Annotated in this window: 49 protein-coding genes and 2 tRNA genes; 12 read left to right on the top strand and 39 right to left on the bottom strand. The window is 60.8% G+C overall.

Annotated elements, in window-relative coordinates; genetic code table 11:
* Positions 1-269 precede the first annotated feature (269 nt).
* From AO064_RS16080 to amaB, 7 genes are all read right to left on the bottom strand, one after another.
* Positions 270-986 carry an ABC transporter ATP-binding protein gene (locus AO064_RS16080; protein ID WP_012721942.1) on the bottom strand — a complete coding sequence of 239 codons (717 nt, stop codon included), beginning with the start codon at positions 984-986 and terminating at the stop codon, positions 270-272.
* Positions 983-1,858, bottom strand: coding sequence for an ABC transporter ATP-binding protein (locus AO064_RS16085; protein ID WP_012721941.1), 876 nt, complete (start codon positions 1,856-1,858; stop codon positions 983-985). The genes AO064_RS16080 and AO064_RS16085 overlap by 4 nt, the downstream gene beginning before the upstream one ends.
* Complete coding sequence (gene livM, locus AO064_RS16090) at positions 1,855-3,132, bottom strand: high-affinity branched-chain amino acid ABC transporter permease LivM (RefSeq protein WP_025857341.1); 1,278 nt, start codon at positions 3,130-3,132, stop codon at positions 1,855-1,857. Before livM ends, AO064_RS16085 begins: the two co-directional genes overlap by 4 nt.
* A 2-nt stretch (positions 3,133-3,134) precedes the next feature.
* A complete protein-coding gene (locus AO064_RS16095) occupies positions 3,135-4,049 on the bottom strand; it encodes an ABC transporter permease subunit (RefSeq protein ID WP_012721939.1) in 915 nt (304 codons plus the stop codon).
* A gap of 201 nt (positions 4,050-4,250) precedes the next feature.
* Positions 4,251-5,384, bottom strand: a complete 1,134-nt coding sequence (locus AO064_RS16100) for a branched-chain amino acid ABC transporter substrate-binding protein (RefSeq protein ID WP_012721938.1) — start codon at positions 5,382-5,384, stop codon at positions 4,251-4,253.
* Positions 5,385-5,758: 374 nt separating this feature from the next.
* Positions 5,759-7,042: an L-pipecolate oxidase gene (gene amaA / locus AO064_RS16105; protein WP_064053968.1), complete on the bottom strand. Its 1,284-nt coding sequence runs from the start codon at positions 7,040-7,042 to the stop codon at positions 5,759-5,761.
* 173 nt (positions 7,043-7,215) lie between these two features.
* Positions 7,216-8,706 carry an L-piperidine-6-carboxylate dehydrogenase gene (gene amaB / locus AO064_RS16110; protein ID WP_046033931.1) on the bottom strand — a complete coding sequence of 497 codons (1,491 nt, stop codon included), beginning with the start codon at positions 8,704-8,706 and terminating at the stop codon, positions 7,216-7,218.
* Positions 8,707-8,859: 153 nt separating this feature from the next.
* On the opposite strand from amaB, the gene AO064_RS16115 reads away from it, so the two are divergent.
* From AO064_RS16115 to nadE, 3 genes are all read left to right on the top strand, one after another.
* Entirely contained in the window at positions 8,860-9,750 is an 891-nt protein-coding gene (locus AO064_RS16115) for a LysR family transcriptional regulator (RefSeq protein ID WP_012721935.1), read from the top strand.
* A 206-nt stretch (positions 9,751-9,956) separates the two neighbouring features.
* Positions 9,957-11,171 carry a nicotinate phosphoribosyltransferase gene (pncB, locus tag AO064_RS16120; RefSeq protein WP_012721934.1) on the top strand — a complete coding sequence of 405 codons (1,215 nt, stop codon included), beginning with the start codon at positions 9,957-9,959 and terminating at the stop codon, positions 11,169-11,171.
* A gap of 3 nt (positions 11,172-11,174) precedes the next feature.
* Positions 11,175-12,002 carry an ammonia-dependent NAD(+) synthetase gene (gene nadE / locus AO064_RS16125; RefSeq protein ID WP_064053969.1) on the top strand — a complete coding sequence of 276 codons (828 nt, stop codon included), beginning with the start codon at positions 11,175-11,177 and terminating at the stop codon, positions 12,000-12,002.
* Between the two features lie 195 nt (positions 12,003-12,197).
* On the opposite strand, the gene azu is transcribed toward nadE, so the two are convergent.
* A complete protein-coding gene (gene azu / locus AO064_RS16130) occupies positions 12,198-12,644 on the bottom strand; it encodes an azurin (protein ID WP_046033930.1) in 447 nt (148 codons plus the stop codon).
* A 332-nt stretch (positions 12,645-12,976) separates the two neighbouring features.
* Between azu and AO064_RS16135 the strand changes: the two genes are divergently transcribed.
* Positions 12,977-13,165, top strand: a complete 189-nt coding sequence (locus AO064_RS16135; RefSeq protein WP_064053970.1) for a hypothetical protein — start codon at positions 12,977-12,979, stop codon at positions 13,163-13,165.
* 46 nt (positions 13,166-13,211) lie between these two features.
* On the opposite strand, the gene AO064_RS16140 is transcribed toward AO064_RS16135, so the two are convergent.
* From AO064_RS16140 to AO064_RS16160, 5 genes are all read right to left on the bottom strand, one after another.
* Positions 13,212-14,102: a transglutaminase family protein gene (locus tag AO064_RS16140; protein ID WP_064053971.1), complete on the bottom strand. Its 891-nt coding sequence runs from the start codon at positions 14,100-14,102 to the stop codon at positions 13,212-13,214.
* A complete protein-coding gene (locus AO064_RS16145) occupies positions 14,102-16,588 on the bottom strand; it encodes a circularly permuted type 2 ATP-grasp protein (RefSeq protein ID WP_012721931.1) in 2,487 nt (828 codons plus the stop codon). Before AO064_RS16145 ends, AO064_RS16140 begins: the two co-directional genes overlap by 1 nt.
* Positions 16,589-16,746: 158 nt before the next feature.
* Positions 16,747-20,037 carry a transglutaminase family protein gene (locus AO064_RS16150; protein ID WP_064053972.1) on the bottom strand — a complete coding sequence of 1,097 codons (3,291 nt, stop codon included), beginning with the start codon at positions 20,035-20,037 and terminating at the stop codon, positions 16,747-16,749.
* Positions 20,038-20,240: 203 nt separating this feature from the next.
* The gene (locus tag AO064_RS16155) at positions 20,241-20,720 is read right to left on the bottom strand and encodes a hypothetical protein (RefSeq protein ID WP_064053973.1); all 480 of its coding nucleotides are present in this window, start codon (positions 20,718-20,720) and stop codon (positions 20,241-20,243) included.
* The gene (locus AO064_RS16160) at positions 20,717-21,631 is read right to left on the bottom strand and encodes an Ssp4 family T6SS effector (protein WP_064053974.1); all 915 of its coding nucleotides are present in this window, start codon (positions 21,629-21,631) and stop codon (positions 20,717-20,719) included. Before AO064_RS16160 ends, AO064_RS16155 begins: the two co-directional genes overlap by 4 nt.
* A gap of 186 nt (positions 21,632-21,817) precedes the next feature.
* Here AO064_RS16160 and AO064_RS16165 point away from each other — a divergent pair, with 186 nt between their 5' ends.
* On the top strand, positions 21,818-22,306 hold the full coding sequence (locus tag AO064_RS16165) for an Hcp family type VI secretion system effector (RefSeq protein WP_064053975.1): 489 nt from the start codon (positions 21,818-21,820) through the stop codon (positions 22,304-22,306).
* Positions 22,307-22,390: 84 nt separating this feature from the next.
* On the opposite strand, the gene AO064_RS16170 is transcribed toward AO064_RS16165, so the two are convergent.
* From AO064_RS16170 to rnr, 10 genes are all read right to left on the bottom strand, one after another.
* The gene (locus tag AO064_RS16170) at positions 22,391-22,840 is read right to left on the bottom strand and encodes a hypothetical protein (protein ID WP_064053976.1); all 450 of its coding nucleotides are present in this window, start codon (positions 22,838-22,840) and stop codon (positions 22,391-22,393) included.
* On the bottom strand, positions 22,833-23,756 hold the full coding sequence (locus AO064_RS16175) for an Ssp4 family T6SS effector (protein ID WP_064053977.1): 924 nt from the start codon (positions 23,754-23,756) through the stop codon (positions 22,833-22,835). The genes AO064_RS16170 and AO064_RS16175 overlap by 8 nt, the downstream gene beginning before the upstream one ends.
* Positions 23,757-23,976: 220 nt before the next feature.
* A complete protein-coding gene (locus AO064_RS16180) occupies positions 23,977-26,280 on the bottom strand; it encodes a YgiQ family radical SAM protein (protein ID WP_012721927.1) in 2,304 nt (767 codons plus the stop codon).
* A 96-nt stretch (positions 26,281-26,376) separates the two neighbouring features.
* A complete protein-coding gene (dnaB, locus tag AO064_RS16185) occupies positions 26,377-27,774 on the bottom strand; it encodes a replicative DNA helicase (RefSeq protein ID WP_012721926.1) in 1,398 nt (465 codons plus the stop codon).
* A 110-nt stretch (positions 27,775-27,884) separates the two neighbouring features.
* Entirely contained in the window at positions 27,885-28,331 is a 447-nt protein-coding gene (gene rplI, locus AO064_RS16190) for a 50S ribosomal protein L9 (RefSeq protein ID WP_003171376.1), read from the bottom strand.
* An 18-nt stretch (positions 28,332-28,349) separates the two neighbouring features.
* The gene (locus AO064_RS16195) at positions 28,350-29,243 is read right to left on the bottom strand and encodes a YybS family protein (RefSeq protein WP_012721925.1); all 894 of its coding nucleotides are present in this window, start codon (positions 29,241-29,243) and stop codon (positions 28,350-28,352) included.
* A 36-nt stretch (positions 29,244-29,279) separates the two neighbouring features.
* Entirely contained in the window at positions 29,280-29,510 is a 231-nt protein-coding gene (gene rpsR / locus AO064_RS16200) for a 30S ribosomal protein S18 (RefSeq protein ID WP_002551829.1), read from the bottom strand.
* 28 nt (positions 29,511-29,538) lie between these two features.
* The gene (rpsF, locus tag AO064_RS16205) at positions 29,539-29,961 is read right to left on the bottom strand and encodes a 30S ribosomal protein S6 (RefSeq protein ID WP_003236224.1); all 423 of its coding nucleotides are present in this window, start codon (positions 29,959-29,961) and stop codon (positions 29,539-29,541) included.
* A 309-nt stretch (positions 29,962-30,270) separates the two neighbouring features.
* A complete protein-coding gene (gene rlmB, locus AO064_RS16210) occupies positions 30,271-31,026 on the bottom strand; it encodes a 23S rRNA (guanosine(2251)-2'-O)-methyltransferase RlmB (RefSeq protein ID WP_012721924.1) in 756 nt (251 codons plus the stop codon).
* Positions 31,023-33,659, bottom strand: coding sequence for a ribonuclease R (gene rnr, locus AO064_RS16215; RefSeq protein WP_064053978.1), 2,637 nt, complete (start codon positions 33,657-33,659; stop codon positions 31,023-31,025). The genes rlmB and rnr overlap by 4 nt, the downstream gene beginning before the upstream one ends.
* Positions 33,660-33,873: 214 nt before the next feature.
* On the opposite strand from rnr, the gene AO064_RS16220 reads away from it, so the two are divergent.
* From AO064_RS16220 to AO064_RS16235, 4 genes are all read left to right on the top strand, one after another.
* Positions 33,874-33,960: transfer RNA gene (locus AO064_RS16220), tRNA-Leu, on the top strand.
* A 149-nt stretch (positions 33,961-34,109) separates the two neighbouring features.
* Positions 34,110-34,196, top strand: a tRNA-Leu gene (locus AO064_RS16225).
* Positions 34,197-34,354: 158 nt separating this feature from the next.
* A complete protein-coding gene (locus AO064_RS16230) occupies positions 34,355-35,380 on the top strand; it encodes an iron ABC transporter substrate-binding protein (protein ID WP_012721922.1) in 1,026 nt (341 codons plus the stop codon).
* Entirely contained in the window at positions 35,380-36,945 is a 1,566-nt protein-coding gene (locus AO064_RS16235; protein ID WP_064053979.1) for an ABC transporter permease, read from the top strand. Before AO064_RS16230 ends, AO064_RS16235 begins: the two co-directional genes overlap by 1 nt.
* Positions 36,946-37,053: 108 nt before the next feature.
* Here AO064_RS16235 and AO064_RS16240 read toward each other — a convergent pair whose 3' ends face one another.
* The 12 genes from AO064_RS16240 to AO064_RS16295 all read right to left on the bottom strand — a co-directional run bounded on the left by AO064_RS16240 (position 37,054) and on the right by AO064_RS16295 (position 51,404).
* Entirely contained in the window at positions 37,054-38,988 is a 1,935-nt protein-coding gene (locus AO064_RS16240; protein ID WP_012721920.1) for a methyl-accepting chemotaxis protein, read from the bottom strand.
* A gap of 139 nt (positions 38,989-39,127) precedes the next feature.
* Positions 39,128-40,417 (bottom strand): adenylosuccinate synthase, encoded by a 1,290-nt coding sequence (locus AO064_RS16245; protein ID WP_064053980.1) that lies wholly within the window; start codon positions 40,415-40,417, stop codon positions 39,128-39,130.
* A 55-nt stretch (positions 40,418-40,472) separates the two neighbouring features.
* On the bottom strand, positions 40,473-41,660 hold the full coding sequence (locus AO064_RS16250) for an ATP phosphoribosyltransferase regulatory subunit (protein ID WP_012721918.1): 1,188 nt from the start codon (positions 41,658-41,660) through the stop codon (positions 40,473-40,475).
* 294 nt (positions 41,661-41,954) lie between these two features.
* Positions 41,955-42,821: a protease modulator HflC gene (gene hflC / locus AO064_RS16255; protein WP_043204695.1), complete on the bottom strand. Its 867-nt coding sequence runs from the start codon at positions 42,819-42,821 to the stop codon at positions 41,955-41,957.
* Positions 42,821-43,996, bottom strand: coding sequence for an FtsH protease activity modulator HflK (gene hflK / locus AO064_RS16260; RefSeq protein ID WP_012721916.1), 1,176 nt, complete (start codon positions 43,994-43,996; stop codon positions 42,821-42,823). Before hflK ends, hflC begins: the two co-directional genes overlap by 1 nt.
* Positions 43,997-44,092: 96 nt before the next feature.
* On the bottom strand, positions 44,093-45,394 hold the full coding sequence (hflX, locus tag AO064_RS16265; RefSeq protein ID WP_012721915.1) for a ribosome rescue GTPase HflX: 1,302 nt from the start codon (positions 45,392-45,394) through the stop codon (positions 44,093-44,095).
* A gap of 12 nt (positions 45,395-45,406) precedes the next feature.
* On the bottom strand, positions 45,407-45,667 hold the full coding sequence (gene hfq, locus AO064_RS16270) for an RNA chaperone Hfq (protein WP_003171355.1): 261 nt from the start codon (positions 45,665-45,667) through the stop codon (positions 45,407-45,409).
* 94 nt (positions 45,668-45,761) lie between these two features.
* Positions 45,762-46,733, bottom strand: coding sequence for a tRNA (adenosine(37)-N6)-dimethylallyltransferase MiaA (gene miaA, locus AO064_RS16275; RefSeq protein WP_064053981.1), 972 nt, complete (start codon positions 46,731-46,733; stop codon positions 45,762-45,764).
* The gene (gene mutL, locus AO064_RS16280; protein WP_064053982.1) at positions 46,733-48,649 is read right to left on the bottom strand and encodes a DNA mismatch repair endonuclease MutL; all 1,917 of its coding nucleotides are present in this window, start codon (positions 48,647-48,649) and stop codon (positions 46,733-46,735) included. The genes miaA and mutL overlap by 1 nt, the downstream gene beginning before the upstream one ends.
* Positions 48,649-50,070, bottom strand: a complete 1,422-nt coding sequence (locus tag AO064_RS16285) for an N-acetylmuramoyl-L-alanine amidase (RefSeq protein ID WP_012721912.1) — start codon at positions 50,068-50,070, stop codon at positions 48,649-48,651. The genes mutL and AO064_RS16285 overlap by 1 nt, the downstream gene beginning before the upstream one ends.
* Positions 50,071-50,085: 15 nt before the next feature.
* A complete protein-coding gene (gene tsaE / locus AO064_RS16290; RefSeq protein WP_046033925.1) occupies positions 50,086-50,556 on the bottom strand; it encodes a tRNA (adenosine(37)-N6)-threonylcarbamoyltransferase complex ATPase subunit type 1 TsaE in 471 nt (156 codons plus the stop codon).
* Positions 50,544-51,404 (bottom strand): NAD(P)H-hydrate dehydratase, encoded by an 861-nt coding sequence (locus tag AO064_RS16295; protein ID WP_064053983.1) that lies wholly within the window; start codon positions 51,402-51,404, stop codon positions 50,544-50,546. The genes tsaE and AO064_RS16295 overlap by 13 nt, the downstream gene beginning before the upstream one ends.
* A 63-nt stretch (positions 51,405-51,467) precedes the next feature.
* Here AO064_RS16295 and queG point away from each other — a divergent pair, with 63 nt between their 5' ends.
* Complete coding sequence (gene queG / locus AO064_RS16300; protein ID WP_064053984.1) at positions 51,468-52,532, top strand: tRNA epoxyqueuosine(34) reductase QueG; 1,065 nt, start codon at positions 51,468-51,470, stop codon at positions 52,530-52,532.
* Here the strand turns inward: queG and AO064_RS16305 are convergent.
* Complete coding sequence (locus AO064_RS16305) at positions 52,529-53,143, bottom strand: trimeric intracellular cation channel family protein (protein WP_012721908.1); 615 nt, start codon at positions 53,141-53,143, stop codon at positions 52,529-52,531. The genes queG and AO064_RS16305 overlap by 4 nt on opposite strands.
* A 183-nt stretch (positions 53,144-53,326) precedes the next feature.
* On the bottom strand, positions 53,327-53,869 hold the full coding sequence (gene orn, locus AO064_RS16310) for an oligoribonuclease (protein WP_003171343.1): 543 nt from the start codon (positions 53,867-53,869) through the stop codon (positions 53,327-53,329).
* 108 nt (positions 53,870-53,977) lie between these two features.
* Here orn and rsgA point away from each other — a divergent pair, with 108 nt between their 5' ends.
* Positions 53,978-55,009: a small ribosomal subunit biogenesis GTPase RsgA gene (gene rsgA, locus AO064_RS16315; RefSeq protein ID WP_003171340.1), complete on the top strand. Its 1,032-nt coding sequence runs from the start codon at positions 53,978-53,980 to the stop codon at positions 55,007-55,009.
* Between the two features lie 286 nt (positions 55,010-55,295).
* Entirely contained in the window at positions 55,296-55,691 is a 396-nt protein-coding gene (locus tag AO064_RS16320; protein WP_064053985.1) for a type II toxin-antitoxin system PemK/MazF family toxin, read from the top strand.
* A 63-nt stretch (positions 55,692-55,754) separates the two neighbouring features.
* Here the strand turns inward: AO064_RS16320 and motB are convergent, their stop codons facing one another.
* Both motB and motA read right to left on the bottom strand, forming a co-directional pair.
* Positions 55,755-56,774 (bottom strand): flagellar motor protein MotB, encoded by a 1,020-nt coding sequence (gene motB, locus AO064_RS16325; protein WP_064053986.1) that lies wholly within the window; start codon positions 56,772-56,774, stop codon positions 55,755-55,757.
* Positions 56,775-56,777: 3 nt separating this feature from the next.
* Entirely contained in the window at positions 56,778-57,629 is an 852-nt protein-coding gene (gene motA / locus AO064_RS16330) for a flagellar motor stator protein MotA (RefSeq protein WP_064053987.1), read from the bottom strand.
* Positions 57,630-57,671: the final 42 nt, after the last annotated feature.

The following is a 57,671-nucleotide window of genomic DNA, read 5'->3' on the forward strand; positions in this document are numbered from 1 at the left end:
ACAACCACAAGCCTGAAAGCCACGTTTTTAAAGGCGTTCAGCCAGCTACTCCCACGTTACCCACAGCCGGTTCCACAGTGGATGGGGACAAGTCAAAACTGTGACAAAACAGGGATTTGCGGCGGCTATATGTCGCGCTTTGGAGGCGGGCTGGATTTGTTTTCCACAATTTGGTGGAGCGCGTGTGGACACCCTAAAAACAAATCTGGATCTGCTCAATGTGGGAGGAGCACCGCCCCTCCCACAGGGGTCCTGCATTATGAGTCAGATCAGTGACCGCCGAGGTAGGCGTTGCGCACTTCCTCGTTCACCAGCAATTCCTTACCGGTACCGGTCAGGCGAATCTCGCCATTGACCATCACATAAGCCCGGTCCGACAGGCGCAGCGCATGGTTGGCGTTCTGCTCCACCAGGAAGATGGTCATCCCGGTGGACGCCAGCTCACGCAATGTGGAAAAGATCTGCTTCACCACAATCGGCGCCAGCCCCAGGCTAGGCTCGTCGAGCAGCAACAGCTTCGGCCGGCTCATCAGCGCACGGGCGATGGCGAGCATTTGCTGTTCGCCGCCGGACATGGTCATGGCACGCTGGTTACGCCGCTCCTTGAGCCGTGGAAACAGCTCGAACATGCGCTGCATGTCTTCCTGGGCAAACTTGTCGCCAATGGGGATGGTGCCCATCAGCAGGTTTTCCTCGACGGTCATGTCGGGGAACACCCGCCGCCCTTCCGGCGACTGCGCAATGCCGTTGGAGGCGATGTAGTGGGACGACTTGTGGGTAATGTCCACGCCGTTGTAGAGGATCTGCCCCGACTCTGCCCGTGGCTGGCCGAAGATCGACATCAGCAGCGTGGATTTGCCCGCGCCGTTCGAGCCGATCAGGCTGACGGTTTCGCCTTCGTTGATGTGCAGCGAGACTTTCTTCAGGGCCTGGATCGGGCCGTAGAACACGTCCAGGTCCTTCATTTCGAGGATAGGTCCGCTCATACCAACTCCTCTTCGTCGGCGCCCAGGTAGGCAGCAATCACTTTCGGGTCGTTGCGGATCGCGTCCGGCCCCCCTTCGGCGATCACGTTGCCGTGGTCGAGCACCACGATGTGGTCGGAAATACTCATCACCATGCCCATGTCGTGTTCGATCAGCACCACCGTGAGGTCGTGTTCGTCGCGCAGCAGGCGAATCATCGCGCTGAGGGCTTCGGTTTCCTGGGGGTTGAGGCCCGCAGCGGGTTCGTCCAGGCAGATGATCTGCGGCCGGGTGCACATGGCGCGGGCGATTTCCAGGCGACGCTGCTGGCCGTAGGAGAGCTCACCGGCCAGGCGGTTGGCGCAGTCCACCAGGTCGACGACTTCCAGCCAGTAGAAGGCGTGGTCGAGGGCGTCGCTTTCAGCCTTGCGGTAGCCCTTGGTGTTGAGGATACCCGCGAGCATATTGCGGTTGACCCACATGTGCTGGGCCACCAGCAGGTTTTCCAGCACCGACATTTCCTTGAACAGGCGAATGTTCTGGAAAGTCCGCGCCAGACCGGCACGATTGACCAGGTGGGTGCCGCCGAACATCTTGTAGTACACGCGGCTGAAAAAGCTTTTGGGCGACACGAAGTCGATGGCCTTGAAGCGCTCGCCCAACAGCTGGATCACGTTGGTCTGCTGGCCACGGATGTTGAGTTCGATCTTGCCGCCACTGGCTTTGTAGAAGCCGGTGAGGCAGTTGAACACCGTGGTCTTGCCGGCACCGTTAGGGCCGATCAGGGCGAAGATCGAGTTGCGTTCGACCTTGAGGCTCACATCGCTCAAGGCCTTGATGCCACCGAAGTGCATCATCAGGTGTTCCACGGAGAGCACGACTTCCTTGCTCATGGCGCCACTCCTTTACGTGGGGTCACACCGGTACGGCTGATGCGGATCAAGCCGCGCGGTCGCCAAATCATCATCACCACCATCAACACGCCAAACAGCAGCACGCGGTATTCGGAGAAGCTGCGCAGCAGTTCAGGCGCAACGGTCAGCACGAACGCCGCAATCACCACGCCCACCGTCGAACCCATGCCGCCCAGCACCACGATGGCCAGGATCAGCGCCGATTCGAAGAAGGTGAACGACGACGGATTGACGAAGCCCTGGTAGCTGGCGAAGAACACACCGGCCAAACCGGCAGTCGATGCACCGATAGTGAATGCCGAGAGCTTGACCAGCACGTGGTTCAGGCCCATGGAACGGCAGGCGATCTCATCTTCGCGCAGGGCTTCCCAGGCGCGGCCGACCGGCATGCGGGTCAGGCGGTGCTTGATGTACAGCACGGCCAGCACCACCAGGAACAGCACGATGTAGATGAAGAGGAATTTGATGTTGGGGTTGTAGTCGATGCCGAAGAACTCATGGAAAGGAATCCCGCCATCCTTCGCGCGCTTGCCGAACTCCAGACCGAGGAAGGTCGGTGACGGCACCGGCATGCCGTTTGGCCCACCGGTAAACGACAGCCAGTTGTTGAGCACCAGGCGGATGATTTCACCGAAGCCCAGCGTCACGATGGCCAAATAGTCACCGTGCATTCGCAACACCGGGAACCCGAGTATGCACCCCGCCAACGCCGCAGCGATGGCCGCCAGTGGCAGCACCGTCCAGAAGCCCAGGCCCAGGTATTGATAACCTAATGCCAGCCCGTAGGCGCCGATGGCGTAAAACGCCACGTAACCCAGGTCGAGCAAGCCGGCCAGGCCCACCACGATGTTCAGGCCCAGGCCGAGCAATACGTAGATCAGCCCGAGGATCACCACCGTCAGCAGGTACTTGTTGGCGAAGATCGGGAACACGATGGCGATCACGATCAGTGCCGGGATGATCCAGCGCAGTCGCGACTTGTAGTCCGGGGCGAGCACGTGCACGCCAGAGCCACTGCTCTCGAAGCCCTGCAGGATCTTCAGGCCCTTGGGGGTTTGCAGGAACAGGCTCATGGCAAAGCGGCCGACCATGACGATGGCCACCAACAGGCCCACGCGGGCCGGTTCCAGGTTGAAGCTGTAGCCGTCGAGTACAACGCCGACGATCGGACCGAACACGATCAACGAAATCAGCCCGGCGAGGACCGTATCAACCACACTTTTCTTGATATCGATGGGTTTGGCAGCAGACATGTTTACACCTTCGCCACGAGTGGGCGACCAAGCAGGCCCTGAGGACGGAAAATCAGAATCACCACCAGCAGGGAGAAACTGAACACGTCTTTGTAGTCAGAGTTGATCAACCCCGAGAACAACGACTCGGAGATACCGAGGATGATCCCGCCCAGCATTGCCCCAGGCAGGGAGCCGATGCCGCCGAGTACCGCCGCAGTAAACGCCTTGATGCCGATGATGAAGCCGGCATAGAAGTCGAAGGTGCCGTAGTTGAGGGTGATGAGCACGCCGGCCAATGCCGCCATGGCGGCACCGATGACGAACACGTAGGAGATCACCCGGTCGGTGTTGATGCCGAGGATCGAGGCCATTTTGCGGTCTTGCTGGGTTGCGCGGCACATACGGCCGAGCTTGGTGTACTTGATGATGTAAGTGAGCAACGCCATGCCGGCAAACGCCGCCACGAGGATGAACACCTTGGTGTACGTGAGCTGCACGAACCCGCTGCCGATGTCGACACGCCAGGCCCCGGCCAGCAGGGTAGGAATGCCTTGTTGTTTCGCGCCCTGAGCGATCTGCGCGTAGTTCTGCAGGATCAGGGAGATGCCGATGGCGCTGATCAGCGGGGCCAGGCGGGTGGAATTACGCAGTGGTTTGTAGGCGACACGCTCGATGACCCAACCGTAGACGCCAGTGACGACGACAGTGAAGACCAAAGTGCCAAGAATGAGCAGCGGGAAGGATTCGATGCCGAAGTAAGCCAGCAGTGCCAGACTGATCGCCGCGAGGTAAGCGGAAATCATATAAACCTCGCCGTGGGCGAAGTTGATCATGCCAATGATGCCATAGACCATTGTGTAGCCGATGGCGATCAGGCCATAGACCGACCCGAGGGTCAGGCCGTTGACCAGTTGCTGCAGGAAAATACCATCCATAACGCAATCTCACGCGGTGAGCACCTGCACACCGGTGGGTGTGCGGCGCTTCTGGAGGAAAAGACAGATTTCAATAACAACACCACTCCCCTGTGGGAGGGGGCTTGCTCCCGATTGCGGTGCGTCAGTCATGCATGTGTTGGCTGACACTGCGCTATCGGGGGCAAGCCCCCTCCCACATTGGAACGGTGGCGCTCAGTCTTACTTCTGCTTTTCCAGCTGGTGGTATTTGCCGTCTTTATCCCACTGGTAAACCACGTAGTCGGAGACTTTCAGGTCGCCCTTGGCATCCCACGTCTTCTCGCCCATGACGGTTTTCACCGGGTGAGCCTTGAGCCACTTGGCGGCGTCTTCGCCTTTGTTGGATTTGGCACCGTTGAAGCCGGCGGCCAGGGCCTGGACTGAGGCGTAGGCGTAAAGGGTGTAGCCTTCCGGCTCGTAGCCAGCCTTACGGAAGTCGTCGACGACCGCCTTGCTGTCTGGCAACAGGCGTGGGTCGGCACCGAAGGTCATGTAGACGCCATCGACGTACTGGTTGCCACCGGCGGTTTTCGCCAGTTCGTCGGTCACTACGCCGTCGTCGGACATGAATGCGGCCTTGAGACCGGCTTCACGGATCTGGCGGACCAGTGGGCCGGCTTCAGGGTGCAGGCCGCCGAAGTAGACGACGTCGGCACCAATGGAGCGGATCTTGGTGACCAGGGCGCTGAAGTCTTTCTCGCCACGGGTCAGGCCTTCTTCCAGCACCGGCTTGACGCCGCGCTTGGTCAACTGGGCAGCAGTGGCGTCGGCCAGGCCTTTGCCGTAGGTGTCCTTGTCGTTGATCACCGCGACTTTCTTGCCCTTCAGCACGTCGACGATGTAATCGCCGGCGACGATGCCTTGCTGGTCGTCGCGGCCGCACATGCGGAACATGGCGCCCAGGCCGCGCTCGGTCACTTGTGGGTTGGTGGAACCTGGGGTGATCGCGATGATGCCCGCTTCGTCATACACCTCGGACGCCGGAATGGTGTTGGAGGAGCAGAAGTGCCCGACCACGCCGATCACTTTGTCCTGGTCCGCCAGGCGGTTGGCCACGGCCACGGCCTGCTTGGGTTCACAGGCATCATCGCCGGCAACCAGCACGATTTTCTCGCCGTTGATACCGCCGGCCTTGTTGATCACATCGGCTGCCGCCTGGGCACCCTTCATGTACTGCTCACCGAAAGCGGCGTTGGCACCGGTCATCGGCCCCGCAACGCCAATCTTCACATCAGCTTGAACAAACGTAGAAACACCCAGCGCCGCAGCAACGGCGAGGGCCAGAAAACCTTTCTTGTAAAACGTCTGGGACATGAGTGGTGCTCCGATATTTTTGATTTTTGGCACGACAACTTGCGTTCAAACTTTTCACTGAAAGCCCAGAGCAAAGCGCGTGCCATTAGGTTTTTATTCTTCAAAAAGACACGGTGTCATTGTTATTGCAGGCGTTTCGGCGCCTTTTGCCAGGACGTGCAACCGCCTGGCACGCGGAGGTGCAACCAATGACTGCAAAAAGTACAACCCTGGAAGGTGGCACCTGCAACCAGAGGGATAAACGACAGCTCCTGCAGCTGTAACAGCATGCGTAACGGAACTGCACATTTACAGTGCGTGATTGCTACGACTTGCACCAATACAGATTAGTAGGCTGCTAAGAAAATGCAGGCTTTTGAGCGGTATTTCGTTGATCAGATCACGATCCTCAGGCATTGCCCGGCGTGATACAGCGAGAATCCAGCTTCATATAGACAGCTACGCAGGCCTACGCCGGCCAACGGTTGCATCGGCGCGAATGGAATCGGCAGAGCCTGGGGATTCTGGTGACACACATAGTCGGCAAACGCCTTGCCGACCACGCTGCCAGTGGTCACGCCGCGCCCGTTATAACCGGTGACCGCCAACAGTCCCGGAGCGGGTTCGAACAGGCGCATCAAGTGATCCGGGGTGAAGGCGATACAACCGGTCCAGGTGAACTCCCACTGCACCGATTTGAGGTACGGGAAGTAATGCCGCTGCACCCGATCAGCCCACGCCTTGAGGAACCAAGCGGGTTTCTGGTTGCCGTTGCCCAAACTGCCGAGCAACAAGCGGCCATCGGCATCGCGGCGGATGCTGCTCAAGACCTGGCGTGTGTCCCAAGAGCCTTGGCCGCCCGGGAGGATTTGCCTGGCGGCGTCGTCGGTCAGCGGGGCCGACGCGACCTGATAGTAATAGCCGGGGAAGAAATTACGCCGCAGCTCGGTCCATTCGCCTTCGGTGTAGGCGTTGGATGCAATCACCACCTGTGCAGCCTGCACTGAACCTTGCGCGGTTTGCACCGACCAGTGCGCACCCTGGCGCTCCAGTTGGGTGACGGGAGAATGGTCGAACAGCTGCCCGCCCAGATCGACTGCCGCGTTGGCCAAACCACTGGTGTAAGCCATCGGATTCAAGGTGCCGGCACGTCTATCCAGCAAGGCGGCGGCGATTTTGCGCGTGCCCGTAGCGTCCTCGCAGGCCTGGCCGGTGAGTAATTCCACCGGTGCGCCACGACGCTTCCATTGTTGTTCACGGCTGCGCAAATCTGCCTCGCCACGGGCGTTGTGCGCCATGTGCAAGGTGCCCTCGCGGCGCAATTGGCAATCAATGTTGTACTTGTCGATCAGGCTGAACACCAGCGACGGCGCCGCGCCCAACATCCGGTTGAGCTGACTGCCCACCGCCTCGCCGAAACCGGCTTCGATCTCGTCCGGCGGGATCCACATCCCCGCATTCACCAGCCCCACATTGCGGCCCGAACCGCCATGGCCAGTACGATGGGCCTCCAGCACGGCAACGCTTTTACCCTGTTCCAGCAAGTGAATGGCCGCCGACAGGCCAGTGATGCCGGCACCAATCACGCACACATCGACCTTGACCTCGCCGCTGAGCGCAGCGCGATCCGGCCGGCCTGGGGTGAGGTGTTCCCACAAACATGTTTCGCGTAAAGGCATTGCCAGACTCCGGGATGGGACCTAACAAACAACAATCTTGATGTGTAAATGAGATCAAATGTGGGAGGGGGCTTGCCCCCGATGGCGGTGTGTCAGTCGACATATGTACATCTGATCCACCGCTATCGGGGGCAAGCCCCCTCCCACATTTTCAACCGCGTTTCGACAGCGCCTTAGTCGAAGGTGATGCCTTGAGCCAAAGGTAACTCCAGCGAGTAGTTCACGGTATTGGTCTGGCGACGCATGTACCCGCGCCACGCATCCGAACCCGACTCACGTCCGCCACCGGTCTCTTTCTCACCGCCAAACGCGCCACCGATTTCCGCGCCACTCGGGCCGATGTTGACGTTGGCGATGCCGCAATCGCTGCCGACCGCCGACATGAATTGCTCGGCTTCACGCACGTCAGTGGTGAAGATGCACGACGATAAGCCTTGCGGCACGGCATTGTTCAGGCGCAGGGCTTCGGCGAAGTCGCTGTAGCCCACCACATAGAGAATCGGGGCGAAGGTTTCGGTGCACACCACATCGCTTTGCTCGGGCATTTCCACAATGGCCGGCGACACGTAGTAGGCGTTGGGGAACTTGTCTTCCAGTTGACGCTTGCCACCGAACACCTTGCCGCCTTCGCTCAGGGCTTGTTCCAGGGCGTCCTGCATAGTGTCGAAACCATGCTTGTCGATCAGCGGGCCGATCAGGTTGCCTTCCAGCGGGTGGCCGATGCGTACTTTGGAATAGGCTGCCTTGAGACGCGTGACGATTTCTTCTTTGACCGACGCGTGGGCGATCAGGCGACGCAAGGTGGTGCAACGCTGGCCGGCGGTGCCGACGGCGCTGAACAGGATCGCCCGTACGGCCATGTCCAGGTCGGCGCTTGGGCCGAGGATCATCGCGTTGTTGCCGCCCAGCTCAAGAATGCTGCGGGCAAAACGTGCGGCGACCTTCGGCGCCACTTCACGACCCATGCGCGTGCTGCCGGTGGCGCTGATCAGGGCGACGCGCGGGTCATCCACCAGCGCGGCACCCGCGTCGCGGCCACCGATGATCACTTGGCTCAGGTACTCGGGAGCGCCGTCGAATTGCTTCAACACGCGCTCGAACAGCGCCTGGCAGGCCAGGGCGGTGAGCGGGGTCTTTTCCGACGGTTTCCAGATCACCGCGTTGCCGCACACCAGGGCCAGGGTGGTGTTCCACGCCCACACGGCCACCGGGAAGTTGAAGGCGCTGATCACGCCGACCACACCCAGCGGGTGCCAGGTTTCACGCATGTGGTGGCCCGGACGCTCGGAGGCGATGGTCAAACCGTACAACTGGCGCGACAGGCCGACGGCGAAGTCGCAGATGTCGATCATTTCCTGCACTTCACCCAGGCCTTCCTGGGTGATCTTGCCGGCTTCCCAGGACACCAGCTCGCCCAGGTCGGCCTTGTATTCACGCAGTACATCGCCAAATTGACGTACCAATTCGCCACGGCGCGGTGCCGGCACTTTGCGCCAGGCTTCGAATGCATGCTCAGCACGACTGACCTGTTGCTCCACCTCGGCCGCGCCCTCCCAGTCCACGGCGCCGATGCGACTGCCATCAATCGGCGAATGCACAGGCTGTTTGCCCGACTGGTACAGCGCCGGGTTTACCCCGAGACGATCAAGCAATGCGGCAACCATGGGTCACTCCTTCAATCTGCAAACAAAAAATTGCGCCGCGGCCCGCACGGCGATCCAGGCCTTATTTGTAGCTGGCCCAAGACTTGCCAACAAACGACGATTAGGCGAGATATCATTCCGTTTATTCATGCAAAGAATAAAAAGAGGCGTGCCGTGCTGAACAAAAGACATTTGCCCTCGATCACTGCCCTGCAGTGTTTCGAAGCCGCGACCCGCCACCTCAGCTTTACCCGCGCTGCCGAGGAGCTGAACCTCACGCAAAGCGCGGTGAGCAAGCAGGTGGCGCAGTTGGAAGAATTGTTACAACACCTGCTGTTTCGCCGGGTGCGCCGCCGTTTGCAGATGACGCCGGCGGGCGACCTGTACTTGGTGGAGGTGCGCAAGATCCTTACGCAGGTGGAGATGTCCACCCACTATTTGCGCTCCTATGGCGGCGAGACCGAAGTGTTGCGCGTCTCCACGCCCTACACCTTCGGCGCGCGCTGGCTGGTGCCGCGCCTCAAGGGCTGGCGGCTGCGTCATCCGCAGATCCACCTGGACCTGTGCAACGAGCAGGACGCGGACGACCTGCTGCAAGGCAAGGCCGATATGGCCTTCTACTTCGGCCAGGGCTCACGCCCCGGCACCGAGAGCCTGAAACTCTTCAGCGAGGAGCTGGTGCCGGTGTGCGCGCCGGAGAGCTTGCCGGCGCAGCCGTTCACCGATCCCACGCAACTGAGCGACCTGGTGTTGCTGCAAAACGCCTCGCGGCCACAGGGCTGGCATGACTGGTTCGCCAGCCAGGGCTTCCACACCGAACACAGCTACCACGGGCCGCGTTTCGACACCTTCTATATGTGCATTCGGGCCGCGCAGGTAGGGTGTGGTGTCGCGCTGCTGCCGCGGTTTCTGGTGGAGGAGGAATTGGCCGACGGTAAGTTGGTGATTCCTTGGCAGCATGCGATGCCGAGCCAGGACGCGTATTACCTGGCCTACCCGGAGCATTCGGCGGAGGTGCCCAAGGTGCGGGATTTTGTGAAATGGATGATGGAGCAAGTTATTTAGTGCCTGGAATACCGCTATCGGGAGCAAGCTCCCTCCCACATTTGGAATGCATTTCAACTGTGGGAGGGGGCTTGCTCCCGATGGCGCCGGTGGCCTTGCCAAAAAAATCACTGGCAAACCGACCCACGTCTATGCGCCACTAGCCCCCTTCCTTAATTGTGCGTAAAGGTCGGCGCCCATCGCCGACCCGTCTGGAGATTCCCGTTATGAGCGAGAGTGTGTTTGCCGATCGCATCGTGCAGAACTTGCTCGACACCGACTTCTACAAGCTGACCATGATGCAGGCGGTGCTGCACAACTACCCCAACGTGGAAGTTGAATGGGAGTTTCGTTGCCGCAACAGCGAAGACCTGCGGCCGTACCTGGCGGAGATCCGTTACCAGATCGAACGCCTCGCCGAGCTGAGCCTGAGCCCGGATCAGTTGGGTTTCCTGGAGCGCATCAGCTTCATGAAGCCGGACTTCCTGCGGTTCCTCGGGCTGTTCCGCTTCAACTTGCGTTATGTGCAGACCGGCATCGAGAACGGCGAGCTGTTCATCCGCCTGCGCGGGCCGTGGCTGCATGTCATCCTGTTTGAAGTGCCGATGCTGGCCATCGTCAGCGAAGTGCGCAACCGCTACCGCTACCAGACCGTGATCCTCGAACAGGCCCGCGAACAGCTGTACCGCAAGTTCGACTGGCTGACCGCCAACGCCAGCAGCGACGAGCTGTCCGAGCTGCAGGTGGCCGACTTCGGCACGCGCCGACGCTTCTCGTACCGGGTGCAGGAAGAGGTGGTCAGCGTGCTCAAGCATGACTTCCCTGGGCGCTTTGTCGGCACCAGCAACGTGCACCTGGCCCGCGAGTTCGATATGAAGCCGCTGGGTACCATGGCCCACGAATGGATCATGGCCCACCAGCAACTCGGCCCGCGCCTGATCGACAGCCAGATCGCCGCGCTGGACTGCTGGGTCCGCGAATACCGTGGCCTGCTGGGTATCGCCCTGACCGACTGCATCACCACCGACGCGTTCCTCGGCGACTTCGACCTGTACTTCGCCAAGCTTTTCGACGGCCTGCGCCATGACTCCGGCGACCCGGTGCAGTGGGCGGAAAAAGCCATCGCCCACTACCACAAGCTCGGCATCGAACCGATGAGCAAGACCCTGGTGTTCTCCGACAGCCTGTCGCTGCCCAAGGCCCTGGAAATATTCCGTGCGCTGCGCGGTCGGATCAATGTGAGCTTTGGCATCGGCACCAACCTGACCTGCGACATTCCAGGTGTCGAGCCGATGAGCATCGTGCTTAAAATGACCGCCTGCAATGGCCAGCCCGTCGCGAAGATCTCCGATGAAGCGGGCAAGACCCACTGCACCGACCCGAACTTCGTCGCCTATTTGCGTCATGTTTTCAAAGTACCTGCCATCTCTAGCAAGGAGTGAATCATGCAAGCCGTACAGCGTGAGATTGCTGAACAGCTCAAGGTCCAAGCGCCGTTTAACGACCAGGCCGCCCTTGAGGCCGAGGTTGCCCGCCGCGTGACCTTTATCCAGGATTGCCTGCGCAATTCCGGGCTCAAAACGTTGGTGCTGGGCATCAGTGGTGGCGTCGACTCCCTGACTGCCGGCCTGCTCGCCCAACGCGCGATGCAGGAACTGCGCGCCAGCACCGGTGATGAGGCCTACCGTTTTATCGCCGTGCGCCTGCCCTACGAAACCCAGTTCGATGAGCTCGACGCCCAGGCCTCGGTGGACTTTATCGAGCCCGACGAGCGTCACACCGTGAACATCGGCCCAGCGGTGAAAGCCCTGGCCAATGAAGTGGCGGCGTTCGAAGGCAAGGCGGCGGTGTCCCGCGATTTCGTGCTGGGCAACACCAAGGCGCGCATGCGCATGGTGGCGCAGTACACCATCGCGGGCGCGGCGGGTGGGCTGGTGATCGGTACCGACCATGCGGCGGAAGCGGTGATGGGCTTTTTCACCAAGTTCGGTGATGGGGCCTGCGATTTGGCACCGTTGAGCGGGCTGGTGAAGAACCAGGTGCGTGCGATTGCACGGCACTTCGGGGCGCCGGAGTCGCTGGTGGAGAAGGTTCCGACGGCCGACCTGGAAGACTTGTCGCCGGGCAAGCCGGATGAAGCGTCCCATGGCGTGACCTACGCCGAGATCGATGCCTTTCTGCACGGTGAGCCGGTGCGTGAGGAAGCGTTCCAGATTATCTGCGAGACGTACCGCAAGACTGAGCACAAGCGGGTCATGCCGTTTGCGCCGTGAAGTGAACCAGATAGGCTGGTGTTGACTGTTAGACCGCTATAGCAGGCAAGCCAGCTCCCACAGTTGACCGGCTTCCAGCATGAGAATGCGGTGGAATGTGGGAGCTGGCTTGCCTGCGATGAACGATGACTCGGTTCAACTGACCGCCCACAAAAAAGCGCCCTTCAGGGCGCTTTTTTTTCGACCGGCGTCGGCTTACTTAACGGTCACAGTGCCTTTCATCATCGAGATGTGGCCTGGGAACGAGCAGAAGAACGCATAGTCAGTCCCGGCGGCCAGCTTCGACACGTCGAAGGTCACCGAGTCTTTCTCGCCGGCACCGATGATCTTGGTGTGGGCGATGATGCGGGTATCGCCTTCTTTCAGGTAATTCTTGTCGATACCGGCAGCCATACCGTCGCTGGCAACACCTGGCATGTCGGCGGCGGAACTCAGCACCCAGTTATGGCCCATGACGTTTTTCGGCAGGTTGCCGGAGTGAGTCAGCTCGACGGTGAATGTCTTGCAGCTCTTGTCGATTTCAATGGCTTTGGTGTTGAAGGACATCTGGTCAGTGGAGTCGACGGTGACCTTGCACTCTGCAGCAAGCAACTGGCCGCTCGCCAGAGTCAGCAGGGAAACAGCAACGAGTTTGGCAAACATGTGAATCTCCAAGGCAGGGTTTAAACAATACGTCATGCGACAAGGGTGCCTGATACAGGCATAAATTCTTATGATCTGAATCAACAGATTGTATACAACTTTAGGCTATCAGACTGATCAACACAATCAACCAGCCAAAGTACTGCCACCTGCCTATGATCGGCCCATCACCCACTGGAGTCCGAGCCATGCACCTCAATCAACTGTTCAACGGCCTGTTGGCTGCCTACGCCTGCGGTAAGTGAAGGCCAAGCGCACCTTGAAGCTGCTACCATGTCGTCCCAAGGCAGCTGCGTGCCGCCACCCTCACCTTCGACCCTAGAGGATCGCCCATGGCCAAACCTAATTACTCCTTCGCCAAACGTCAGAGAGACTTGGCCAAGGAACAGAAGAAAGAGGAAAAACTGCAACGCAAGAAAGCCGCTGCAGATGAAGAAGCCGGCGCACTGAACCCGGATGCTGAGGGTGATGTTGAAGTAACGAACGACGCGACCGAAACACCAAAAGATCCGGCTGAATAATTTCCTTTGTGCTGAGCCGGCGCCTCCGGCTCGGCACAATCAACCGTTATTCCAGCGGCATCACCGTCACCCGCACTTCCGGGTCATGGTTCCCCCCTCCCAGAATCACCCCTCGCAACGGCGACACATCAGAGAAATCTCGGCCCCAGGCCAGGGTGATGTGCTCCAGTGCCGGTTGCACATTGTTCGTCGGATCAAAATCCACCCAGCCCGACGCCGGGCAATACACCGACACCCATGCATGGGACGCATCGGCGCCGATCAGCCGTGGTTGGCCGGGCGGTGGCTGGGTGAGCAGGTAGCCGCTGATGTAGCGCGCCGCCAGCCCGCGCGAGCGCAGGCAGGCGAGCATCAGGTGCGCGAAGTCCTGGCACACACCGCGTCGGCGCTCCAGCACTTCCACCAGCGGCGTAGCGACCTGGGTGGCTTCGGCATCGAAGGTGAACTCGCTGAAGATTTTCTCCATCAACGCCTGCACGCCCAGCAACAACGGTTTGCCCGGCGGGAAACAACTTTCTGAAAACTCGACGAAGGTTTTTTTCAGGTGCACGTAGGGCGATTCAAAACGGTAGCGGCAAGCCTCGATCAGCTCAGCGGACATGGCCTGGCTGCTGTAGGTGAGGCTATCGCGGGTCTGGTCCCAGGGCGGCGACTGCCGGAAATCCAATGCCGGCCGCGCCAGCACTTCCACGGTCAGCCCGGCGTTCACCAGCAATTCATCATGGGGTCGCTCAAAGGCCAGGCGCGTTATCGGGTTGCCGAACACATCCAGCTCATCGCGACGTGACGATGGCTGCGGGCTGATCTCCAACTGCTGCGAACTGCAGCGCTGCCAGGCGCACGGCCGAGGCCACAGGTGCGCCAACTGCTGGGCCAGGGACACCGCGCTGTCGTAGTGGTAATGGGTATCGTGGAAAATCTGGTAGCGCGCACTCATCACACCGACACCGTTTGCTGGCTGACATCATCCACATGGGCGAAATGGCGCAAGGCCAGGCGATCCGACACTTGCCCACTCTCATCGGCGACCGCTTGCAGCAGGTCCGCCAGGCCATCCAACGCGGCACGCACACTGGACTCGCCAAACAAAGGGTTCTCCAGGCAGCCCAGGTCGAAACGCGCCAAACGTTCGATCAACGGGGCGAGACCGGTTTCCCGAGGCACGCCGAAATCATCGTTGAGCCGCCGCAGGGTGCGGCTCACCAGTTTCAATTGGAACAACACCGCATGGGGGTTCTGCTCATCCAGCAACAGCAGGTCGAGCACCGGGATCAACTGCGGCACGGCCAGGTAACGCGAGCGGTAGGTGATGCTGCTGTTGCCCAGCTCCAGCAACCACTCCAACCCTGCCTGATCAAACACCGCCACGCCACGCAAAAACGCCGCGAGGCTGCTGCTGAGGAATTGCAGGCGCTCGATGCGCCGGCCCATCATCAAGAAGCGCCAGCCTTCGTCGCGGGTCATGTCGTCCAGGGCAAACCCGGACAGCGCCGCCAGGGACATCACCAGGCGGTTGAGGAAATCCAGCAATTCGCCAAAGTCCGGGGTGTCGCTTTCCAGCTCCATGGCTTCGCGCTGCAGCTCTACCAAGGCCTGCCAGTTCTCCCTGGACAATTTGCCGCGCACCTGGGATGCCGCCCACTGCAAGCGTTGCAGGTTGGCGCGCAAGCTCGACGGCCAGTCGTCACCGAGCAGCGCAGCCAGCAGGCGTTCGGGCAACTCGCCCTCCTCCGGCAGCAGGCGCAGGTTTTCACCCAGCTCGACGGCCGCCTGCAAGGCCAACGGATCGTCGCCGTCCACATAGCGCGCCAGCACGATGCGCAACCAGCGCGCGCTGTCATCACAGCGCTCGCAGTAACGACCAAACCAGAACAGGTTTTCCACCACGCGGGACGGCAGATAAGGATCGCGGCGCACCAGGTCGTGGGCGCCGATCGCGCGCTGCGCGCGCCACTGCTCGCCACCGGCGGCGCGTTCACCCAGCACCCACGTGTCCTTGCTTGCCCCACCGCGCTGCATCGACACCACTTCGGCATCAGCCTCGGCGGCCACCCGCGTCAGGCCACCAGGCAGCACACGATAACCCTCGGCGCTGGCCACGGCGTACACGCGCATGCCGATGGCGCGGTGCTGCAGGTGGTCATCCACGGTGTGCCATACCGGCGCCTGGGACAATTGCGCCAGTTCCTGGGCGACGTAGGCGTAAGGGCGCGCGCGCATGCGCTCGGCCAGGGCCTGGCGTTGTTCATCGTTCAGGTCACGGCCGAATACCGGGGCGAAACTTTGCGACGGAAACGCGGGCTTGATCAGCAGTTCCGGCAGTTTCTCCAGGGCTTCGGCAAGCACCGGTGCTTCACCGCACCACCATGTGGCGATAGACGGCAGGATCAGCGTTTCACCGAACAGGAATTCGTTGATCTTGGGTAAAAAGCCAAGCAAGCCCGGTGATTCCAGCACGCCACTGCCCAGGGCGTTGGCCACCAGCACATTGCCTTGGCGCACGGCATCGAGCAGGCCAGGCACGCCGAGGGCCGAGTCGGTGCGTAGTTCCAGCGGGTCGCAGAAATCGTCATCCAGGCGGCGCATGATCGCGTGTACCCGGCGCAGGCCGCTGAGGGTTTTCAGGAACACGGTGCTGTCGCGCACGGTGAGATCGCCGCCTTCCACCAACGGGTAGCCGAGTTGGCGCGCGAGGTAGAGGTGTTCGAAGTAGCTTTCGTTGAAACGGCCTGGCGTGAGCAGCACGATCAATGGCGGCTGGTCATCACTCGGCGCCTGGCGGGCCAGGGTTTCCTGAAGCGTGCGGAAAAAACCGGTGAGGTGCTGCACCTGCAGGTCACGGTACAAGTCCGGAAAGGCACGGGACACGATGGTGCGGTTTTCCAATGCATAGCCAGCACCCGACGGCGCCTGGGTACGGTCCGCGGTGACCCACCAACGGCCATCCGGGGTGCGCGCCAGGTCCACGGCGTACAGGTGCAGGAACGCACCGTCCGGCGGCTGGATGCCCTGGCACGGCCACAGGAAATTGTTATGCCCGAACACCAGCTCGGCCGGCAGCAAGCCCTCTTTGATCAGGCGTTGCGGGCCGTACAGGTCGGCGAGCACGGCATTGAGCAGGCGCGCACGCTGGGCGATACCGGCCGACAGGTGCCGCCATTCATCAGCGGCCAGCACATGGGGCAGCAGGTCCAGTTCCCACGGACGGTCGGCGCCCTTGGGGTCGGCGTAGACGTTGTAGGTCACGCCGTTTTCCTGGATCTGCCGCGTCAGCAGCGCCTGGCGCTGGGCCAGTTGCGCGGGGGTGCTGCGTTGCAGGTGGTCAAGCAGGCGTCGCCAATGGGCACGTACCGCACCGCTGTCGTCCAGCAATTCGTGATAGGTGCCCGCGGTCAGCGGGTAACGGTCGAGCAAGTCGGACATGGAACGCTCGGCAGGGGCAAGGGGGCTCAGTTTAATTCAAATTCACCGAAATCTAATGTGGGCGGGGGCTTACTCCCGACAGCGGTGAGTCAGTCAACTCATGTATCGGCTGATTCACCGCAATCGGGAGCAAGCCCCCGCCCACATTTGTATCGTGTTTAGTCTTTTTTATTGGGGAAACGCCGTAGATCCAGGGTCATCGGCAACTCGTCGTTGATCACCAGGCTTGGCACGGGAAGTTTCCCTGGGCTGTGCCCCAAGCGGAAAAACCGCGCCATGCGCCGGCTTTCGGCCTCGTTGGCATTCACCGGCAAGCTGTCGTAATTGCGCCCGCCCGGATGGGCGACATGGTACTGGCAACCGCCCAGCGAGCGTTGCATCCAGGTGTCCAGCAGATCAAACACCAACGGCGCATGCACCGCGATGGTCGGTTGCAGGCAGTTGGCCGGCTGCCAGGCGCGATAACGCACGCCCGCGACGAACTCACCCACGCGCCCGGTCGCGTGCAGCGGCACCGGGATGCCGTTGCAGGTCAGCAGGTAGCGTTGCGGTGGCAGCCCGGTCAATTTGACTTGCAGGCGCTCCAGGGACGAATCCACATAGCGCACCGTGCCGCCCACCGCGCCCTCCTCGCCCAGCACATGCCAGGGCTCCAGGGCCTGGCGCAGTTCCAGTTCGATACCGCTGACGGCATAGTCGCCGACCTTGGGGAAACGGAATTCCAGGTGCGCAGCGAACCATTCGGCGCGCAGCGGGTAGCCGGCCGCGTTGAGTTCGACGATCACGTCGGCGAAGTCCTGCTCGATAAAGTGCGGCAACAGGAAACGGTCGTGCAGCTCGGTGCCCCAGCGCGCCAGCTTCGGCGGTGCATAGGGTTCGCGCCAGAAGCGCGCGACCAAGGCGCGCAGCAGTAGCTGTTGCGTGAGGCTCATGCGTGCGTGGGGCGGCATCTCAAAGGCGCGCAGTTCCAGCAGGCCCAGGCGGCCGGTGGCGCCATCCGGCGAGTAGAGCTTGTCGATGCAGAATTCGGCGCGATGGGTGTTGCCCGTCACGTCGATCAGCAGGTTACGCAGCAGGCGGTCGACCAACCATGGCGGGCATTCTTCGCCGGGTTCGGGCATTTGCGCGAAAGCGATTTCCAGCTCGTACAGCGCATCGTTGCGCGCCTCGTCCACACGCGGCGCCTGGGACGTCGGGCCGATGAACAGACCGGAGAACAGGTAGGACAACGACGGGTGGTTATGCCAGTAGCTGATCAGACTGCGCAGCAGATCGGGTCGGCGCAGGAACGGCGAGTCCTTGGGCGTCGCGCCGCCGAGCACAAAGTGGTTACCCCCGCCGGTGCCGGTGTGGCGCCCGTCGATCATGAATTTCTCGGTGGTGAGCCGGGTTTGCCGGGCCTCTTCGTAGAGGAATTCGGTGCGCTCCACCAACTCATCCCAGGTGGCGGACGGCTGCACGTTGACCTCGATCACACCGGGGTCCGGGGTGACGCGGAAGTTGCTCAGGCGGTTGTCGGCTGGCGGTTCATAGCCTTCCAGCAACACCGGACAGTGCAGTTCCTCGGCCGTCGCCTCGATGGCAGCCACCAGTTCCAGATAGTCTTCGACGCGTTCCAGGGGCGGCATGAACAGATAGAGGCGCCCTTCCCGTGCTTCGGCGCACAGGGCCGTGCGGGTCAGCCAATCGGCGGACTCGTCCACCTTGGGCACGCGTTCATCAACCGGCGCGGGTTCGCCGTGGGTTTGCAGTTGGGAGGTGGTCGGCAGCTCCGGTTGGTCCTGGTTAGGGTCCGTCGGGTGCACAAATGGATATTCCGCCGCCGTCACCCAAGGCTGCGAGGCCAATGGCAGGCGGTAGCCCAGCGGTGAGTCGCCCGGCACCAGGCGGCAATGGTTGTCGCGCAGGTACCAGCGCCCGCTTTGCCAGCGGTCATTGGCCGCCGTGCGCGCCAGGGGCAGCACTTGGCCGATGATTTTATCCAGGCCCTGGGCGAACACTTTGCGCAGGCGTTCGCGCTCCAGGTCATCGCTCAGGCGCGGGTCTTGGGCGGTGACGTTTTGCGGCAGCGCGCCTTCACGCCACAGGTAGTAGAAATTGTCTTCGAAGGCCGGGAACACAAAGCGCGCCGGCAGTTTAAGGCGTTCAGCGACGCTGGCCAGGAAACGCCCGGCCAGCGCGCCGTCCGCCCCATAGTCCTGCTGTTCATCGGCAATCAACGCGCTGTTGTGCCAGATCGGCACACCGTCGCGGCGCCAGTAGCAATTGAGCGACCAGCGCGGCAGCTGCTCGCCGGGGTACCACTTGCCCTGGCCGAAGTGCACCAGGCCCTTGGGCGCGTAGTGCTTGCGCATGCGCTGGAACAGTTCGGCGGACAGGCGGCGTTTATCCGGCCCGAGCGCAGCGGTGTTCCATTCGGCACCGTCGGGGTCGTCGATGGACACGAAGGTCGGCTCGCCCCCCATGGTCAGGCGTACGTCGTCCTTGAGCAGGTCACCGTCGATCTGCCGGCCCAAGGCCTGGATCGCCAGCCATTGGTCTTCGGTGTAGGGCTTGGTGACCCGTGGGGCTTCCCAAATCCGCTCTACCGACATTTCGTGGGTGAATTCGCACTCGCACGGCTCCACCAGCCCACTGATCGGTGCGGCAGACGAGGGATCGGGACTGCAGGCCAATGGAATATGGCCTTCACCGGCGAACAGCCCGGAGGTGGCATCCAAGCCGATCCATCCCGCGCCGGGCAAATACACTTCGCACCAGGCGTGCAGGTCGGTGAAGTCCACTTCCGTGCCGGATGGCCCGTCAAGGGCTTTGACGTCAGCGGTCAGCTGGATCAAATAACCGGAGACAAACCGTGCCGCCAACCCGAGGTTGCGCAGCAATTGCACCAGCAGCCAAGCCGAGTCGCGGCACGAGCCGGAGGCGTTTTCGAGGGTGAATTCCGGCGTTTGCACGCCCGGTTCCATGCGGATCAGGTAGCCGATATCGGCCGCCAGGCGCTGGTTGAGGCCCACCAGAAAGTCCACCGCCGGCAAAGGTGTGCGGTCGATACCCGCCAGGTACGCGGCAAACTTCGGCGTCAGCGGCAGGGTTTCCAGGTACGGCGCCAGCTCACGCTGTTCATCGGCGGCGTAGCGGAAGGGGATTTTTTCGGCATAGGGCTCGAGGAAAAAGTCGAACGGGTTGAACACCGCCATCTCGGCGACCAGGTCGACCTCAATGCGCAGTTCATCGGTCTTTTCCGGAAACACCAAGCGCGCCAGGTAATTGCCCTGAGGGTCTTGCTGCCAATTGATGAAGTGCTGCTCGGGCAGCACTTTCAGTGCGTAGGACAAAATCCGCGTACGGCTATGGGCAGCCGGACGCAACCGCACAATCTGCGGGCCGAGTTCGACCGCGCGGTCGTAACGGTAATGCGTAACGTGGTGCAACGCGACATGAATCGACACGGCGGCCTCCTGCGAGCCAGGGCATGGACACAAACCGCGCAAGACTTATGCCAGAGCGGCCGTCGTTGCGCTTTATCGTAAGACCCGGTGCAGTACAGCACCAAAACGGCGCTGTGGCTGCAGTAATGGTGCAAGGGTTGCACATAATTGTGGCAGGAGTGGGTGGAGGGGTATCGGTTGGGTGGGCGATGGGTGGGGGGGGATCACCTCGATTTCTTTATTCGGATTATCGCGCGCTCGTGTTTGCGCCGCTTCTCGATGGCCGCTATTACCTCGCTGCGCATGTGGCGAAGTTCTACAGCTTTATCGCGCATTTCTCGATGGCGTTTGCTGTGGAGCAGTAGCAGGCCGAGAACAGGCCAAAAAAAACACTCCGCGTAAAGAAATGAGTTCGGCGAAAAATGAAAACCTGGCACAGCAATCAGTAGACAGGCGATGAAAAGGCCATACATGCCCCACGTCCATTTTGGTCGCCCGTAGGCGATCATGAAATTGCAATGTGTGATAAAAACGGCCAAGACCACGCAGGCATTTTCAGCGGCAGCGTTCGATAACGATGGTAAATAATAATTTTCCACCAGGGCAACAACAGCAGTAATGCCGAAGAAACCCGAAAAAATCACGCCGATAAACACGGGGAAATTACGGACCAGAAAGGGGCGAAGTGGCACGAGAAATTTCATTCTGATGTCTCCTCGTAGAGTCCTACCGCAATAGTCCGGATGTTCCCGGAGCGCACACTGCCAGCAACACTCGATATGGCGCCAAGGGCATCAACCATCTGAATGATGGCCCCGCGCTTTACCTCGGCCAAGGTATAGCGCTTTGGCATCTCTCCAGCCATTTGTTTTAGCTTGATCATTTTCCGGGTTATTTGCGGATGGTTGATACTCAATAACTCCCTGGTAAGTTTTACCCGTTCCTGCCGACTCAGCCCTTTGAGCACTTGGTGCGTGTTCTTACCCGTTGTCTTTTTGAGCATGCTGACGAATCGGATCGTCGACAACGCTGTGCTACCAGCACCTAACAACGAAGCCGCATCCAATCCGGCCGTTACGGCCTGATACCACGACTCGCTGTCCAGAGCGTCGTTGCGGGCAGGGTCAGTCATTTCATTCCTAGTCCGGCGAGCGCCAATCACGCACTGAATCGAACTGGCTACTGCCGACGTATAGCTAATTACAGCAACCACACCCGTCGCCCCGAAGGTAAAAGGACTCAGCGCCGAGCCCCCCAATATCACCAACCAACTAATCACCGCCGAACTACACGCCAACGCCGTATTCACCGCCTCAAACGCCACCTCCGACTCCCGCGGCTCATTCGCCAGTCGCCGCGCAAACTCCACCCGACCCACATAGCTTGGCGCCTCACGCAAAATCACCTTCTTCGGCGCAACGCTGCAAATCGGCTGGAACTCGCGCAACACCACCGCCCGCAGCTGGGCATCGAGATACACCACACCCGCACCGACAATCGCAGGATCGGCGTCAATCGCCGCAAACAACTTTCGCAGATCAATACTGCTTTCAACCCACTGCCGCGTCGTGAGGTGCGCACTGGGGAACCCGTCTTTCAACACGCTGGAAGTCATCCCTTTACTCCGGTTTTCACAAGAGCGCAGAGGTTAAAGACTGGCTACACGCAAAAAATGTCAGAAGCTTCGCTTTATGCGGACAGGCACTTCCTGATCACGATGTAGCACCTTGTAGGCCATATCCCGAATAGGAAAAAGTACGCCCCGCGCCACTACCGGCGAACACCAAAACAGGGAGCGACCATGGCAACCGATATGTTTTTGAAGCTGGGGGACATCAAGGGTGAGTCCAAGGATCAGGTGCATCGCGATGAAATCGAGATCAGCAAATGGGGCTGGGGCATGTCCCAGACAGGCTCCATGCATACCGGCAGCGGCGGCGGTGCCGGCAAGGTCAATATTGAAAACCTGTCCATCTCCAAGGTCATGGACAAATCTTCACCCAACCTGATGATGGCCTGCTCTACAGGCAAGCATTACCCCGAGGCCAGGCTGGTGGTGCGCAAGGCCGGAGGCTCCAGCGCGGTGGAGTACCTGGTGATGACGATGAAGGAAGTCATGGTCATCTCGTACCAGACCGATGCGGTCACCTCGGCCGATACCTTGACGGAAGTGATCGGCCTGAACTTCGCCACGGTCGAAGTCAGTTACCAGCCGCAGAAAGCTGATGGTGGCAAGGACGGCGGGGCCGTCAAGTACGGCTGGAACATTCGCCAGAACATCAAAATATGAAAATACGCGCCGGGGCTACACTCCAGCCTCGGCGTACTCACGTTCGTCCCAAGGTGCGAAGACACAGGTGACGAATCTACTCAGTCAACGGGCTTTTCGCTGTGCGATGACGGCTTGGCGCAGGTGGCGTATTTCCAGCAGCCTCTGGCGCATTTCGCGGTGACGCCTGCTGTTGAGCAACAGCAATCCCAGCAGGGGGAACAACACGCTCAAGCCATAGGACAGCCAATGCGGACCAAAGGCGATAGTGGGCAGCGCCGCCAGAACACAAAGCGCGAGCAGCATCACCAGCGGCCATACCCACTGCGGCCGCCCGCGCGCGATCATGAAATTGCACTGCACGATGCCCCACGTCAGCGCGAGGCCACCCAGGAAGGAATACTGGAGGTTATCGTCCAGCGGCAAGCGTGGGAAATAACTGTCGACAATCAGCGGCACCGCAAACACCAGGCTAAACACGGCCGCGAAAATCGCGCCCATGAAGACCGGAAAATAGTGCGCCAGAAAACTACGAATGCTGGGCAGCTCATTCATCGCTCATTTCCTCATACAACCCCACGGCAATGGTGCGCACATTCCCCGAAATCGCACTGCCGGTAAACCCGATGGCAGCGCTAAGGGCATCCTGTATCTGGGTCACCGTTGCATGCTTGACCTGCGCCGGCGTGAAACGCTTGGTCGCCTCGCCGGACAGCTGTTTCAACTTGAGCATTTTGGCGCTCATGCGCGGATCCTGGATGCTGAGCAGCTCCTTCGTCAGCTTGGCACGCTCTTGCCGGTTCAATCCGCGCAGCACTTCCCTCACGCTTTTACCGGTGGTGGCCTGGTTCAACCGCACCAGTTTTACCGTGGTCAACGTCGAGGCACCGACCCCGATCAAAGACGCAGCATCCAGCGCGATCATCGTGTACTGATACCACTCCGAGCTGTCGAGCTTGTCATTTTTGGCGGGATTACTGATCTCATTGCTGACGCGATAGCCACTGGCAAAACACTGGAGTGTGCTGGCGGTGGCAGCGGTATAGCCGATCACCGTCACCACGCTGCTCGCGCCCGCCGTGAACGGCACGGCGACGGTGCCGCTGAGCACCACAAGCCAACCGAGGATCGCGCCTGCACAGGATAGGGAGGTGTTGATCGCCTCTCCCACCAGGCGCGATTCGCGGGGATTGTCCTGCACCTGTTGCGCAAACTGCGCCGGGGCGATGTATTTCTGCGCCTCACGCAAAATAATGCGTTTGGGGGCAATGCTGCAGATCGGCTGGAATTCGCGCAGGGTGACCACGTTGAAATCGGCGTCGATATACACAACACCCGCACCAACAATGCCGGGGTCGGCATCGATGGCGGCGAACAGGCGCGGCAGGTTGATCTGGCTTTCAATGCGCTGGCGCGCCATGAACTGCGAGCGGTTGGTGTCCATGCCGATGCCGGCCAGGGGGTTGCCCATGGGTGTTCTTCCTTGAAAGTGATAGTGGCCGGTGGGGCCTCATCGGGGGCAAGCCCCCTCCCACAGTTGACCGAGTTCCAGCATGAGAATGCGGTCGAATGTGGGAGGGGGCTTGCCCCCGATAGCGATTCAATGGCCGCCACCTTAACAAACAGGCTACCCATCGACTAGAAAGCAAAACGCCAGCACGAGGCTGGCGTTTGGCATGTTCAGGCTGGACTCAACGCGGCACGACCGGCTTGCGCGCAGGCTTGCCGCCCTTGCCCTTGGCCGCATCAGTGCGCTCTTTGGCTGCCTGCTTGTTGCGCGCCTGGGCCGCGGCCTTGGCTTGTTCCCGCTTGTCCCACGGGTTGCTGCCATCGCTGCCGCGAGGTGGCAGGCCAGTGTGCTGGGTGAGGATCTTGGTCGTCGTTTCCTTGGCCACTTTGTGGCTGCCGGCCGGCGTCGAGTTCTTACGACGCGCGCTCTGATAGCTGTCCGTAGACGGCTGGTGCAACGGGATCAACTGGTCCTTACCCGGCCCGATCAGGTCGGCGCGGCCCATGCGGGTCAACGCTTCACGCAGCATCGGCCAGCCTTTCGGGTCGTGGTAGCGCAGGAAGGCCTTGTGCAGACGGCGCTGTTCTTCGCTCTTGACGATGGTCACCGCGTCACTCTTGTAGGTGACCTTGCGCAGCGGGTTCTTGCCCGAGTGGTACATCGCGGTGGCAGTGGCCATCGGCGACGGGTAGAACGCCTGCACTTGGTCGGCGCGGAAGCCGTTACCCTTGAGCCACAGGGCCAGGTTCATCATGTCTTCATCGGTGGTGCCCGGGTGGGCGGCGATGAAGTAAGGAATCAGGTACTGCTCCTTGCCCGCTTCCTTGGTGTACTTCTCGAACATGCGCTTGAACTTGTCATAGCTGCCAATGCCCGGCTTCATCATCTGGTTGAGCGGACCTTCCTCGGTGTGTTCCGGGGCGATCTTGAGGTAGCCACCGACGTGGTGGGTGACCAACTCTTTGACGTACTCCGGCGACTCAACGGCCAGGTCGTAGCGCAGGCCGGAGGCGATCAGAATCTTCTTCACACCCGGCAATGCACGAGCGCTGCGGTACAGCTGGATCAACGACGAGTGGTCGGTGTTCAGGTTCGGGCAGATGCCAGGGAATACGCACGACGGCTTGCGGCACGCGGATTCGATCTCAGGGCTCTTGCAGGCGATGCGGTACATGTTCGCGGTCGGGCCGCCGAGGTCGGAGATCACGCCGGTAAAACCTGGGACCTTGTCGCGGATCTCTTCGATTTCGCGAATGATCGACTCTTCGGAGCGGTTCTGGATGATGCGACCTTCGTGCTCGGTGATCGAGCAGAAAGTGCAGCCGCCGAAGCAGCCACGCATGATGTTCACCGAGAAACGGATCATGTCGTAGGCCGGGATTTTTTCCTTGCCGTACGCCGGGTGCGGGACACGGGCGTAAGGCATGCCGAACACGTAGTCCATTTCTTCGGTGGTCATCGGAATCGGTGGTGGGTTGAACCACACGTCGACTTCACCATGCTTCTGAACCAGGGCGCGGGCGTTGCCTGGGTTGGTTTCCAAGTGCAGCACGCGGTTGGCGTGGGCATAAAGCACCGCATCACCACGGACTTTTTCCACCGATGGCAGGCGGATCACGGTCTTGTCGCGGGTCATGCGCGGGCTGGCCAGGATCTGCACGACCTTGGCTTCTTCCGGATCATCAACCGGACCCTTTTCCTGCTCGATGGCGCAGGCCTGGGTGTCCTGGGTGTTGACGTACGGGTTGATGATCTTGTCGACCTTGCCCGGACGGTCGATACGCGTGGAGTCCACTTCGTACCAGCCGGCAGGCGTATCACGACGAATGAACGCGGTGCCGCGCACGTCGGTGATGTCTTCGATCTTGTGGCCCCACGACAGGCGCTGGGCAACTTCGACGATAGCGCGCTCGGCGTTGCCGTACAGCAGGATATCGGCGGTGGCATCGATCAGGATCGAGTTGCGCACCCGGTCCTGCCAGTAGTCGTAGTGGGCGATGCGGCGCAGGGAGGCTTCGATGCCGCCGAGTACGATCGGCACGTTTTTGTAGGCTTCCTTGCAACGCTGGCTGTACACCAGGCTCGCGCGGTCCGGGCGTTTGCCGGCCATGCCGCCGGGGGTGTAGGCGTCGTCGGAACGGATTTTCTTGTCGGCGGTGTAGCGGTTGATCATCGAGTCCATGTTGCCGGCCGCGACACCGAAGAACAGGTTCGGCTCGCCGAGCTTCATGAAGTCGTCTTTGGACTGCCAGTTCGGCTGCGCAATGATCCCGACGCGGAAGCCCTGGGACTCCAGCAGCCGGCCGATGATCGCCATGCCGAACGACGGATGGTCAACGTACGCATCACCGGTGACGATGATGATGTCGCAGGAATCCCAGCCAAGCTGATCCATCTCCTCCCTGCTCATCGGCAGGAATGGCGCAGGACCGAAACATTCGGCCCAGTACTTGGGATAGTCAAATAACGGCTTGGCTGTTTGCATGACGGTGACCGGTGTTGAGATGAAAAATCGCGGGCGCGGAATATAGCACAAATTTTGACCAATTCCGACGGTAATGGTCGGAATTGAGCAGACGGGTTACTCGTCGTCGTCGAAGTTGTAGCTGCCCGGTGCAAGGTTTTCGAAGCGGGTGTACTTACCAATGAAGGCCAGCCGGATAAACCCGATGGGGCCGTTCCGCTGCTTGCCGATGATGATCTCGGCGATGCCCTTGTGCTCGGTCTCGGGGTGGTACACCTCGTCGCGGTACACGAACATGATCACGTCGGCGTCCTGCTCGATCGCTCCGGATTCCCGCAAGTCGGAGTTCACCGGGCGCTTGTTGGGACGTTGTTCCAGGGAACGGTTGAGCTGCGACAACGCCACCACCGGGCAGTTGAATTCCTTGGCCAGGGCTTTGAGGGACCGGGAAATTTCGGAAATTTCATTGGTCCGGCTGTCACCGCTGGAGCCCGGGATCTGCATCAACTGCAGGTAGTCGATCATGATCAGCGCGATGTCGCCGTGCTCACGCACCAGGCGGCGGGTGCGCGCGCGCATTTCCGAGGGGCTGATACCGGCGGTGTCATCGATAAACAACTTGCGATCGTTGAGCAGGTTGACCGCCGACGTCAGGCGCGGCCAATCGTCGTCTTCCAACTGGCCGGAACGCACCTTGGTCTGGTCGATACGGCCCAGGGACGAGAGCATCCGCATGATCAACGATTCACCTGGCATCTCGAGGGAGTACACCAGGACGGTCTTGTCGCTGCGCAATACGGCGTTTTCCACCAGGTTCATCGCAAAGGTGGTCTTACCCATGGACGGACGGCCGGCGACGATGATCAAGTCGGAAGGCTGCAGGCCACTGGTTTTCTCGTCCAGGTCGGCATAGCCGGTGGAAATCCCGGTAATCGCGGCATCGGTGTTGAACAGCGTATCGATGCGGTCGATGGCCTTGGTCAGCAGGTCGTTGACGCTGACCGGGCCGCCGGTTTTCGGGCGCGCTTCGGCGATCTGGAAGATCTGGCGCTCAGCTTCGTCGAGGATCTCGGCGGCGGTGCGGCCTTCGGGGTTGAAGGCGCTGTCGGCGATCTCGGTGCTGATGCCGATCAACTGCCGCAGGGTGGCCCGCTCACGGACAATCTGGGCATAGGCCTTGATGTTGGCGACAGAGGGCGTGTTTTTCGCCAGTTCGCCCAGATAGCCCAGGCCACCAACTTGGGAGGTCTGGCCTTCCTTGTCCAACTGCTCGGCCAGCGTCACCACGTCGATCGGCGAGTTCTGGTCGGCCAGCTTAGCGATGGCCCGGAAGATCAGCCGGTGGTCATGACGATAGAAATCACCGTCCGAGACTTGATCCAGCACGCGTTCCCAGGCGTTGTTGTCCAGCATCAAACCACCGAGCACGGCCTGTTCGGCCTCGATGGAATGCGGCGGCACCTTCAGGGCAGCGGTTTGCAGATCGTATTGCTCAGGAGCTGAAATATCGTTCATGGCCACTTGGAATTAGGGGTGTGTAGAAAAACAAAAGGCACGACCTGTAAACAGGATCGTGCCCGATGTTAACTGCCTGACACGCGAGGTGCCAGTCAGTTAGGTGCTGCTTAAGCTGCTACCACGACAACGCGTACGGTGGCTTCAACTTCGGCGTGCAGGTGCACGGCTACGTCGAATTCGCCTACGTTGCGGATGGTGCCGTTCGGCAGACGAACTTCGCTCTTCTGCACTTCAACGCCGGAGGCGGTCAGTGCATCAGCGATGTCGTGGGTGCCGATCGAACCGAACAGCTTGCCTTCGTCACCGGCGGTGGCAGTGATAGTCACTTCCAGCTCAGCCAGTTGGGCAGCGCGAGTTTCGGCCGAAGCTTTTTTGTCTGCTGCTGCTTTTTCCAGCTCAGCACGACGCTCTTCAAACGCAGCCAGGTTGGCAGCGGTTGCAGCGGTGGCTTTGCCGTAAGGCAGCAGGTAGTTACGACCGTAACCGGCCTTAACGTTCACTTTGTCGCCCAGGTTGCCCAGGTTGGCGACTTTTTCCAGAAGGATCAGTTGCATGTGAAAATCCTCTAACTTTTAACCTTCACCGTTCGCGTTATCGGCGTCTTTCGGCGCCAGACGACCGCGAAAATCAATCAGGCCGTCGACAATGGCCAGAACCACGAGTAACGGATAGATCAGCTGCATGAACAGCAACATCGTTACGTACATCCCCACCAGCCAAAACTTGGCCAGGCGCTTCTGCGCGACCAGCCCATGAATCAGGGCCAGCCCGGCAAACACCAGCGGTACGCTGCAAAACAGCACCATCAAGGCCATCTGCGAACCGAGGTTCGGCCCGATAACCATGAGAGCCAGCAGCAACATCGCCGGGCCTACGGGGATTCTGATACTGCGAAATTCGCGACCAAAACCACCCGGGTTGTACAACAACGCCTGCCAATATCGCCCAAGCATCAGGCTCAGCACGCTGACGATCTGCATCATTACCGCCATCAGGCCGATCAGGGCCGGTGCAATCAGTGTTGCCAGTCGCGCTCGCTCTTCTACCGACAGCTGCTGGTAGAGTTCCCCGAGGGCCATCGGCAGGATCTTGACGATCTCTTGCGACAGCGCCTCGATTTGCGGGCGGAAAGCCGCGTCAATCAACACCGAAAACACCAACCCCAATGCCACGCTGACCAGCAGCGTGCGGACCCAGGACTCACTTGCGCGTAAAACCAACGCAAGGCTCGACGACCCCAGCAGTACCAAAAGTACCTTGGGTTCGCCCAATTGCAGCCACCAGATCAAGGCGGCCAGCAATCCCAGGGCCAGGACGCCAAAGGCGTCCCGCAAACCGCGCCGCAGGAGCACAAGGCATCCAGCGGCAGCACCCAACCAATACAACAACGGTAATGCTGCACATCCAGCCACTACCAGAGTGGCCTGCACGCGACCGCGCATGATGAACTCAGCTAAGGCGCGCATGCATTCAATCCCTTACTACTTGTCGACTGCCCGGTCTCAGCGGCCGTGGCTGTCGGTGTAGGCCAGCAGGGCCAGGAAGCGGGCGCGCTTGATAGCGGTGGCCAGCTGACGCTGATAACGTGCTTTGGTACCGGTGATACGGCTTGGAACGATTTTGCCGGTCTCGGATACGTAGGCTTTCAGAGTGTTGAGATCTTTGTAATCGATCTCTTTCACGTCTTCAGCGGTGAAGCGGCAGAATTTACGACGACGGAAGAAACGTGCCATTTGATAGGCTCCTTAAAAGGTCCGTGGATTACTCGTCAGCGTTATCGCTGTTGTCGCTGTCATCACTGTCAGCGCTATCAGCGCCTTCGTGCTCAGGACGGTCGCGACGCTCACGGCGCTCACTGCGGTTTTCTTCAGCCTTGAGCATCTCGGATTGGCCGGTAACGGCTTCTTCGCGACGGATGACCAGGTTACGGATCACTGCATCGTTGTAGCGGAAGTTGTCTTCCAGCTCGGCCAGGGCCTTGCCAGTGCACTCAACGTTCAGCATCACGTAGTGAGCCTTGTGAACATTGTTGATTGCGTAGGCCAGTTGACGACGGCCCCAATCTTCCAGACGGTGGATTTTGCCGCCGTCTTCTTCGATCAGCTTGGTGTAACGCTCAACCATGCCGCCGACTTGCTCGCTTTGATCCGGGTGGACCAAAAAGATGATTTCGTAATGACGCATGAATGCTCCTTACGGGTTGTAGCCTGCCGCTCAAAAACGGTCAGACAAGGAGTGAATGACACTTATGGATCTTGCCGCAGGGAGGCACATCGGTGCCCGCCAGGAAGGCAAGGGGCGCAATTGTAGAGAAGGGGGAGGAAGCGCGCAAGGTGATTGGTGATTATTTGAACAATCCCCCCAAACACCACAAACGCAAATGTGAGAAGGGGCTTGCTCCCGATTACGGAGGATCAGTCACATTGATCTGCAACCGAGACACCGCTATCGGGGGCAAGCCCCCTCCCACATTGAGTCTTGCGCCAGGCCTGACTACTTCTTGGTCTTGGCCTTGGCACCCCGTTGGCGCCGGGCTTCGAACAGGCACACGCCGGTCGCGACCGACACGTTGAGGCTGCTGACACTGCCGGCCATCGGCAAATGCACCAGGTAGTCGCAATGCTCGCGGGTCAGGCGACGCATGCCCTTGCCTTCAGCACCCATGATCAGGATGGTCGGGCCGGTGAGGTCCTGGTCATAAATGCTGACCTCAGCCTCCCCCGCCGTGCCCACGACCCACAGGCCGCGTTGCTGGAGCTTCTCCAGGGTGCGCGCCAGGTTGGTCACGGCGACCAGCGGAATCACTTCGGCCGCGCCACAGGCGACTTTACGCACAACCGGCGTCAGGGTCGCCGACTTGTCTTTAGGCACGATCACCGCCAACGCGCCGGCAGCATCCGCCGAACGCAGGCAGGCGCCGAGGTTGTGCGGGTCGGTCACGCCGTCCAGCACCAGCAACAGCGGCGCGCCTTCGGTGCGGTCGAGCAGCTCGTCGAGCATGGCTTCGCCCCAGACCTGGCTAGGACTGACGTCCGCCACCACACCCTGGTGAACGCCTTCAACCCACACGTCCATTTCACGACGCTCGGCCTGGCCGATGGCAACTTTGTTTTGGGTGGCCAACTCGACCAGCGCTTGCACGCGCGGCTCGCTGCGACCTTCTGCCAACCACACTTGCTTGACGCGTTTAGGGTGGTGACGCAGCAGTGCTTCTACGGCGTGTACGCCGTAGATTTTTTCCAGACTCATGACTTGGCCTTAGGTTTGCGCGACCCGCCGCTTTTCGCGGGAGCCGAACCCGCCTTGGGCGGGCCTTTACGGTGTTTACTTGGCTTGCTCGACGGTTTTTCCGCCTCGCGGGACTTTCCCCCAGACGCCGCTTTACCACCGCTTTTGGCTTCGTTGAGCAACTGCTGCTTCAACTCACGGCTCTTGCGCAGCTCGGCGTTCTTCGCCGCTGCGTCGCTTGGGCGGTAGGCTTCTGGGGCCTTGTCCTTGGCAGAAGAACGACGACCGGCCTTGGCTGGCGCAGGCTCGGCAGCCGCTGCTTTCACAGGAGCGCCCTTGCCTTTGCTGGCTGGCGCAGCAGGTTCGCTGCCACGCTTTTTACGGCTGTTCGGCGCTTCGGCGGGTTTGTCAGGCATGCCGAAATCGATCTTGCGCTCGTCGAGGTCGACGCGCATGACCTGCACTTCAACCGTGTCGCCCAAGCGGAAGCTGCGACCGGTGCGCTCGCCCGCCAAGCGGTGATGCACAGGGTCGAAGTGGTAGTAGTCGCCCGGCAAGGCGGTGACGTGCACCAGACCCTCGACGTAGATATCGGTCAGCTCGACGAACAGGCCAAAGCCGGTCACGGCGGTGATCACACCTGGGAACGACTCGCCCACGCGGTCTTTCATGAACTCGCACTTGAGCCAATTCACGACGTCACGGGTGGCTTCATCGGCGCGGCGCTCGCTCATGGAGCACTGCTCGCCCAACTGTTCCAGGGCCGCTTCGTCGTACGGATAGATCCGTGCCTTCGGAATGGTCATGGCACCGGCGCGTTGGACGTGCGGCGTGTTCTGCTTGGAGTGGATCACGCTGCGGATCGCGCGGTGCGTGAGCAGATCCGGGTAACGGCGAATCGGGGAGGTGAAGTGGGTGTATGCCTCGTAATTCAGGCCGAAGTGGCCCTGGTTGTCGGCGCTGTACACCGCCTGGCTCAGGGAGCGCAGCATGACGGTCTGGATCACATGGTAATCCGGACGGTCCTTGATGCTCGCCAGCAATGCCTGATAATCCTTCGGCGTCGGGCCGTCCTTGCCTTTGTGCAGGGACAGGCCAAGCTCACCGAGGAACGCACGCAGTTTTTCCAGACGCTCCGGCGGCGGACCGTCGTGCACACGGTACAACGCAGGGATCTCGTGCTTCTTCAGGAATTCAGCGGTGGCCACGTTGGCCGCCAGCATGCATTCCTCGATCAGCTTGTGTGCGTCGTTGCGCGTGGTCGGGGTGATGGCGGCGATTTTGCGCTCGGAACCGAAGACAATCCGGGTTTCCTGGGTTTCAAAATCGATCGCACCCCGCACATGACGTGCGCCCAACAACACTTTGTACAAAGCGTAAAGCTGCTTGAGGTGCGGCACGACATGCCCGTACTCGCCACGCAGCGCTTTGGCTTCGCTGGTTTTCGGCTGTTCCAGGATGGTGCTGACCTTGTTGTAGGTCAGGCGCGCCTGGGAATGGATCACCGCTTCGTAGAACTGGTAATCGGTCATTTCGCCGGTTTTCGAGATGGTCATCTCGCACACCATGGCCAAACGGTCGACTTTCGGGTTCAGGGAGCACAGGCCGTTGGACAGCTGCTCAGGCAGCATCGGGATCACGCGCTCAGGGAAATACACGGAGTTGCCGCGTACCTGCGCCTCGTTGTCCAGGGCCGAACCGATTTTCACGTAGCTGGACACGTCGGCAATCGCGACGAACAGCTTCCAGCCGCCGGAGAACAGGCGCAGCTTGCCAGGCTTGGCTTCGCAGTAGACCGCATCGTCGAAGTCGCGGGCATCTTCGCCGTCGATGGTGACGAACGGCAGATGGCGCAGGTCGATGCGTTTTTCTTTGTCTTTCTCTTCAACTTCCGGCTTGAGCTTGGCGGCTTCTTTCAGCACAGCCTCAGGCCAGACGTGAGGAATATCGTAGGTGCGCAGCGCGACGTCGATTTCCATGCCCGGCGCCATGTAGTTGCCGACCACTTCAACGATATCGCCTTGAGGCTGGAAGCGTGCCGTTGGCCAGTGGGTGATTTTCACCTCGACGAACTGGCCGACCTTGGCGGCGCCATTGCGGCCCGGGGTAATCAGCACTTCCTGCTGGACCTTCGGGTTATCCGGCACCACAAAGCCGATGCCGCCTTCTTCGAAGTAACGGCCGACGATGGACTCGTGGGCACGGGACACCACTTCGACGATCACACCTTCGCGACGACCGCGACGGTCCAGGCCCGACACGCGTGCCAGCGCACGGTCGCCATCGAACACCAGGCGCATTTGCGCCGGGCTCATGAACAGGTCGTCACTGCCGTCGTCCGGGATCAGGAAGCCGAAGCCGTCACGATGGCCGGCAATGCGGCCCAGGATCAGGTCGAGCTTATCCACCGGCGCGTAAGTACCACGGCGGGTATAGATCAGTTGAGCATCGCGCTCCATGGCACGCAAACGGCGGCGCAGGGCTTCGAGCTGGTCTTCGGTGGTCAGACCGAACTCTTCAACCAGCTGCTCGCGGCTAGCAGGCGAACCCCGATCGGCGAGGTGCGCCAGGATCAGTTCGCGGCTAGGAATAGGGTTTTCATATTTTTCCGCTTCACGAGCGGCCTCGGGATCGAGGGACTGCCAATCGGCCATTAGAGAGTTTTCACCTTGTCTATATGCGGGTTAGTTTGGCATACGCGTATTGAAACGGGAAATTTCAGACGTCAACAAGCCTTTTAAAGCCCCCAGCGCACACCTTGCACGACCACTGGCGAAATTTTCCAGGCTTTTTTCATGGCGGGGGTTTACAGCTTAAAATCCCCTCCGTATAGTGCGCGCCATCGACGACGGCAACGTTGTTGATGCTGCCCAGGTGGTGAAATTGGTAGACACGCCAGCTTCAGGTGCTGGTGATCGCAAGGTCGTGGAAGTTCGAGTCTTCTCCTGGGCACCAAATTCAGATCAAACCCGCGAAAGCGGGTTTTTTCGTTCCAGGCCTTTGATTTTCAACAGAAAACTTGATTTATTTTTTTGAATCAGGGGTTTACAGATCAAAAAGCCCTCCGTATAGTTCGCTCCATCAACAGCGCAAGCGTTGATAATGCCCAGGTGGTGAAATTGGTAGACACGCCAGCTTCAGGTGCTGGTGATCGCAAGGTCGTGGAAGTTCGAGTCTTCTCCTGGGCACCAAATTCAGATCAAACCCGCGAAAGCGGGTTTTTTCGTTTCCGGGGTTTGATAAACTCAACATGGAAACTTCCCCCGCGATTTGCCCCTCGTCCGCACTTGAGAAGTTTTATCGTTTATCCTTGTAAGTATTTGTTGCATACAAGTGAGGAACACCCCGGATGATGATCCGCGATACCCGTCTCAAGACATCCCTTCTGCGTGGCCTGACCATCACCCTGCTCGGCCTGACCCTGCTCTCACCTACCGCCTATTCCGCCGACAAGGTCTCATTGACCCTGTACAACGGCCAGCACAAAGAGGTCGGCGACGAACTCGCCAAGGCCTTTGAGGCCAAAACCGGCATCCACGTCAACGTGCGCAAAGGCAGCAGCAACCAGCTGGCCAGCCAGGTCGTCGAAGAAGGCGACCGCTCCCCCGCCGACGTGATCTACACCGAAGAGTCGCCGCCGCTGAACAAACTCGGCGAGCAAGGCCTGCTGGCCAAGATTGACGCCAGCACACTCGACGTATTGCCCAAGGACTATGTTGGCGCCCATGGCGACTGGATGGGCGTGACCGCACGCACCCGCGTCGTGGCCTTTAATCCGAAACTGATTGCTGAAAAAGACTTGCCCAAGTCGGTTCTGGATTTCGCCGGTCCCGAGTGGCAAGGCAAAGTAGGCTTTGTCCCCACCAGCGGCGCCTTCCAGGAACAAGCCGTGGCGATCATCAAGCTGCACGGTCGCGAGGCGGCTGAAGAATGGCTGACCGGTTTGCGCGCTTTCGGCAAGGTGTACAGCAACAACATGGTCGCGCTCAAGGCTGTGGAAAATGGCGAAGTGGCCACCGTGCTGGTGAATAACTATTACTGGTTTGCCCTGAAAAAGGAAAAAACCAACCTGGATTCCCAACTGCATTACTTCACCAACGGCGATGCAGGCGGCCTGATCACCGTGTCTTCCGCCGCCGCGCTGAAATCCAGCAAGCATCCCAAGGAAGCCCAGCAACTGCTGGCGTTCATGGCCAGTGAAGAAGGCCAACGCGTGATTACCAACACCTCGGCGGAATACCCGCTGCGTAAAGGCATGGAATCCAACCGCGGCCTCAAGCCTTTCAGTGAGCTGCAACCGCCGAAAGTCACCCCCGCCGACCTGGGCAACGCCGAAGAAGCCCTGGACCTGGAACGTGACGTTGGCTTGAACTGATGAACCCATCGCGACCCGCTTCCGCCCTGCACGGGGGTTTGCGCCCAAGGCGCAAGCGCCCGTCGATCTGGCTGGTGCTGCCCGTCCTGTTCCTGGTGGGCCTGAGCCTGCTGCCGCTGGTGTATGTCGGACTCAAGGCCTGGCAGGCCGGCTGGGCGGAGGCGGTGCATCTGCTGTGGCGGCCGTATGTGTTCGGGCTGCTGCGCAATACCCTGGCATTGATGGTCGGCGTGACGCTGGTATGCGGCGTGGTCGGCCTGTCCCTGGCCTGGTTGCTGGAACGCAGCAACCTGCCGGGGCGCCGTATCTGGGGCGTGGTGCTGTGCCTGCCGTTTGCGGTACCCGCCTTTGTCAGCAGCTTTACCTGGGTGTCGCTCAGCGCCCATTTCGAAGGGCTGGGCGGCGCCATCCTGGTGATGAGCCTGTCCAAGTACCCGCTGGTGTTTCTGCCGGTGGCGGCGACATTGCGCAATCTTGATCCGTCCCTGGAGGAGTCTGCACGAACGCTGGGACTGAATCGCTGGGGCGTGTTTTTTCGGATTACGCTGCCTTTGCTGTGGCCTTCGCTACTGGCGGGGGGCCTCTTGATCGCCTTGCATATGCTGGTGGAGTTCGGCGCCTTGTCGATCATCGGCCTGCAGACCTTTACCACCGCGATCTATCAACAATTCGAGCTGGAATTCAGCAATGCCAATGCCGCGATGCTGTCGGCAGTGCTGCTGATGATGTGCCTGACCCTGTTATGGCTGGAGCTACGCGTACGCGGCAAGGGCCGACATGTTCGTATCGGCCAGGGCGCTGCGCGGCATGCCGAGCAGGTGCGACTGGGCAAGTGGGCACCGCTCGGCCAAGCCTATTGCCTGGCGCTGGCAATCATCGGCAGTGGCATTCCGCTGGGGATGCTCGGTTATTGGCTGGCGGTGGGCTCTTCCGCCGCATTCCCGGTCGCCGAGATCAGCGAGGCACTGCTGTCCTCCCTGGCGCTGTCGCTCGGCGGCGCCGCACTGTGCCTGGTATTGGCGGTGCCGGTGGGACTGCTGGTGGTGCGCTACAAAGGCCAACTGGCGATCTGGGCCGAGCGTCTGCCGTACTTGCTGCACGCGCTGCCCGGTTTGGTGATTGCGCTGACGCTGGTGTACTTCGCACTGCATTACGTGCCGGCGCTGTATCAGACGTCGGCATTGTTGCTGATCGCGTATGCGTTGTTGTTTCTACCGCTGGCTCAGTCACCGATTCGTACGGCCCTGAACAAGGCGGCGCCGCAACTGGAAGAGGCCGCACGCACGCTCGGGGCGTCGTCGTTCAGCGCGTTTTGTCGGGTTACCTTGCCGATTATTTTCCCGGCCTTGGGCGCGGCGTTTGCGCTGGTGTTCCTGGATGCGATGAAGGAATTGACGGCGACATTGCTGCTCAGTCCGACAGGGTTGAATACCTTGGCGACAGCGGTGTGGGCGCACACCTCGAATGTGGAATTCGCGGCGGCGGCGCCGTATGCGGCGCTGTTGATAGTGGTGTCGGGGTTGCCGGTTTACCTGCTCACGACACGGATGTATTTGAGCCGCTGAAACCGCTATCGGGGGCAAGCCCCCTCCCACAGTTGACCGAGTTCCAACGCTGGAATGCAGGTAAATGTGGGAGGGGGCTTGCCCTCGATGAGGTCGGTACAGGCGATACTAGGCCCTGAACTGCCCCAAGCTCGCCTTCAACTGCGCTGCCAACCCATCCAGCACCTTGCCACTGGCCGTCGTTTCCACCACCGCCTGCGCAGCCCGCTCGGCCTGGGCGTGGATCACCTCAACCCGCCCACGCACCGCATGCGCACCTTGCGCCTGATGCTCAGCCGCGCGCGTCGCCAAGCCAATCGCCGCATGCACCTGCTCCACCGAAGCCTGCACCGTCTGTTGCAGGCGCACGCTGTCGCGCAGCACCAGCAAACCTTCGCTGGCCTGGCGCCCGGCCTTACCGATGGTTTCCACTGCCTCGCGCGCGCCCTGCTGCAACGCCACGATATGCGCCTGAATATCGCCCGTGGAGCTTTGCGTCTTGCTGGCCAGCGCCCGAACCTCATCCGCCACCACCGCAAAACCACGCCCGGTCTCGCCGGCACGCGCTGCTTCGATGGCCGCGTTGAGCGCCAACAGGTTGGTCTGCTCGGCGATGCCGTGAATCACGGTCAGCACCACCTCGATCTGCTCACTTTGTTGAGCCAGGCGCTCGATGACCTGAGAGCCTGCCTGCACCTGGCCCGCGAGCGCCTCGATCAGGCTGCCGACTTCGGCTGACGTACGCGAGTTCTCATCCGTGGCCTGGCGAATATCCACCACCTGCTGCAACGCCGCCTGCATCGCATGGCTTTCGGCCTGCGCCTCGTCGGCCATTTGCGACAGTGCGCGCAGGCTTTCAGCCACCTCATCACGCTGCAAGCCGGCCGCCGCGTCAGCACCGGCATTGCGCAAGGTCATTGCACCGATTTCCACGCCGGTACGCTGGGCCACATCTCCCGCCTCACGCACGATAGGCTGCAACTTATCCACAAAGCGATTGACCGCCGAGGCCATATCGCCGATTTCGTCCTTGCTGCTGATCTGCACGCGCTTGGTGAGGTCCCCCTCGCCCGCCGCCAAATCATCCATGGCTGCGATCAGCAGCTTCAGGCGGTTGACCACACGGCGGCCCAGCACGATGGCGATCAACAGCAATACGCCTAGACCGACCAGCGCAAGCCCCATGCCGATGCGCCAGCGCAAGGTGCCAGCAGCGTCCTGAACGGCGCTGGTGGTGTTGGCGGTCATCTGGGTAGCGGTGGCTTGGGCGGACTGCAGACGGGCGCCCATGGCAGCAGCGCTGTCGGCTGCAGCACCCTTGAGGCTATCGCCGACGAGCTGATCACCGCTGGCGATCAGGGCTGCGAAGCGCTTGTCGAGCGCTTGCAGATCCGCTTCAACCGAGGCGGTCGAAACGCCCATGCGCACCTTGCCGATCTCTACCCCATTGGGGCTGATGGATGCTTCGACGTAGTAAACAGAAGAGTCGCTCTTAGCCGCATCCAGCACTTTATCCAGTGCACGGTCACCCGCGCCCTTTGCCAGCAGCGCCTGATTGATCGGGTTTTCACGGTTGAGGTAGCGGGTCAGGTGCTCGCCAGCCGCGTCGTCGTAGACCACGAACAGCACATTGGGATTGCGCTGGGCGCGTCGCGCAAACTCCGACAACGTCGGCACGTCGCTGTCCCACATGGCGCGGGGCGCCACTGAGGCCAGTAACTGCGCCATGTCATTGGCGGAGTCCTGCAGGTCTTTTTCCAAGGTCGCGCGCAGTTGCTTCTGCTCTTCCTGCAGGCGGGTCGACAGCCCCGCCGTCAGACGCTGACGGGTGCTGGTGGACAGGCTGTCCAGGCTGGAGGTGACTTCCTTGCCGGCCTGGGCCAATTCGCCGGACAGCTTCTGGCTGTCGATTCCCAGGCGATTGCCCAAATCAGCTTCCAACGCCGTGACCGTGCTCCGGGTTAGAGCGACGGCCACCAGCACTTGCACTAAAAGAGCGATACCTAGGGTAACGAACACCGGCCGCAACAAACGGCTTTGTAACAATGAGAGAACGGCAGACATCGGGAATCCCTCCACCACGGGTGCCATTAATTTGATAGCACCGCGAAAAAGAGAAACAGAGCAAGGGTCGTGCCGCTTGGCGAACAGATACGACAAAGGGCTCCCGAAGGAGCCCTTTGCTTTTTACATCAACAGCTTATTAAGCGAACGGGTGACGCAGAACGATGGTCTCGTTGCGGTCCGGGCCCGTCGAAATAATGTCGATCGGTGCGCCGATCAGCGCTTCAACGCGCTTGATGTACGCACGGGCGTTAGCCGGCAACTCTTCCAGGGTCTTGGCGCCCACGGTCGATTCGGTCCAACCCGGCACTTCTTCGTACACCGGCTGCAAGCCCACGTAGCTGTCAGCGTCAGTCGGGGCAACATCGTTACCGTCTGCGTCTTTGTAGCCGACGCAGATGTTGATGGTTTCCAGACCGTCGAGCACATCCAGCTTGGTGAAGCAGATGCCCGAGATGCTGTTCACATCGATAGCGCGACGCAGGATAACCGAGTCGAACCAGCCGCAACGACGCGCACGGCCAGTGGTCGCACCGAACTCATGACCTTGCTTGGCCAAGTGCGCACCGACTTCGTCGAACAGCTCAGTCGGGAACGGACCCGAGCCCACACGCGTGGTGTAAGCCTTGGTGATGCCCAGGATGTAGTCCAGGAACATCGGGCCAACACCCGAACCGGTCGCAACGCCGCCCGCGGTGGTGTTGGAGCTGGTCACGTACGGGTAGGTGCCGTGGTCGATGTCCAGCAGGGACCCCTGGGCGCCTTCGAACATGATGTCTTTGCCGGCGCGACGCAGGTCGTGCAGCTCAGCCGTCACGTCGAGCATCAGCGGCTTGAGCAGCTCAGCGTATTCCTTGCACTCAGCCAGGGTCTTTTCAAACTCGATGGCCGGCTCTTTGTAGTAACCCACCAGCATGAAGTTGTGGTAATCCACCAGTTCACGCAGCTTGTCTTCAAAGCGTGGCATGTTGAGCAGGTCGCCCACACGCAGGCCACGACGTGCAACTTTATCTTCGTAAGCCGGGCCGATACCGCGACCGGTAGTGCCGATCTTCAGCTCGCCACGGGCCTTTTCACGGGCCTGGTCCAGCGCAACGTGGAAGGACAGGATCAGCGGGCAGGATGGGCTGATACGCAGGCGCTCGCGCACCGGTACGCCTTTCTCTTCCAGCTTGGTGATCTCGCGCAACAGGGCGTCAGGTGCAACCACCACGCCGTTGCCGATCAGGCACTGCACGCCTTCGCGCAGTACGCCCGACGGAATCAGGTGCAAAACGGTTTTTTCGCCATCGATGACCAGGGTGTGGCCAGCATTGTGGCCACCTTGGTAGCGCACTACGGCGGCAGCATGTTCGGTCAGCAGATCAACGATCTTGCCTTTGCCCTCATCACCCCATTGGGTGCCCAGGACTACGACATTCTTACCCATAACACTTGTCCTCATTCGCGCAAACTTGGTGCCGGCGATGGGCCGGCAGGAAAACTCAAGAAGCCAGTGGCGATACTTGCCAAAGCCCGTTCTGCAGAATCAATTGCCGGTCGCAGTCCGCTTCACGGGCGGCGGCCAATGGCTGGCCAGGCAAGGCCTGGACAACACGCTGACCCTCACTGCGCAACTGGCAAACCTGCTGCCAGAGTGCTGCGTCCGTACTGTCGGGCATCCAAATGCCACCAGACGGCAGCTCGACCTCAGCACGCCCCAGGGTCACCAGGGTTTTCAAATCGGTGGAAAAACCGGTGGCCGGACGCGCACGACCGAAGTCGGCGCCGATATCGTCATAACGACCGCCTTGGGCGATGGCTTGGCCAACACCCGGTACAAATACCGCGAACACCACACCAGTGTGGTAGTGGTAGCCGCGCAACTCACCCAGGTCAAAATACAGCGGCAACTGCGGGAAGCGCGCCGACAGTTGCTCGGCAATGGCCAGCACGTCGTCCAGTGCCGCCAGTACCGGCGCCGGCGCATTGGCCAGGCGCTCACGCGCAGCTACCAGCACTTCACGGCCGCCACACAGGTTCACCAGCGCACGCAGCATGCCGGCGAGATCCGCAGGCACGCCCTCGGTCAGCGCGATAACTTCATCGATAGCCTTGCGTTGCAGGGCATCGAACAACTGTTGCTCCACTTCACCGGACAACCCGGCCGCACGGGCAAGGCCACGGTAGATACCGACGTGACCCAGGTCCATGTGGACATCCGGCACGTCAGCCAGTTGCAGCATGGCCAGCATGAGGCTGATCACTTCAACGTCGCTGCTCGGGCTGGCATCACCGTACAACTCGGCGCCCAACTGGATCGGGCTGCGTGAAGACGACAATGCACGCGGCTGCGCATGCAGCACGCTGCCGGCATAGCACAGGCGGCTCGGACCTTCACGGCGCAGGGTGTGCGCATCAATGCGCGCCACTTGCGGCGTGATATCGGCACGGAACCCCATTTGCCGGCCCGATTGCGGGTCGATGACCTTGAAGGTGCGCAGATCCAGGTCCTGGCCCGCGCCGGTCAGCAGGGATTCCAGGTACTCGATATGGGGGGTCACGACAAACTCGTAACCCCAGCTCTGGAACAGATCCAACACCTGGCGACGCGCTACTTCAATGCGCGCAGCTTCTGGTGGCAGTACTTCTTCGATGCCATCTGGCAGCAGCCAGCGGTCTACCGTTGCCATTACGCCATTCCCCTATAATCCGGGCGGCCAGCCCTCGGCCGAGCCTTGAGTGAAGCAGAAAACACCCGCCCCCTGCATAAACCACGCGCAAGAGCGACGTGACGAACGACCTGCAAACGGCCTCGTCGGGCACTTTCCTCGAAAAACCTGTCACGCCTGCCGAATCAAACATGCAGACGCAAAAAAGCCGGGAATTTCCCGGCTGCCGCATCATACACCCGTTTTCTGAAAGGATCACCCCGCCAGGCGTTTTAGCCGCCCGACGGGAGTGAGCCCTACAGAATCACAGGCCGGTTACTTGGACTTTTCCAGGTAGCGGAAGAACTCGCTGCTTGGGTCCAGCACCATGACGTCGGTTTTGTTCGCGAAGCTTTCACGGTAGGCACGCAGGCTACGGTAGAACGCGTAGAACTCCTGGTCCTGGCCGTACGCCTTGGAGTAGATCGCCGCAGCTTGGGCATCACCATCACCACGCGCCTCTTCAGACTCGCGATAGGCCTCTGCCAGCAGTACACGACGCTGACGGTCGGCATCCGCACGGATACCTTCAGCCAGCTCGTTACCCTTGGCGCGGTGCTCACGAGCCTCACGCTCACGCTCGGTGCTCATACGCTCGAACACGCTGCGGTTCACTTCCTTCGGCAGGTCGATAGCCTTGACCCGAACATCGATCACCTCGATGCCCAGCTCTTTTTCCGCCATCGTGTTCAGCGAGCGCGTGATGTCCGCCATCAGCGCATCACGCTCACCGGACACTACCTCGTGCAGGGTGCGCTTACCAAACTGGTCACGCAGGCCCGATTCCAGACGGCGCGACAAACGCTCGTCGGCAATCTGCTTGAGGCCGGAGGTCGCGGTGTAGAAGCGCTCGGCATCCTTGACGCGCCACTTGGCGTAGGCGTCAACCATCACGGCTTTCTTTTCCAGGGTCAGGAAGCGCTGTGTCGGTGCATCCAGGGTCATCAGGCGGGCGTCGAACTTGCGCACCTGGTTGACGTAGGGGACTTTCACATGCAGGCCCGGCTGGACATCCGCCTGGACCACGCGACCGAATTGCAGCAGCACCGCACGCTCGGTCTGAGCCACGATGTAGAAGCAGTTCCAGGCAGCGATGACCACGACGACGCCCACAATCAGGGCGGTCAGCGATTTATTGCTCATCAACGACTCTCCCTGGTACGTGTTTGCTGTTGCAGCAAGTCAGCGGCCGCACGGGCGCTCGCTTCGTTGGCAGCGGCATTGGAACCGGTGGACGGTGCGCTGGTGCTGCTACGACCACCTTCGATCATCTTGTCCAGCGGCAGGTACAGCAGGTTGTTTTGCCCACCTTTGCTGCCGGTCACGAGGACCTTGCTGGTGTTGCTGAAGACTTCCTGCATGGTGTCCAGGTACAGACGCTCACGCGTCACCTCTGGAGCCTTGCGGTACTCGGCAACCAGCTTGGTGAAGCGATCCGCCTCACCCTTGGCGCGGGAGACCACTTCGTCGCGGTAACCATTGGCATCCTCGAGGATGCGCTGGGCCTGACCACGGGCTTCCGGCACGACGCCGTTGGCGTAGGTTTCAGCCTGGTTGCGCGAACGCTGCTCGTCTTCACGGGCGCGGATCACGTCATCGAAGGCTTCCTGTACTTCACGCGGTGCAGCTGCGCTTTGTACGTTGACCTGGGTAACCGTGATACCGGTGCGGTACGTATCGAGGAAGCGTTGCAGACGCTCCTTGATCTCACTGGCCATCAATTCACGGCCTTCGGTCAGCACCTGGTCCATCGCGGTGGAACCGACGACGTGGCGCAGGGCACTTTCGGTGGCGTGTTGCAGGCTGATTTCCGGCTGGTCGACGTTCAGCACGAAGTCCTGCAGGTTGCTGATCTTGTACTGCACGGTCAGCGGCACTTCGACGATGTTCTCGTCTTCAGTCAGCATCTGGCCCTGCTTGGTGTAGGCACGCTCACGCGTGACGTTCTCCATGTACTTCTTGTCGATCGGCGGGAAGTAGATATTCAGGCCTGGGCCGACGGTTTCATAGTACTTGCCGAAGCGCAGCACCACGGCTTGCTCCTGCTCGTCCACTACGTATACGGCGCTGTACAGCCATACGGCCGCCAGCACGACAAGACCCAGGCCCAGCAGGCCATAGCCGCCGCCCTTGCTTGTGCGACCGCCTTCGTCACCACCGCGTTTTTTCCCACCACCGAACAACCCATTCAGGCTTTCCTGCAGCTTTCGGAAGGCCTCGTCGAGATCTGGTGGCCCCTTGCGGTCGCCATTATTGCGGCGTTTACCACCCCAAGGATCCTGATTATTCGAGTTGCCACCCGGCTCATTCCAAGCCATAGCGCTCTCCATCTGATAAAGCAAAGACGCACCCACGGCGCGCCGACCAATGCTACAGAATGCCTGCCACTGCGGCACAACCGCTTTCGGAGGCTTTTATTGCAAAGTGTGTTGTTCGATGAACTCTGTCGGTACCACACCTTCACGGCTGACCAGCCGATTCAGCTCCGAGCGCGGCAATCGAACGGCCAGCAAGCTGACACCTTCTTCGTCGTGTTCTTCTTTCTGGACCGCGCCCAGCTCGAAAAACTGTGCACGCAGTCGAGCAAAACGCTGGGGCAAGCGCAAGGTGCCAACGAACAAATCACCGCCGAGCAACTCGGCAATCGCTTGTTCAAGCAACTCAAGGCCACTGCCATCTCGCGCCGACAACCACACCCGCTGGGGTTTGCCGTTCTCGTCGCGCTGGATTTGTGGCTCAACGCCTTCAAGCAAATCGAGTTTGTTATAGACCTCGAGGATCGGCAAGTCCTGGGCACCAATCTCGCCCAGCACCAGCATCACCTGTTCAATCTGCAACATGCGATCCGGTTCGGCCGCATCGATCACGTGCAACAGCAGGTCGGAATTGCTCGACTCTTCGAGCGTAGACCGAAATGCCTCGACCAGCTTGTGCGGCAAGTGACGAATGAACCCCACGGTATCGGCCAGGACAATCGGCCCCAGGTCGTCCAGATCCAGACGGCGCAAGGTCGGGTCAAGGGTGGCGAACAGTTGGTCGGCCGCGTACACGTCCGATTTCGTCACGTTGTTGAACAGCGTGGATTTGCCGGCGTTGGTATAGCCCACCAGGGACACGGTAGGGATATCCGCGCGCGAACGGCCACGTCGCGATTGCTCGCGCTGGCTGCGGACTTTCTCCAGGCGGCCCTTGATCTGGCGCAGGCGGACCCGCAGCAGGCGGCGGTCGGTTTCGAGCTGGGTTTCACCCGGCCCCCGCATGCCGATACCGCCACCCTGACGCTCAAGGTGAGTCCAGCCGCGGACCAGCCGCGTGCTCATGTGGTCAAGCTGGGCCAGTTCAACCTGGAGCTTGCCTTCATGGGTACGGGCGCGCTGGGCGAAAATATCGAGAATCAGACCGGTGCGGTCGATCACGCGACACTCGAAGACACGTTCGAGGTTACGTTCCTGACTGGGCGTGAGGGTGTGATTGAAGATCACCAGATCGGCTTCTTCAGCGTGGACCAGGTCGCGCAGTTCCTCGACCTTGCCGCTGCCAATCAGGTATTTGGCGGTTGGCCGATGACGCGGCACGTTAAAAAACGCAACGGTCTCGGCGCCGGCCGAATTTGCCAACTCCTGAAACTCCTGCGGATCTTCGCGCGCCTCAGGGTCCTGTCCATCCAAGTGAACGAGGATTACTCGCTCACCACCACCGTGGCGCTCAAAGAACAAAGGAGACTCCTATCAGGCGTTACCTGGCTCAGCGTCAGCTGCATCATCACCTGCTGCGCTAGGCAGACGGATTGGACGAACGGGGACGACTGTCGAGATAGCGTGCTTGTATACCATCTGGCTGACGGTGTTTTTCAGCAGGATCACGAACTGGTCGAACGACTCGATCGTGCCTTGCAGCTTGATACCGTTGACCAGATAGATGGAAACCCCCACTTTCTCTTTACGTAAAGTATTCAAGTAAGGGTCTTGTAGCGAATGCCCTTTTGACATGTGCCGCACTCCTTTAAGGATCAATAATAAAAAATCGGAAAATAGATAGCTTATGGCCGTCACACCCCCAAGGATAGACGGCAATTGCAAGGACTCAGCTCAATATGGAGACCGTTCCCAAGTATTTCAAGGCGCGTGACAGATTGTCGCTGTCCAGGCTGTCCAGCCAGTGTAAATCGCTCCAGCTGCGCAACCAGGTGAACTGGCGTTTCGCCAATTGGCGCGTGGCGATGATGCCGCGCTCCTGCATCTTAGCTGACGTCAGCTTTCCATCCAGATGATCCCAGACTTGGCGGTAGCCTACAGCACGTATCGACGGCAACCCTGGATGCAGGTCACCTCTTGAACGCAGTGCTACGACCTCGTCCACAAACCCCTGTTCCAACATAATTGTGAATCTTTGTGCAATTCGTTCATGCAGCACCTGGCGATTTGCCGGAGCGATGGCCAGATTCGCCACAGTATAGGGCAATTGTGACTGCCCAGATGCGCCTGCGTCAGCACTTTGCGCACTTTGTTTCAGCCGGTGTTCAGTCATGGTCTGCCCGCTCACACGCCAGACTTCCAGGGCGCGTGAAAGGCGCTGGGGGTCGTTGGGGTGAATGCGCGCGGCGGATACCGGGTCTATTGCCGCCAACTGGTCGTGCAGGGCTTGCCAGCCAAGGCGTGCAGCCTCTTCCTCAAGCTCGGCGCGCACCTGGGCGTCGGCCGCCGGCATATCCGCCAGCCCCTCCTGCAAAGCCTTGTAGTAGAGCATCGTACCGCCCACCAGCAGCGGAATATTGCCCCGCGCGGTGATCTCGGCCATGGCGGCCAGCGCGTCGGAACGGAAATCCGCCGCCGAATAGCTCTCGGCCGGGTCGATAATGTCGATCAACTTATGCGGATACTGTGCCAACAGCGCTTTGGAAGGCTTGGCGGTACCAATGTCCATGTCCCGGTAAACCAGGGCAGAGTCGACACTGATCAGCTCGCATGGCAACACCTTGGTCAGCTCGATGGCCAGGTCGGTCTTGCCGGCGGCCGTAGGACCCATCAGGAAGATCGCGGGGGGCAAGGCACTCATCAACGGCCGCGCAAGAACAGTTTGTCCAGGTCGTCCAGGCCCATCTGGGTCCAGGTCGGCCGGCCATGGTTGCATTGCCCGCTGCGTTCGGTGTTTTCCATGTCGCGCAGCAAGCCGTTCATTTCCGGCAGGGCCAGGCGGCGATTGGCGCGGATGGCACCGTGGCAAGCCATGGTGCCGAGCAATTCGTTGATGTGCGCCTGGATACGGTCACTGGTGCCGTACTCCATCAGGTCGGCGAGTACGTCGGCTACCAGCCGGTTGGCCTCGGCCTGCTTGAGCAGTGCGGGAATCTGGCGGATGGCCAGGGTTTCCGGGCCCAGGCGCTGCAGTTCAAAGCCGAGCTTCTGGAACACGCAGTGGTGCTCTTCTGCGCAATCAGCCTCACGCTGGCTGACCGCCAGGGATTCCGGCACCAGCAGCGGCTGGCCGCTGAGGCCTTCACTGGCCATGGCAATCTTGAGGCGCTCGTACATGATCCGCTCGTGGGCGGCGTGCATATCCACCAGCACCAGGCCATGGGCGTTTTCCGCCAGGATGTAGATGCCCTTGAGCTGCGCCAGCGCATAACCCAACGGCGGAATATCTCCACCGCCCTCCGGCAAGGCGACAGGTGCACCCGGCTCAGCCCCCGGCAGCGGCGCAAAAAACTCGCGATACGCCGCCTGGGCCTCGGCCACCGGCACCGCCGATTGCGGACGCGGCGTGTATTGGTACTGATAACCCGCCCCCGAACCGGAACCCGGCGCGGTGTACGACGGCTGCGGCTGCGGCGATTGCAGCAGGTTGGCCGCCAGGCTCATTTCGCCCTGGGGGCCGAACTCACCGGCTTCCGGGCCGCTCGGCCGCACCACTGCCGTTACGATGGGGGCAGACAACTGATCATCCGGACGCACATCGCCCAGGGTGCGGTGCAAGGTGCCGTAAAGGAAATCATGCACCATGCGCCCATCACGGAAGCGCACTTCGTGTTTGGTGGGGTGCACGTTGACGTCCACCACCGACGGGTCGACCTCGAAGAACAGCACAAACGTCGGGTGCCGCCCATTGAACAGCACATCGCGGTACGCCTGGCGCACCGCATGGGCTACCAGCTTGTCGCGCACTGCACGGCCGTTCACAAAAAAGTACTGCAGGTCCGCTTGGCTGCGGGAGAAGGTCGGCAAACCGACCCAGCCCCACAGGCGCAGGCCATTGCGTTCGATTTCAATCGGCAGCGCCTGCTCCAGGAACCCCGCGCCGCAAATAGCCGACACCCGGCGAGCACGCGCCGCGTCGTCATGGGCTTCATGCAGGCTAAGGATGGTCTTGCCGTTGTGGCGCAGGTGGAAGGCCACGTCGAAACGGGCCAGGGCCAGGCGCTTGATGACTTCCTGCAGGTGATCGAATTCGGTTTTTTCGGCCTTGAGGAATTTGCGTCGCGCCGGGGTGTTGAAGAACAGGTCGCGCACTTCCACCGACGTCCCCACCGGGTGGGCGGCCGGCTGGACTCGAGGCGCCATGTCGCGGCCTTCGGTTTCCACTTGCCAGGCTTGATCGGCGTCACGGGTGCGTGACGTCAGGGTCAGACGTGCCACGGAGCTGATCGACGCCAGGGCCTCACCGCGAAAGCCCAGGCTCATCACGCGCTCAAGGTCTTCCAGGTCGCGGATCTTGCTGGTGGCGTGACGGGCCAGGGCCAACGGCAGGTCGTCGGAGGAGATGCCGCTGCCATCGTCACGCACCCGCAGCAGCTTGACGCCGCCCTGTTCCACGTCGACATCGATACGCTTGGCACCTGAGTCGATGCTGTTTTCCAGCAGCTCCTTGATCACCGATGCGGGACGCTCAACCACTTCCCCCGCTGCGATCTGGTTCGCCAGGCGCGGGCTGAGCAGCTCGATACGCGACCCACTGTTCAAGGTTGATTCGCTCATTACTGTGCCGCCAATTCAGTGCCGGGGATGGTCAACACCTGGCCGACTTTGAGCTCATCGGTTTTCAGGTTGTTGGCACTGCGCAAGGTAGCGGCCGAGACCTGGAACCGCACCGCCAACATCGCCAGGGTGTCGCCGGGCTGCACGCGATGATCACGCGGGCCCTGGGCGATTTTGCCCGAGTCACGCAGCCAGGCGATGTAGGTGCCCGGCGGCGGATTCTGCTGGAAGAACTGGCGAATACCGGCGCTGATCGAGCGTGCCAGCGCCTGTTGATGGCTGGCGCTGGCCAGCTTCGAGGCTTCGTTGGAGTTGGAGATAAACCCGGTTTCCACCAGGATCGACGGGATGTCCGGCGACTTCAACACCATGAACCCGGCTTGCTCCACGCGCTGCTTGTGCAGCGAGGTCACCCGGCCGATGTTGCTCAATACTTTTTGGCCAACGTTCAAGCTGGACGTCAGCGAGGCCGTCATCGACAGGTCGAGCAGCACGCCGGCCAGCATTTTGTCCTTGTCATCGAGGGACACATTGCCGGCGCCGCCGATCAAGTCGGAACGGTTTTCGCTGTCGGCCAGCCAACGCGCCGTCTCGGACGTAGCGCCGCGATCCGACAGGGCAAACACCGACGCGCCAAAGGCAGCCGCTGAAGGCGCGGCGTCGGCGTGGATCGACACAAACAGGTCGGCGCCTTTCTTGCGGGCGATTTCGGTACGCCCGCGCAATGGAATGAAGTAGTCGCCGGTACGCGTCAGCTCGGCGCGATAGCCTTTCATGCCATTGACCTGGCGCTGCAACTCGCGGGCGATGGCCAGCACCACGTCTTTTTCATGCTGGCCGCGCGAGCCGGAGGCCCCCGGGTCCTCGCCACCGTGGCCGGCGTCGATCACCACAATGATATCGCGCTTGCCGGCCGGAGCCGGTGGCGGCGGTGGCAGTTTGACCTGCGGCTGCGACGGGCTGACCGGCACGGCCGGCACCGTTGCGACGCTTGGGGTTGGCGCGGGTGGCGGTGCGGCATCGGCGGCATTGTCGAACAGGTCAACCACCAAGCGGTTGCCATACTGTGCGTTTGGCGCCAGGGAGAAGCTTTTCGGGGTCACGACCTTTTTCAGGTCGATCACCACGCGCAGGTCGGTCGGCGTACGCTGGGCCGAGCGCATGGCGGTGATCGGGGTGTTGGCGGTGGAGACTTTCAGCGGCGCGGCCAGGGTCGCACCGTTGATGTCGATCACCAGGCGATCAGGCGCCGTCAGGGTAAAGACGCTGTGCTGGACCGGGCCAGACAGGTCGAACACCAGTCGCGTGTTATCCGGCGCTCGCCACAGGCGAACGCTTTTCACCTGTGAAGCAGCCAGAGCATTGACAGTCATTGCCGCAAGCAACACCCCTACGACAGCAACCAACGCGCGAAAGCGCATACCTAACCCCACCAATTATTTGAATTCCAATGCCAAAGCGGCGCACCACGACTGGCCGCGCGCGCTTTGGGGCAACAACTTCAGCTGACGTCCATGCTCATGCGGCGTAATGGTAATGGTCAGGTCCGGCTTTGGCAAAAAGCCTGTGCCTTTATCTGGCCACTCGATCAGGCACAACGCATCTTCATCGAAGTAATCACGGATGCCCATGAACTCCAGCTCTTCGGGATCGACCAGGCGATAGAGGTCGAAATGGAACGCCCGCACCTCGCCAATTTCATAGGGTTCCACCAAGGTGAACGTCGGGCTTTTTACCGCCCCGGCGTGCCCCAATCCGCGGATGATCCCCCGGGACAGTGTGGTCTTGCCCGCCCCCAGGTCGCCCTCCAGAAAGATCAGCCCTGCCCCGGCGGTGACCTGGGCAATGCGCTGGCCGAAAGCAACCATGGCCTCTTCATCGGCCAGGAAAAGGATTACTTCAGACACGGCGACTGCTCCTCCAGCAATTGACGAATGGCGGGTATCAGGTCGCTTGCCGCCAGCCCGCGACCAAAGGTGCCCTGGCGATCCCCCGCCGTGGCGTGCAACCACACGGCCAGGCAGCTTGCCTCAAAAGCCTGCATGCCTTGGGCAAGCAGTGCCCCCGCCAGGCCGGCCAACACGTCACCGAGCCCCGCCGCGGCCATGGCCGGGTGGCCTTGGTCACATCGCGAGACACGTCCGTCCGGGCTGGCAATCAAACTGCCAGCCCCCTTGAGGATAGCCACGGCGTTGAATTTCTCGCTCAACGCGCGCGCTACCTTAAGACGATCAGCCTGAACCTCGGCTGTCGACATACCCAGCAAGCGCGCTGCCTCCCCCGGATGCGGAGTGATCACGCAGTTGGCCGGCAGGCCGACGCCGCCGGTGGCGAGTTGGTTCAGCGCGTCGGCATCCCAGACTTGCGGCTGCTTGGCGTTGGCCGCAACGGACAAGAGGCTTTTGCCCCAAGCGGCATCGCCCAGGCCGGGACCGATCACAATGACCGAGATTTTTTCCAACAGGCTCATCAGTTGATTGGCCGAGTTCACTCCAACGGTCATGACCTCCGGCAAACGCGTCAACGCCGCGGGCACGTGCTCCAGGCGGGTCGCCAGGGACACCATGCCGGCGCCACTGCGCAGGGCACTTTCGGCACTCAACAGCGCTGCGCCGCCAAAGCCGCGGTCACCGCCAATGACCAACAGGTGGCCGAACTGGCCTTTATGGGCGTCCGGGGAACGTGCGGCCAGTTGCGGCAAGTGGCCGTGCAACAGGGGCTGTACGTCGGTTATTGCGTGTTTTGTCTGCGGCATGCGTCTTCAAGCTCCGATGTCTGGCAGAATTATACCTATCTAACCTGCGGTTTCCCTTGTCTCATGCCTGCCATCACCACCGATCTGCCTGCCCTCGCCCAATCGATCAAAGACTGGGGCCGCGAGCTGGGCTTTCAACAAGTCGGCATCAGCGGCCTGGACCTGGCCGAGCATGGACAGCACCTGCAACGCTGGCTCGACGCGGGTTACCACGGCGAGATGGAGTACATGGGCGCCCATGGCAGCAAACGCTCGCACCCCGAAGAGCTGGTGCCCGGTACTTTGCGCGTGGTCTCGCTGCGCATGGACTACCTGCCCGGCGACACGCAGATGGCGCAACTGCTGGCCAAGCCGGAAAAAGCCTATATCTCGCGCTACGCCCTGGGCCGCGACTACCACAAGCTGATCCGCAAGCGCGTGCAGCAACTGGCCGACCGCATTCAAGCGCAGATCGGCCCCTTTGGTTTCCGCGCCTTCGTCGACAGCGCGCCGGTGCTGGAAAAAGCCATCGCCGAAAAAGCCGGGTTGGGCTGGATCGGTAAAAACACCCTGGTCCTCAATCGCAAGGCCGGCAGTTACTTCTTCCTGAGCGAACTGTTTGTCGACTTACCGCTGCCAGTGGACCCGCCCCACAGCACCGAACACTGCGGGCGCTGCACGGCGTGCCTGGATATCTGTCCCACCAATGCCTTCGTAGGCCCCTATGTGCTGGACGCGAGGCGCTGTATTTCCTACCTGACCATTGAGCTCAAAAGCGCGATCCCCGAAGACTTGCGCCCGTTGATCGGCAACCGCGTGTTTGGCTGCGATGACTGTCAGATCGTTTGCCCGTGGAATCGTTTCGCCGGCGCCACCGCCGAAAGCGATTTCAAGCCACGCCACAACCTGGATAACGCGGAACTGGCCGAACTGTTTATGTGGGACGAGGATAAATTCCTCAGCAGCACCGAAGGCTCGCCGCTACGTCGCGCCGGTTATGAGCGCTGGTTACGCAACCTGGCGGTAGGCCTGGGCAACGCGCCGTCGAGCATTCCGGTGCTGGAAGCCTTGAAGGCACGCCAGGATTACCCCTCCGAGCTGGTGCGCGAGCATGTGGAATGGGCGCTGAACCAGCACGCTTCGCGCTAGTGCACGTCGTCGTTGTAGACGAACTTGGGCATTTCCCAGTGAAAGCGGATTGCGAGCAGGCGCAATAGAAAACCGCTGAACAGGGTCAGCAGAATCGCTTGTTCGCTGGGCAGCTCCAGATAAAGGCACAGCAAATAAAACCAGGCGGCGAGGAACGACACGCTGGCGTACAGCTCGCGGCGGAAGATCAGCGGGATATCGTTGCAGAAGATGTCGCGCAAGATGCCGCCAAATACGCCGGTGATCACCCCGCTGACCGACGCCACGAGCATGCCGTGGCCCATTTCCAGGGCGGTCATGCAGCCGATCAGGGTGAAGGCCACCAGGCCCACGGCGTCGAGCGCCAGGAACAGCGAGCGCAGATGGCGCATCAGTGGGGCGATGAAGATCGTCACCAGCGCGGCAACGGAGGTCAGCACCAGGTATTCCGGGTGCTTGACCCAGGTCAGCGGGTAATGGCCGAGCAGCACGTCACGCACCGAACCACCGCCCAGCGCCGTCACACACGCGATCAGCACCACGCCAAACCAGTCCATGCCACGCCGCCCGGCGGACAACGCACCCGTCATGGCTTCGGCGGTGATGGCGATGAGGTAGAGCATCAGCAGCATGAGGGCGATCCTTGCATTGAGGCCGGCAGTCTAATCATTTGCTGATGGCACCAAAAGGGGGCGCTTGGCGAAAGACCGCGTCACGTCATCGGGGGCAAGCCCCCTCCCACACCTTGATGTGTGAACGCAGTCAAATGTGGGAGGGGGCTTGCCCCCGATGAGGCCGATACAGGCGCCAAACACTCAGGCCTTGATGAAATGCTTGCGGTAATGCTGCAGCTCAGCAATCGACTCGCGAATATCGTCCAGCGCCAAGTGAGTGCTGCCTTTATGGAAGCTGTCTTTGACTTCCGGCGCCCAGCGCGCAGCCAGCTCTTTCAAGGTGGACACATCCAGGTTGCGGTAGTGGAAGTAGCTTTCCAGCCCCTTCATGTGCGTATAAAGGAAGCGCCGGTCCTGGCAGATGCTGTTGCCGCAGATCGGCGACTTGCCCTTGGGCACCCACTTTTCCAGGAAGGCGATGGTTTCAGCCTCGGCCTCAGCCATGCTGATGCGACTGTCGCGCACGCGCTGGGTCAGGCCGGAGTTGCCGTGGGTGCGGGTGTTCCACTCGTCCATGGTGGCGAGTACGGCGTCGCTGTGGTGGATGGCGATCACCGGACCTTCCGCCAAGGTGTTGAGGTTGCTGTCAGTGACAATGGTCGCCATCTCGATGATAACGTCGGTGTCGGGGTTCAGACCGGTCATTTCCAGATCGATCCAAATCAGGTTCTGTGGGTTTTGCATGGCTTGATTCTCTTGGCACCTTGGCGTAGCTGCGCAGTTTAGCAGGCAGGGGCGTGCTAGACTCGCGACCGTTTTATCTAACCTTTGCATTATCGACACGGAACACCAATGGCCAAACGCCAGCTCAACCGTCGCCAAAACTGGCGCATCGAAAAGATTCAAGGCGAACGCGCCGCACGCGCCGCCAAACGCGAATCCTCCGCCGTGGAAGCGCTCGAGGGCGGCGACCTGGGCCCCGAGCAGACGGGCCTGGTGATCGCGCACTTTGGTGTGCAGGTCGAAGTCGAGGCGCTCGAAGGCGAACTCGCAGGGTCAGTGTCCCGTTGCCACCTGCGCGCCAACCTTCCTGCGCTGGTCACCGGCGATAAAGTGGTATGGCGGGCCGGCAACCAGGGTATCGGCGTGATCGTCGCCCAGTTGCCACGCACCACCGAACTGCGTCGCCCGGACAGTCGTGGCCAGCTCAAGCCGGTAGCGGCCAACGTCGACATGATCGTCATTGTGTTCGCGCCGCTGCCCGAGCCCCATGCCAACCTGATTGACCGTTACCTGGTCGCCGCCGAGCACGCGGGCATTCGTCCGCTGCTGCTGCTGAACAAATTCGACCTGATTGACGAGCAGAACGCCCCAGCGCTCAACGCCTTGCTAGCGGTGTACCGCACCCTCGGCTACCCAGTGCTGGAAGTGTCGGCGCATCACGGCAATGGCATGGAACAGCTGCAACAGCAGCTGGACGGACGTATCAGCGTGTTTGTCGGCCAATCGGGCGTGGGTAAATCCTCGCTGGTCAACAGCCTGCTGCCGGAAGTCGACACCCGCGTGGGCCCACTGTCGGAACTGTCCGGCCAGGGCACTCACACCACCACCACCGCGCGACTGTTCCACTTCCCCGGCGGCGGTGAGCTGATCGACTCCCCGGGTATCCGCGAATTCGGCCTAGGCCACGTCAGCCGCAGCGACGTGGAAGCGGGCTTTATCGAATTCAACGACCTGATCGGCACCTGCCGCTTCCGCGATTGCAAACACGACCGCGAGCCGGGCTGTGCGCTGCTCAAGGCCTTGGAAGATGGACGTGTGCAGCAGCAGCGGATGAATAGCTATCGGTCGATTATTGCGAGTTTGCCCGAAAGCAGTTATTGAGCGGCCATTTCTTGACACATATAAATGGCGGCGCAAAGCGCGCTAGTCCATTGATTTAACGGGGGCTGGCATCAAGAATTCGGAACAACTGGGTGGCTCGTCGACGCAAGCCAGCTTGAATTCGAAATCCCTGATGCTCATAATCTCTCCGTCACCAGCGCAAGCTGGCAGGAGTCTGGATCCTTTTCGGGGTTGATCCAGCGGCGCAGAAGGGGCGAAGCAAGCTCCACTGCGCGTCGAATGAAGCCGCCTTCGGGCGGCTTTGCTTTTTGTGGGGAATTAACGATTGGCTCTCTACTATCACCCCAAACAGGGCGATGTACTGCTCTGCGACTTCACACGAGGTTTTGTTGCCCCGGAGATGCTGAAGATCCGCAAGGTCGTCGTGATATCCCCTACTGCAACCCATAATCGCAAACTCTGCACCGTGGTGCCGATCTCATCTACCGCTCCCGAGATACAGCACGACTGGCACCACTTGCTACGTACAAATCCACTTCAATCCGATGGCTACAAGGCGCTGTGGGTGAAGTGCGACATGATTTATACCGTCAGCTTCGAGTGCCTCGACAAACTCCATAGGAAGACCCGATCGAAAGGGCGCGAGTACTTCGTCCCACGCCTCTGCACCGAGGACATGCGAGGCGTCATCAGCGGTGTCAAAGCCTATCTCCCGCTCTGACCAGAAATTAAAATGCCCCGATCAGTCGGGGCGTTTTAATGGGTGGTGCCTATAGGATGTGGCTTACGACCCAGCCTTAGGCACCGTAGGATCCTTCACCCCACCCTCATCAAACAGATTCAGCTTCTGGCGCAGCTCATGCGCCGGCAATGGCTCTTGCCCTGGCGGAATGGCGTTCGGATCGGTCGGAACTTCACCCGGTGCGCCTGCGCCCGGAGTGGGCTGCGGAGCCGGCGGCTGATCACCTTCAATCGCACGTTGGGCCTTTTTGGTCAGCACGACGATATCGATACGGCGGTTGATCGGGTTGAACGGCTCCTTGTGATCAAACAGCTGCGACGATGCAAACCCCACCACCCGCGCCACTTGCGGGTCCGGGTAACTGCCGGCCACCAGCGCGCGACGTGCGGCGTTGGCACGGTTGGCCGAAAGCTCCCAGTTGCCGAAGTCGCCCTGGCCCGCATACGGCTTGGCGTCGGTGTGGCCGCTGATGCTGATCTTGTTCGGCACCGCCTTGATGGTGTCGGCCATGGCCAGCAGGATGTCTTCAAAGTACGGCTTCAGGCGCGCACTGCCCGAGTCGAACATCGGCCGGTTGGCCGCATCGGTGATCTGGATGCGCAAGCCGTCCGGGGTGATCTCGAACGAAATCTGGTCCTTGAACTTCAGCAGTTGCGGGTTTTCCTCAACCTTGGTCTGCAGTTCTTGCAGCAACAGTTCCAGGCGCTCTTGCTCAACCTGCTCGGCCATGGCCTCAACGGTATCGCGCTCGATAGGGATCTTTTCCTGAGGCGCTTCGGTTTTGACTTCCGGGTTGATGGTGCGCTCAGGCGCCAACTGCGGCGAACCGCCCAGGTCGATCACGAAGGGCGTGCCACTTTCCGAGAAACCAATGGGGTCTTTGAAGTAGCCGGCGATGGCAATCTTCTGTTCCGGCGTGGCGGTGGACATCAGCCACAGCACCAGGAAGAACGCCATCATCGCCGTCGCAAAGTCGGCGAAGGCGATTTTCCAGGCGCCACCATGGTGCCCCGCAGCGAAGCGCTTGACGCGCTTGATGATTATCGGCTGGTTGTTTTCCATGGCTTAGCGACCGCGAACCGCTTGTTCCAACTCGGCGAAGCTCGGGCGATGCTTGGGGTACAGCACTTTACGACCGAACTCCACCGCCAGCGACGGCGGCATGCCGGAAGCGGAAGCCACCAGGCTGGCCTTGATCGATTCGTACAGGTTGATTTCTTCCTTGGCGTCATGGGCCAGGGAGGTGGCCAACGGACCGAAGAAGCCGTAAGCCGCGAGAATACCGAAGAAGGTACCGACCAGTGCCGCACCGACGTGCATACCGATGGCGGCTTGGTCGCCTTCACCCAGGGAAGCCATGGTCACCACAATACCGAGTACCGCCGCGACGATACCGAAACCCGGCATACCATCAGCGACACCGGTCACGGCGTGGGACGGGTGCTCCAGCTCTTCTTTAAGGCTGAACAACTCCATGTCGAACAGGCCTTCCAGCTCATGGGGAGCCATGTTGCCGGAGGACATGATGCGCAAGTAGTCACAGATGTAGGCGGTCATGCGCTCATCTTTGAGCACGGCCGGGTACTTGGCGAAAATCGGGCTGGCCGCAGCGTCCTCGATGTCACCTTCGATCGCCATCATGCCTTCGCGGCGGCTCTTGTTGAGGATCTCGTAGACCAGGCCCAACACCTCCAGATAGAAGGTGTGGGTGAAGCGTGAACCGAACATGCCCAGGGATTTCTTGACCACGTGCATCGTCATGTAGCCGGGGTTCGCCTGCAAGAATGCGCCGAATGCCGCACCACCGATGATCAGCACTTCGAAGGGCTGGATCAGCGCAGCAATTTTACCGTGGGACAGGACGTACCCACCGAGCACACTTGCGATGACGACAATGATGCCGATAATTTTAGCCATAGGAGATGAGTACTTGCGCCGTCGGGTTCATGGACATATTGG

Source organism: Pseudomonas marginalis (genome assembly GCF_001645105.1).
Taxonomy (GTDB): domain Bacteria; phylum Pseudomonadota; class Gammaproteobacteria; order Pseudomonadales; family Pseudomonadaceae; genus Aquipseudomonas; species Aquipseudomonas petroselini.

Bases quoted from the DNA above. Each gene is read 5' to 3' on its own strand.
- AO064_RS16080 (WP_012721942.1), bottom strand. From the start codon at position 986: ATGAGCGGACCTATCCTCGAAATGAAGGACCTGGACGTGTTCTACGGC.
- AO064_RS16085 (WP_012721941.1), bottom strand. From the start codon at position 1,858: ATGAGCAAGGAAGTCGTGCTCTCCGTGGAACACCTGATGATGCACTTC.
- livM (WP_025857341.1), bottom strand. From the start codon at position 3,132: ATGTCTGCTGCCAAACCCATCGATATCAAGAAAAGTGTGGTTGATACG.
- AO064_RS16095 (WP_012721939.1), bottom strand. From the start codon at position 4,049: ATGGATGGTATTTTCCTGCAGCAACTGGTCAACGGCCTGACCCTCGGG.
- AO064_RS16100 (WP_012721938.1), bottom strand. From the start codon at position 5,384: ATGTCCCAGACGTTTTACAAGAAAGGTTTTCTGGCCCTCGCCGTTGCT.
- amaA (WP_064053968.1), bottom strand. From the start codon at position 7,042: ATGCCTTTACGCGAAACATGTTTGTGGGAACACCTCACCCCAGGCCGG.
- amaB (WP_046033931.1), bottom strand. From the start codon at position 8,706: ATGGTTGCCGCATTGCTTGATCGTCTCGGGGTAAACCCGGCGCTGTAC.
- pncB (WP_012721934.1), top strand. From the start codon at position 9,957: ATGAGCGAGAGTGTGTTTGCCGATCGCATCGTGCAGAACTTGCTCGAC.
- nadE (WP_064053969.1), top strand. From the start codon at position 11,175: ATGCAAGCCGTACAGCGTGAGATTGCTGAACAGCTCAAGGTCCAAGCG.
- azu (WP_046033930.1), bottom strand. From the start codon at position 12,644: ATGTTTGCCAAACTCGTTGCTGTTTCCCTGCTGACTCTGGCGAGCGGC.
- AO064_RS16135 (WP_064053970.1), top strand. From the start codon at position 12,977: ATGGCCAAACCTAATTACTCCTTCGCCAAACGTCAGAGAGACTTGGCC.
- AO064_RS16140 (WP_064053971.1), bottom strand. From the start codon at position 14,102: ATGAGTGCGCGCTACCAGATTTTCCACGATACCCATTACCACTACGAC.
- AO064_RS16145 (WP_012721931.1), bottom strand. From the start codon at position 16,588: ATGTCCGACTTGCTCGACCGTTACCCGCTGACCGCGGGCACCTATCAC.
- AO064_RS16155 (WP_064053973.1), bottom strand. From the start codon at position 20,720: ATGAAATTTCTCGTGCCACTTCGCCCCTTTCTGGTCCGTAATTTCCCC.
- AO064_RS16160 (WP_064053974.1), bottom strand. From the start codon at position 21,631: ATGACTTCCAGCGTGTTGAAAGACGGGTTCCCCAGTGCGCACCTCACG.
- AO064_RS16165 (WP_064053975.1), top strand. From the start codon at position 21,818: ATGGCAACCGATATGTTTTTGAAGCTGGGGGACATCAAGGGTGAGTCC.
- AO064_RS16170 (WP_064053976.1), bottom strand. From the start codon at position 22,840: ATGAATGAGCTGCCCAGCATTCGTAGTTTTCTGGCGCACTATTTTCCG.
- AO064_RS16175 (WP_064053977.1), bottom strand. From the start codon at position 23,756: ATGGGCAACCCCCTGGCCGGCATCGGCATGGACACCAACCGCTCGCAG.
- AO064_RS16180 (WP_012721927.1), bottom strand. From the start codon at position 26,280: ATGCAAACAGCCAAGCCGTTATTTGACTATCCCAAGTACTGGGCCGAA.
- dnaB (WP_012721926.1), bottom strand. From the start codon at position 27,774: ATGAACGATATTTCAGCTCCTGAGCAATACGATCTGCAAACCGCTGCC.
- rplI (WP_003171376.1), bottom strand. From the start codon at position 28,331: ATGCAACTGATCCTTCTGGAAAAAGTCGCCAACCTGGGCAACCTGGGC.
- AO064_RS16195 (WP_012721925.1), bottom strand. From the start codon at position 29,243: ATGCGCGCCTTAGCTGAGTTCATCATGCGCGGTCGCGTGCAGGCCACT.
- rpsR (WP_002551829.1), bottom strand. From the start codon at position 29,510: ATGGCACGTTTCTTCCGTCGTCGTAAATTCTGCCGCTTCACCGCTGAA.
- rpsF (WP_003236224.1), bottom strand. From the start codon at position 29,961: ATGCGTCATTACGAAATCATCTTTTTGGTCCACCCGGATCAAAGCGAG.
- rlmB (WP_012721924.1), bottom strand. From the start codon at position 31,026: ATGAGTCTGGAAAAAATCTACGGCGTACACGCCGTAGAAGCACTGCTG.
- rnr (WP_064053978.1), bottom strand. From the start codon at position 33,659: ATGGCCGATTGGCAGTCCCTCGATCCCGAGGCCGCTCGTGAAGCGGAA.
- AO064_RS16230 (WP_012721922.1), top strand. From the start codon at position 34,355: ATGATGATCCGCGATACCCGTCTCAAGACATCCCTTCTGCGTGGCCTG.
- AO064_RS16235 (WP_064053979.1), top strand. From the start codon at position 35,380: ATGAACCCATCGCGACCCGCTTCCGCCCTGCACGGGGGTTTGCGCCCA.
- AO064_RS16240 (WP_012721920.1), bottom strand. From the start codon at position 38,988: ATGTCTGCCGTTCTCTCATTGTTACAAAGCCGTTTGTTGCGGCCGGTG.
- AO064_RS16245 (WP_064053980.1), bottom strand. From the start codon at position 40,417: ATGGGTAAGAATGTCGTAGTCCTGGGCACCCAATGGGGTGATGAGGGC.
- AO064_RS16250 (WP_012721918.1), bottom strand. From the start codon at position 41,660: ATGGCAACGGTAGACCGCTGGCTGCTGCCAGATGGCATCGAAGAAGTA.
- hflC (WP_043204695.1), bottom strand. From the start codon at position 42,821: ATGAGCAATAAATCGCTGACCGCCCTGATTGTGGGCGTCGTCGTGGTC.
- hflK (WP_012721916.1), bottom strand. From the start codon at position 43,996: ATGGCTTGGAATGAGCCGGGTGGCAACTCGAATAATCAGGATCCTTGG.
- hfq (WP_003171355.1), bottom strand. From the start codon at position 45,667: ATGTCAAAAGGGCATTCGCTACAAGACCCTTACTTGAATACTTTACGT.
- miaA (WP_064053981.1), bottom strand. From the start codon at position 46,733: ATGAGTGCCTTGCCCCCCGCGATCTTCCTGATGGGTCCTACGGCCGCC.
- mutL (WP_064053982.1), bottom strand. From the start codon at position 48,649: ATGAGCGAATCAACCTTGAACAGTGGGTCGCGTATCGAGCTGCTCAGC.
- AO064_RS16285 (WP_012721912.1), bottom strand. From the start codon at position 50,070: ATGCGCTTTCGCGCGTTGGTTGCTGTCGTAGGGGTGTTGCTTGCGGCA.
- AO064_RS16295 (WP_064053983.1), bottom strand. From the start codon at position 51,404: ATGCCGCAGACAAAACACGCAATAACCGACGTACAGCCCCTGTTGCAC.
- queG (WP_064053984.1), top strand. From the start codon at position 51,468: ATGCCTGCCATCACCACCGATCTGCCTGCCCTCGCCCAATCGATCAAA.
- AO064_RS16305 (WP_012721908.1), bottom strand. From the start codon at position 53,143: ATGCTGCTGATGCTCTACCTCATCGCCATCACCGCCGAAGCCATGACG.
- orn (WP_003171343.1), bottom strand. From the start codon at position 53,869: ATGCAAAACCCACAGAACCTGATTTGGATCGATCTGGAAATGACCGGT.
- rsgA (WP_003171340.1), top strand. From the start codon at position 53,978: ATGGCCAAACGCCAGCTCAACCGTCGCCAAAACTGGCGCATCGAAAAG.
- motB (WP_064053986.1), bottom strand. From the start codon at position 56,774: ATGGAAAACAACCAGCCGATAATCATCAAGCGCGTCAAGCGCTTCGCT.
- motA (WP_064053987.1), bottom strand. From the start codon at position 57,629: ATGGCTAAAATTATCGGCATCATTGTCGTCATCGCAAGTGTGCTCGGT.